The sequence below is a fragment of the Chloroflexota bacterium genome, from assembly GCA_016219275.1.
Taxonomy (GTDB): Bacteria; Chloroflexota; Anaerolineae; order UBA4142; family UBA4142; genus JACRBM01.
Map to the genome: position 1 here is coordinate 1 of JACRBM010000033.1, position 57671 is coordinate 57671.

At 57.1% G+C, this 57671-nt stretch carries 42 protein-coding genes (1 of these 42 running past the window's edge); 20 read left to right on the forward strand and 22 right to left on the reverse strand.

Annotated features, from left to right (window positions below):
- Positions 1–153 precede the first annotated feature (153 nt).
- The 6 genes from HY868_06925 to HY868_06950 all read right to left on the reverse strand — a co-directional run bounded on the left by HY868_06925 (position 154) and on the right by HY868_06950 (position 8902).
- Positions 154–1590 (reverse strand): flavin monoamine oxidase family protein, encoded by a 1437-nt coding sequence (locus HY868_06925; protein ID MBI5301851.1) that lies wholly within the window; start codon positions 1588–1590, stop codon positions 154–156.
- 9 nt (positions 1591–1599) lie between these two features.
- Positions 1600–4134, reverse strand: coding sequence for a primosomal protein N' (gene priA / locus HY868_06930; protein MBI5301852.1), 2535 nt, complete (start codon positions 4132–4134; stop codon positions 1600–1602).
- Between the two features lie 88 nt (positions 4135–4222).
- Positions 4223–5098, reverse strand: coding sequence for an AmmeMemoRadiSam system protein B (gene amrB, locus HY868_06935; protein ID MBI5301853.1), 876 nt, complete (start codon positions 5096–5098; stop codon positions 4223–4225).
- A gap of 41 nt (positions 5099–5139) precedes the next feature.
- Positions 5140–5394 (reverse strand): translation initiation factor IF-1, encoded by a 255-nt coding sequence (gene infA / locus HY868_06940; GenBank protein MBI5301854.1) that lies wholly within the window; start codon positions 5392–5394, stop codon positions 5140–5142.
- A 116-nt stretch (positions 5395–5510) separates the two neighbouring features.
- Complete coding sequence (locus tag HY868_06945; GenBank protein MBI5301855.1) at positions 5511–7778, reverse strand: DNA translocase FtsK 4TM domain-containing protein; 2268 nt, start codon at positions 7776–7778, stop codon at positions 5511–5513.
- Positions 7779–7900: 122 nt separating this feature from the next.
- Positions 7901–8902: a S1 RNA-binding domain-containing protein gene (locus tag HY868_06950; GenBank protein ID MBI5301856.1), complete on the reverse strand. Its 1002-nt coding sequence runs from the start codon at positions 8900–8902 to the stop codon at positions 7901–7903.
- A gap of 521 nt (positions 8903–9423) precedes the next feature.
- Here HY868_06950 and HY868_06955 point away from each other — a divergent pair.
- Positions 9424–10545, forward strand: coding sequence for a hypothetical protein (locus HY868_06955; protein MBI5301857.1), 1122 nt, complete (start codon positions 9424–9426; stop codon positions 10543–10545).
- 48 nt (positions 10546–10593) lie between these two features.
- Here HY868_06955 and HY868_06960 read toward each other — a convergent pair whose 3' ends face one another.
- The 3 genes from HY868_06960 to HY868_06970 form a co-directional block, all read right to left on the reverse strand.
- Positions 10594–13164 (reverse strand): ABC transporter permease, encoded by a 2571-nt coding sequence (locus HY868_06960; protein ID MBI5301858.1) that lies wholly within the window; start codon positions 13162–13164, stop codon positions 10594–10596.
- Positions 13165–13269: 105 nt separating this feature from the next.
- A complete protein-coding gene (locus HY868_06965; protein MBI5301859.1) occupies positions 13270–14010 on the reverse strand; it encodes an ABC transporter ATP-binding protein in 741 nt (246 codons plus the stop codon).
- Positions 14011–14094: 84 nt separating this feature from the next.
- A complete protein-coding gene (locus tag HY868_06970) occupies positions 14095–14676 on the reverse strand; it encodes a helix-turn-helix transcriptional regulator (GenBank protein ID MBI5301860.1) in 582 nt (193 codons plus the stop codon).
- Positions 14677–14820: 144 nt separating this feature from the next.
- Between HY868_06970 and HY868_06975 the strand changes: the two genes are divergently transcribed.
- From HY868_06975 to fdhF, 13 genes are all read left to right on the forward strand, one after another.
- The gene (locus HY868_06975; protein MBI5301861.1) at positions 14821–15951 is read left to right on the forward strand and encodes a radical SAM protein; all 1131 of its coding nucleotides are present in this window, start codon (positions 14821–14823) and stop codon (positions 15949–15951) included.
- A 324-nt stretch (positions 15952–16275) separates the two neighbouring features.
- Positions 16276–17211, forward strand: a complete 936-nt coding sequence (locus tag HY868_06980) for a hypothetical protein (GenBank protein ID MBI5301862.1) — start codon at positions 16276–16278, stop codon at positions 17209–17211.
- A 267-nt stretch (positions 17212–17478) separates the two neighbouring features.
- The gene (locus tag HY868_06985) at positions 17479–18024 is read left to right on the forward strand and encodes an NAD(P)H-dependent oxidoreductase subunit E (GenBank protein MBI5301863.1); all 546 of its coding nucleotides are present in this window, start codon (positions 17479–17481) and stop codon (positions 18022–18024) included.
- A gap of 84 nt (positions 18025–18108) precedes the next feature.
- On the forward strand, positions 18109–19680 hold the full coding sequence (gene nuoF / locus HY868_06990; protein ID MBI5301864.1) for an NADH-quinone oxidoreductase subunit NuoF: 1572 nt from the start codon (positions 18109–18111) through the stop codon (positions 19678–19680).
- 13 nt (positions 19681–19693) lie between these two features.
- Entirely contained in the window at positions 19694–19984 is a 291-nt protein-coding gene (locus HY868_06995) for a hypothetical protein (GenBank protein ID MBI5301865.1), read from the forward strand.
- 25 nt (positions 19985–20009) lie between these two features.
- Positions 20010–20384 carry a succinate dehydrogenase, cytochrome b556 subunit gene (gene sdhC / locus HY868_07000; GenBank protein ID MBI5301866.1) on the forward strand — a complete coding sequence of 125 codons (375 nt, stop codon included), beginning with the start codon at positions 20010–20012 and terminating at the stop codon, positions 20382–20384.
- A gap of 4 nt (positions 20385–20388) precedes the next feature.
- The gene (sdhD, locus tag HY868_07005) at positions 20389–20748 is read left to right on the forward strand and encodes a succinate dehydrogenase, hydrophobic membrane anchor protein (GenBank protein ID MBI5301867.1); all 360 of its coding nucleotides are present in this window, start codon (positions 20389–20391) and stop codon (positions 20746–20748) included.
- 10 nt (positions 20749–20758) lie between these two features.
- The gene (locus tag HY868_07010; protein ID MBI5301868.1) at positions 20759–22462 is read left to right on the forward strand and encodes an FAD-binding protein; all 1704 of its coding nucleotides are present in this window, start codon (positions 20759–20761) and stop codon (positions 22460–22462) included.
- A gap of 67 nt (positions 22463–22529) precedes the next feature.
- Positions 22530–23252 carry a succinate dehydrogenase iron-sulfur subunit gene (locus HY868_07015; protein MBI5301869.1) on the forward strand — a complete coding sequence of 241 codons (723 nt, stop codon included), beginning with the start codon at positions 22530–22532 and terminating at the stop codon, positions 23250–23252.
- Between the two features lie 141 nt (positions 23253–23393).
- Entirely contained in the window at positions 23394–24320 is a 927-nt protein-coding gene (locus tag HY868_07020) for a hypothetical protein (protein ID MBI5301870.1), read from the forward strand.
- Positions 24321–24549: 229 nt separating this feature from the next.
- Entirely contained in the window at positions 24550–25242 is a 693-nt protein-coding gene (locus tag HY868_07025; protein MBI5301871.1) for a lysoplasmalogenase, read from the forward strand.
- A gap of 55 nt (positions 25243–25297) precedes the next feature.
- Positions 25298–25711, forward strand: a complete 414-nt coding sequence (locus HY868_07030) for a GxxExxY protein (GenBank protein ID MBI5301872.1) — start codon at positions 25298–25300, stop codon at positions 25709–25711.
- Positions 25712–25821: 110 nt separating this feature from the next.
- On the forward strand, positions 25822–28500 hold the full coding sequence (gene fdhF, locus HY868_07035; GenBank protein MBI5301873.1) for a formate dehydrogenase subunit alpha: 2679 nt from the start codon (positions 25822–25824) through the stop codon (positions 28498–28500).
- Positions 28501–28786: 286 nt separating this feature from the next.
- Here fdhF and HY868_07040 read toward each other — a convergent pair whose 3' ends face one another.
- Positions 28787–30052, reverse strand: coding sequence for a serine/threonine protein kinase (locus HY868_07040; protein ID MBI5301874.1), 1266 nt, complete (start codon positions 30050–30052; stop codon positions 28787–28789).
- Positions 30053–30246: 194 nt separating this feature from the next.
- On the opposite strand from HY868_07040, the gene HY868_07045 reads away from it, so the two are divergent.
- A complete protein-coding gene (locus HY868_07045) occupies positions 30247–31929 on the forward strand; it encodes an FHA domain-containing protein (GenBank protein MBI5301875.1) in 1683 nt (560 codons plus the stop codon).
- Positions 31930–32023: 94 nt separating this feature from the next.
- Here the strand turns inward: HY868_07045 and HY868_07050 are convergent, their stop codons facing one another.
- The 4 genes from HY868_07050 to HY868_07065 all read right to left on the reverse strand — a co-directional run bounded on the left by HY868_07050 (position 32024) and on the right by HY868_07065 (position 40098).
- Positions 32024–34192, reverse strand: coding sequence for a sodium-translocating pyrophosphatase (locus tag HY868_07050; protein ID MBI5301876.1), 2169 nt, complete (start codon positions 34190–34192; stop codon positions 32024–32026).
- Positions 34193–34633: 441 nt separating this feature from the next.
- Complete coding sequence (locus tag HY868_07055) at positions 34634–36934, reverse strand: sodium-translocating pyrophosphatase (GenBank protein ID MBI5301877.1); 2301 nt, start codon at positions 36932–36934, stop codon at positions 34634–34636.
- 235 nt (positions 36935–37169) lie between these two features.
- Complete coding sequence (locus HY868_07060; protein ID MBI5301878.1) at positions 37170–38828, reverse strand: hypothetical protein; 1659 nt, start codon at positions 38826–38828, stop codon at positions 37170–37172.
- 55 nt (positions 38829–38883) lie between these two features.
- Positions 38884–40098: an acyl-CoA/acyl-ACP dehydrogenase gene (locus tag HY868_07065; protein MBI5301879.1), complete on the reverse strand. Its 1215-nt coding sequence runs from the start codon at positions 40096–40098 to the stop codon at positions 38884–38886.
- A gap of 201 nt (positions 40099–40299) precedes the next feature.
- Here HY868_07065 and HY868_07070 point away from each other — a divergent pair, with 201 nt between their 5' ends.
- Complete coding sequence (locus tag HY868_07070) at positions 40300–43080, forward strand: AAA family ATPase (GenBank protein MBI5301880.1); 2781 nt, start codon at positions 40300–40302, stop codon at positions 43078–43080.
- Between the two features lie 30 nt (positions 43081–43110).
- On the opposite strand, the gene HY868_07075 is transcribed toward HY868_07070, so the two are convergent.
- From HY868_07075 to HY868_07095, 5 genes are all read right to left on the reverse strand, one after another.
- Positions 43111–44532, reverse strand: a complete 1422-nt coding sequence (locus HY868_07075; protein ID MBI5301881.1) for an NAD(P)/FAD-dependent oxidoreductase — start codon at positions 44530–44532, stop codon at positions 43111–43113.
- The gene (locus HY868_07080; protein ID MBI5301882.1) at positions 44533–45837 is read right to left on the reverse strand and encodes a Rieske 2Fe-2S domain-containing protein; all 1305 of its coding nucleotides are present in this window, start codon (positions 45835–45837) and stop codon (positions 44533–44535) included.
- Positions 45838–45955: 118 nt separating this feature from the next.
- Positions 45956–46426, reverse strand: coding sequence for a hypothetical protein (locus HY868_07085; protein MBI5301883.1), 471 nt, complete (start codon positions 46424–46426; stop codon positions 45956–45958).
- On the reverse strand, positions 46423–47166 hold the full coding sequence (locus tag HY868_07090) for a hypothetical protein (GenBank protein MBI5301884.1): 744 nt from the start codon (positions 47164–47166) through the stop codon (positions 46423–46425). Before HY868_07090 ends, HY868_07085 begins: the two co-directional genes overlap by 4 nt.
- A 44-nt stretch (positions 47167–47210) precedes the next feature.
- On the reverse strand, positions 47211–48983 hold the full coding sequence (locus HY868_07095; protein MBI5301885.1) for a thioredoxin domain-containing protein: 1773 nt from the start codon (positions 48981–48983) through the stop codon (positions 47211–47213).
- A 189-nt stretch (positions 48984–49172) separates the two neighbouring features.
- Between HY868_07095 and HY868_07100 the strand changes: the two genes are divergently transcribed.
- From HY868_07100 to HY868_07115, 4 genes are read left to right on the forward strand one after another with little or no spacing between them, the layout of a single operon-like run.
- Entirely contained in the window at positions 49173–49967 is a 795-nt protein-coding gene (locus HY868_07100; GenBank protein ID MBI5301886.1) for a carbon-nitrogen family hydrolase, read from the forward strand.
- A gap of 57 nt (positions 49968–50024) precedes the next feature.
- Positions 50025–50801, forward strand: a complete 777-nt coding sequence (locus HY868_07105) for a type III pantothenate kinase (protein ID MBI5301887.1) — start codon at positions 50025–50027, stop codon at positions 50799–50801.
- Positions 50798–51688 carry a hypothetical protein gene (locus HY868_07110; GenBank protein ID MBI5301888.1) on the forward strand — a complete coding sequence of 297 codons (891 nt, stop codon included), beginning with the start codon at positions 50798–50800 and terminating at the stop codon, positions 51686–51688. Before HY868_07105 ends, HY868_07110 begins: the two co-directional genes overlap by 4 nt.
- Before the next feature lie 22 nt (positions 51689–51710).
- Positions 51711–52919 carry a class I SAM-dependent methyltransferase gene (locus HY868_07115; GenBank protein MBI5301889.1) on the forward strand — a complete coding sequence of 403 codons (1209 nt, stop codon included), beginning with the start codon at positions 51711–51713 and terminating at the stop codon, positions 52917–52919.
- 63 nt (positions 52920–52982) lie between these two features.
- On the opposite strand, the gene HY868_07120 is transcribed toward HY868_07115, so the two are convergent.
- The 3 genes in view from HY868_07120 to HY868_07130 are tightly spaced (at most 56 nt apart) and all read right to left on the reverse strand, a layout consistent with a single transcriptional unit that may run on beyond the window.
- On the reverse strand, positions 52983–54989 hold the full coding sequence (locus HY868_07120; GenBank protein MBI5301890.1) for a hypothetical protein: 2007 nt from the start codon (positions 54987–54989) through the stop codon (positions 52983–52985).
- Positions 54990–55045: 56 nt separating this feature from the next.
- Positions 55046–56296, reverse strand: coding sequence for a GAF domain-containing sensor histidine kinase (locus HY868_07125; GenBank protein MBI5301891.1), 1251 nt, complete (start codon positions 56294–56296; stop codon positions 55046–55048).
- A gap of 23 nt (positions 56297–56319) precedes the next feature.
- Positions 56320–57671, reverse strand: partial view of a patatin-like phospholipase family protein gene (locus HY868_07130; protein MBI5301892.1) — the 3' portion only. 322 nt of this gene lie beyond the right edge of the window; 1352 of the gene's 1674 nt are visible here — the last part of the coding sequence; its start codon lies beyond the right edge, outside the window; the stop codon is at positions 56320–56322.

The window sequence follows — 57671 nt, forward strand, 5'->3', positions numbered from 1 at the left end:
CTCGCTTTGTCATCCTGAGCGAAGCGAAGGATCGCTCAAGCAACTGGCGAGATTCTTCGTCGCTTGTTTGAATTCACTTGGTTGCGTGTTTTCAAGAGCCGCTCCTCAGAATGACAAAAAGTGAGTTTTGCGGTATTGCGTTTATTCGCTCCCTCATTCGTTGCCAAAACTCGCGCGATGAATTTCTCTAGCGGCGCGCAACCCCGATTCAATCGCGCCTTGGATCCACGCGTGCGCGAGCGACGCGTGCTCGCCCGCAAAATGGATGCGTCCTTCCGGCGCGATGATCGCGTTGTAGAGCAAGGTCTGTTGACCTGGGTCGAATAACGCGAATGCGCCTGCCGCGAATTCCGCGTTGTGCCACACGTGCGATACGCCCACTTCGAATTCGGTCGTGATCTGCGGATGAATCTGCGCGACATCTTCGAGCGCCTGCTCGATGCGGTCGCGCGGCGAGAGCGACGCCCAACGTTCCGCGTCTTCGCCCCAGGTATAACTCGCGAGCATGACGCCACGCCCGGTCTCGCGATGGTGATCGGGATAGTACATCACGCGCACCGGCAAATCGCTGATCGTACCGCCGCCGAAGATGCCGTCATCTTCTTCCCAGAATCGTCGTCGGCATTGAAATAGGATTTTCGCGGACGCGTCGTAATGCGCTTGGCGAATCGCGCGTTGCTTGGCGCGCGAGAACGGCTTGAGCACTTCGATGTGGCGCAAAACTGGGAACGGCGCGGTGATGATCGCGTAATCACCGGTCGCCGCCATGCGCCCTGCCGCCGTCTCGTAGTGAATCGTCACCGAGGTCGGCGCTTGATCCAGCGCGATCATCTTCGCGCCGAAACGAATGCGGCTACGCAGCGCCGGCATGAATGCGCGCGGCAAATGGTCCATCCCGCCATCCAATTCGATCATGTTCGTGTAATAATTGCCGACCTCTTCGCGCAATAGTTCGAGGAACGATGTGTTCATAATCGCTTCTTGATCCGCGAGCAAACCGTACATCTCGATCGCGCCTTCCGACCATTTGCGCGATTCCAAAAATTCGCGGATCGAAAATTCGTCGTACTCGGCGACGATTTCGTCCCACGCGTGCGCGCCGCCGCTTTCCAACTTTTTCACGATGGGTTGAATCGCTTCCTCCCACAACTGCGCGTACGATTTACCGCGTTCGTGCGCGGCGACCGCGAAACCCAGCCCGTCCGGGTTCGCCTTCGCTTCGGACACGCGCGTCCGTCGTCCATTGATGAAATAGTACGCGTTCGCGTTGCCCATCGTGAACGGCGAATACTCGAGTTGGAATTTTTCGATGTATGCCATCGTCAAGTCGTGCACCCTGGGAATACGCATCGCGCCGGCTTCGGCGTACAGCCCATCGCTGAACGGTTCGCGCAACGTGTAGATGCGCCCGCCGACGCGCGGTTGCGCTTCGAGGACGAGCGGCTCGTGCCCGGCGCGTTGCAATTCGTACGCCGCGGTCAAGCCCGCCATGCCTGCGCCGACGATGACGACCTTTTGCGGTCGCGTCGCCATCGGCATTAGTCCATTCTGTATGATGGCGAGATAATCTCGCGTATCGGTTGGTTGCATATCACTCCTTTACAACACACTCACCGGGTCCACATCCACGCGCCAGCCGAACGGCAGCGCAATGTCTGCCACGAGCGCGTGCGGTTCTCGACCGCGCACCAGGATTTGATAACGGAATTGTCCGCGCTCTTTCGCGAAAAACGCCGGCGCGGGTCCGATGAGATCGAGCGCGGGCAAGCCGCGTTGCGCGATACGCGTCGCGAGCGCGCGGTGCACGCGCGCCGATTCGGCTTGCGCTTGTTTCGCGTTCGGATGCGTCAAGACCAAGCGAATCAAACGATTGAACGGCGGATAACCTTGCTCGCGGCGGAACGCAATCTCGCGTTCGTAAAACGCGCGATAGTCGTGATGCGATGCAGCTTGAATCGCGTAATGGTCCGGGTTGTACGTCTGCACGATCACTTTGCCGCCCAGAATGCTGCGCCCCGCGCGTCCGGCAACCTGGGTCAACAATTGAAACGTGCGCTCGGTCGAACGAAAATCCGGCAAATTGAGCGCGGTGTCCGCGCTGATCACGCCGACGAGCGTCACGAACGGCAAGTCCAATCCTTTCGCGATCATTTGCGTGCCGACCAAAATGTCCGCGCGACGCTGAACAAAATTTTCGAGAATCTCTTCGTGCGATTCCTTGCCGCGCGTCACGTCGAAATCCCACCGTAGTGTTTTCGCCTGCGGGAACAAATTCTGGATTTCTTGTTCGACTTTTTCCGTGCCCACACCGAAATAGCGAATGCGCGCGCTTTTACAAACCGGACACTGGGTCGGCACGCGGTCGCGCCGATTGCAGTGATGGCAAATGAGTGAATCGCCGACGCCGTGGTACGTCATCGGATTATTGCAACGTTTGCACTTGAACACGTTCCCGCAATCGCGGCAAAGCACGAACGTCGCCGAGCCGCGCCGATTGAGAAAGAGAATCACTTGCTCTTTCGCCGCGAGCACGCGCGTCATTTCGCGTTGCAGCGCGCGTGAGAACATCGAACGATTGCCCGCTTTTAGTTCAGCGCGCAAGTCCACGATGTCAATCGGCGGCAAATCGAGATAACGCGCGTCGGCGTGTTCGTCATCCAATTTATGGAGCGCGAGCTTTCTTTTCGGTAATTGGTAATTGGTGATTTCGTTCGCGATAACTTGGGCGTGTCCCATCACGCGTTGCGGCATCTCGAGCAATTTGATTTCGCCGCGGGTCGCGCGATAGTACGTTTCGAGATCGGGCGTCGCGCTACCGAGAATCACGCACGCACCGACGCGCCGCGCGAGTTCGATTGCGGTTTCGCGCGCGTGATAATGCGGAACCGTTTCTTGTTTGAACGCGGGATCGTGTTCTTCATCGAGTACGATCAAGCCGAGGCGCGGCAATGGCGCAAAGAGCGCCGAGCGCGCGCCAATCACAATGTCCACCAAGCCGTCGCGGCAACGTCGCCACGTGTCGTAGCGTTCGCCCTCGGAAAGTTTCGAGTGCACGACCGCGATTCGATTGGGAAAACGCGCGCCAAACCGGCGAATCGTCTGCGGCGTCAGCGAAATTTCCGGCACGAGGGCAAGACCTTGCTTGCCCTGCGCGAGAATTTCATCAAGCGCGCGTAAGTAAATTTCCGTCTTGCCTGAGCCGGTAACGCCATGAAGCAAAAAGGTAGTAGGCGTCTGCTCATTCCGAATTCCGAATTCAATCGCCTCCCACGCGGCTTGTTGTTCCGTCGTGAGCATCGGCGGCTCGACAACATCGAACACGCGTCCGGCGAGCGAATCGCGCATGACCTCTTCTTCTTCGAGCGCGACGACGCCCAACGTTTCCAAGCGGCGCAGATGCGCGAGCGTGCAATCTGTATTCGCGTACACGGCGCTGACCCAGATCGCGCCATCTTCGTTTTTGAGAAAATCAACAATCGCGCGATAACGTCCCGACAATTCTTTGGGACCCTGCAATGCCAGCGCATCGGCGTTGACCAAACGTACTGATTTGACGCGGCGCGGTTTTGCGCGCGGCGGTGGGATGACGGTGCGCTTGCTGATGATTTCGTGACGCACGAGACTATCAACCGTGCCGCGTAAATCGCGCGGGACATTGCCCAGTTCGATTTCCGGTTTATTTTCAAATAACGCCATGAACGCGGCTTGCTTTTCGGTAAGGTCTTCACCTAGTGATTTGCCGGTGAGCGCGAGGAGAATTTTCGGCGTTTGCTCGACGCCGAGCGGAAGCATCAGTTGAATCGCATCGTTGAGCGAGCAGAGATATTCGCGCGCGATCCATCGCGCGAGGTCGAGATGGATTTCGGAGAGGAAAGGGCGCGGGTCAACGATCTCGTCAACGTCCTTGGTTTCAGCCACGGGCGACGAATCGCTGAACGCGATGACGACACCTTGCAGGCGACGCACATTAAACGGTACCCAGACCAGTTGTCCCAGTGCGAGCTTGTCCGCGAGGCGCTCGGGAATCGCGTACGTAAATGTGCGCTCGCGGAGTGATTCGGCGAGCGGCACATTTTCTTCGCGTGATTGGGTGACGCCCAGCGGCGTGTTGACGACGATTTGCGCGTATTTCATAAAAATCAAAAAGTCGGGAGGGTGAGTCCCGACTGGATGATACTCGAATCGTTCTTTTTACGCAATGCCCATTTCCATATTTGCCTTTTTATTTTTTACTTTTGTACGCTGCCGCCGCCAAGTACCCGACGACATAGTCGGCGTGCTCGCGTTCGCCGGTCACGTCGCCAGAGTTGGTGCGGTGCAACACACGCACGCGGTCTGCGCCGAGCGCTTTCGCCGCGAGCAACGTCGTGATGATCGGCGCGTCGCCGCAAGCGCGGCACTCGCCGGTCTGCCACGCATAGTCCGCCAACCCAGGAATATCGAACGCGGCGATCAATTCTTCGGTGCGCGCGTCGAATTTTTTGACCGCGTGATAATCGGGCAAGTGCGACAGATCCGAACTCGCGACGAAGAGAACGCGCCGCTCGCGCGCCAGCTCGGCGAGCGCATTGGCAAGTAGCGTGCACGTCTCCAGCGCGCGCGCGCCGACGATGTAGAACGGCATGGACAACATCAACGGCACAAGTTTGAAATTGAGGAGCATCCGTTGCAAAAAGGGAATCTGAATTTCGAGCGAGTGTTCGCGGTCGCGTTCGACCGGCGTCAAGGCAATTTGGCGAGATAATTTCGTAATGAAATCTTGATCGAGTTCGATTTCGCCCAAGGGGGTCCAGTAAAATTTTTTCGTGGTTACGGCAACCGCGCCAAAATCGTCGTAATGGCTCGGACCGAGCAACACGACGGCGTCATACTGGTGTTGTTCAAGTTGACGATACGCGTGCGCGGCAGTCTGCCCAGAGTACGGATAACCGGCATGAGGAGAAATGAGCGCAATCAGTTCGTCGTCAGTTGAAATCCTTTCGGCGCGCGCAAGATAATCGTCAACCGTTGCCTGCAACTCGTCCGGCTTGCCGGGATACCATTTCCCGGCGATGGGCGACTTGCGAATGGTGCGTGGATCAATCGTACCCGTTGTCATCGCCACACTTCACCCGCGAGGTCACATCCAAAACGTTACGACTATTTCTTGAAACGATACGTGATGCGTCCGCGCGTCAAATCGTACGGCGAGAGTTCCACCGTCACGCGGTCGCCCAGCAGAATACGAATATAGTACATTCGCATTTTGCCGGAAATGTGCGCCAACACCGAGTGCCCGCTTTCCAATTGCACGCGAAACATCGCGTTGGGCAGCGCCTCGGTGATGACGCCTTCCGCCTCGATTACGTCTTTCTTGGCTTTCTTTTCTTCTCTGTTCTGGACTGGTCGTGCCATACATCCTCCTGACCTCACCCCTAACCCCCTGCCCCCTTCCCCCTCTCCTGAACGAAGTTTGTTCAGGAGAGGGGGAAGGGGGTGTCCGAAGGACGGGGGATGGGGATGAGGCAATTCTATTTTTTCTTCTTCGGCGGTTCCTCCGCCTCGAACTCTTTGATGTCTCCGTCGTGAATCAACACCGCGCGCGGTTTGCCGCCGCCTTCATCCGGTCCCACGATGCCGCGATCTTCGAGTTGATCCATCAACCGCGCGGCACGCGGATAGCCGATACCCAGCTTGCGTTGCAAAAACGAAATCGAAGTCCGGTCGAACTGTTGCGCGATGTCAATCGCCTGCTCGATGAGCGCCTCATCGCCGCCGTCCTTGCCATCGCCCATCGCCTTCCAGGGCGCATCCTGCGGCACGTCACGCATATCGGTGATCGCTTTCTCGCGCCAGAAATGCACGACGCGCGCGATTTCATCGTCCGACACGAAACAACCCTGCAAGCGCGATAGTTTCGACGAATCGCTCGCCATGTAAAGCATATCGCCCTTGCCCAGCAATTTCTCCGCGCCGGTCGTATCGAGCACGACGCGCGAATCCACACTACTCGTGACCGCGAACGAAATACGCGATGGAAAATTCGCTTTGATCAACCCGGTCACGACATCCACCGACGGACGTTGCGTCGCGATGACCAAGTGAATGCCGGTCGCGCGCGCCATCTGTGCGAGACGCGTCAATAATTTTTCGGTTTCGTCCGGCGCGGCGAGCATCAAGTCCGCCAACTCGTCAATCAACGCGATGAGGTATGGCATCCGGTTCTCGCCGTTCTCTTTTTCCATTTTGTCGTTGAACGCTTCGATATTACGGACGCGTTCTTTCGCGAACAACGTGAACCGCGCATCCATCTCGCGCACGACCCAGCGCAACGCCGGCACCACCTCTTGCATGTTCGTAATGACCGGACCGAGCAAGTGCGGAATGCCGTTGTACGCGGTCAACTCGACGCGTTTCGGATCCACCATCACAAAGCGCAAATCGTCCGGTGAATTGTTCATCAACAAGCACGCGATAATCGTGTTGACGCACACCGACTTGCCGGAACCGGTCGCACCCGCGATGAGTAAGTGTGGCATGGATTGCAAATCGGCGACAGTCGAACCACCGGACACATCGCGTCCGAGCGCGATGCGCAGCGACGATTTCTTTTTCTTGAACGCCTCGCTCTCGACGATGCCGCGCAGCGACACGAGCGACACGGAATGGTTCGGCACTTCGATGCCGACAATCGCGCGACCCGGCACCGGCGTTTCAATGCGAATCGGCGCGGCGGCAAGCGCGAGTTCCAAATCGTGTTGCAAACTCGCGATGCGATTGACCGACACTTTACGTTGGCGCACGACGCCATCCGTGCCGCGTCGTTCGACGAACCCAGGTTCCAAACCGAATTGCGTGATCGTGGGACCCGCGTTGATTTCGACGACCTTGGCGGGAATGCCAAAGTTGTCGAGCGTCTCTTCGATGAGCCGCGCTTTGCGATTCGCGTCCGTCTCGCCGTACTTGCTCTCGTTCGACGCGTCGAGCAGATCAATCGGCGGGAGCAGATTGCCGCGGCGGCGCGCCCGACTGCGCGGCGAGAGAACCAGTTGCGGCGCGACGGGCTTGAGCGGCAAACGCGGCTGAATCGGTTTGCCGAACACGGGACGCGGCGCGTCGGCGGGCGTAGGCGGATGAATGCGCGGCGCGGGTTCGACCCTGGATTTTTCCGGTTTTATTTTCTCTTCGACCGGTGCCACACTGGGTCGCACGACCGGTCTCGCGCGCGGGGTGATGTTCGCGCGCGCGGCGAGCGCATCGCTCCACGCGTGCAAACGCGTCGCGCTCATCCCAATCACCGCCGGCAGAGTCAACAGCGCGATCGCGATCAACACCATCGCGCCGCCGGTCGCGCCGAGCGCGTTCGCGATAGGACTACTGAGCGCGTATCCGACAAAGCCACCACCCAGACCTTTTTCCGCGAGAACGCCCGCGTTCACCGCGGGCGTAAGCAAATGCGTCAACGCGATCATCGCCGCGCAAAACAGTTCGAACGCGAATACGCGACCCCAGGCAACGCCGACGATCAAGTTCGTGCCGCGCCGCAACAACAAGACGCTCGCGCCGAACGCGATCACCGGCAATGCGTACGCGCCCCAGCCGAACATCTTCCACAACAAGTCCGCCCACAGGTCGCCGACGAAACCGAACGCCAACCGGAATAAACTTGCGCCGGTGAATACGCCGACCGCGAGAAACACAATGCCCGCGAGTTCGCGTTGCAGGCGTGGTGTGAATCGTTCGCGCGCGCGCGTCCAAAATGTTTTCTTTTCGTCCGACTTGGTTCGTTTCGGTGGCATGTTTTGTATGACTAACCAGGTAGACAGGTAAACACGTAAACAAGTAACCCGATCAATAGTCTTGTTTACTTGTTTACTTGTCTACTTGCATACTTGTCTACCTACACACTTGTCTACCCAATTCATTCCACGCCGGAATCGGCGAGACTTTTCCAGTACCCCGCGTCCGGCGGCGGTGGCATCATTTCGTCCGCGAACTTGCTCTGGGTTGCGCCATCATTTTTCCGCAAACTCAACTTGATCCGTTTTTGGAACGCGTCAATTTCGAGCACGCGCACGTTGACTTCTTGCCCCTCTTGCACCACATCGCGCGGATGCAAGAAGCGTCCCTCCGCAAGTTCGGACGCGTGCACCAGTCCTTCGACGCCATTGCCCAAACGAACGAACGCGCCGAACGGCACCACGCTCGTGACTTTGCCGTTGACCCAGTCGCCCGGCTTGACGTTCGCGGCGAGGTCTTGCCACGGATTCGGTTTGAGTCGTTTCAGTGAACAGGCGATTCGTTTTAGTTCACGATTCACGTCGAGCACATACACTTCGATCTCTTGTCCGGGCGCGAGCAAATCGCGCGGATGCTTGACGTACTCCCACGACAATTCGGAAACGTGGACGAGTCCTTCGACACCGCCGAGATCAATGAACGCGCCGAAATCGGTGACGTTGCGGACGACCCCCTTGCGCGTTTGCTCCGGCTGAATCGCGGCGAGCAATTGCTCGGCGCGCGAGATCGGCGGATTGACGATGCGCTCGGATAGGATCAACCGATTGCGCGTGCGCTCGAACTCGATGACCTTGAGCCGCATCGAATTGTTGACATAGCGCGCCAACTCTTGCGCGCGGGCTTCCTCGGACACGTTGCGCGGAAATGCCGCGAGTTGCGAGGCGGGCACAAAGCCGTGCAAGCCGCCCAAGTCTACGAGCAATCCACCGCGATTGTAGCCGACGACGCGCAGTTCAAGCGTATCGCCCTGCGTGTAACTTTTTTCGGCGAGCGCCCAACCCGATTCACTCGGTGGCAACGCGGGCGGCGACTCGGCTGGCACACTGGCGGGCTTGGCATCGCCCATCAACGCGCGCCAATATCCTTCATCGGGGTTGGATTCTAACGGATTGCTTGCAGACATGGCGACATTCCTCCCTACCACAATACAACAAAAAAATCGTTTGTTCCCGCCCGAGTGCGTTGCCATCGGCAAAGCCGGAACAAGCGATTTTTGAAATCACTCTACCGATACGACCCGTCGCGCGATATGAACCATCACGATGGGCATTATAAACAATTTATGATGAATCTGCAAGACGCCGAGCGATTGTCCCGGCAATTATCCGACCCGTCGTGTTTTCGCCCAAGCCGCACAAAAGTGTAATGCCTTGATGTGCGACGTTATAGATCAGCGGACTCGTTCGATTGTGCTTCGCCAACTCGTCCGCGCGATAGAGGAAGAGGTGAACGCGATTTAGCGCGTCGGGTAGTTCGACCGGCAATTCTTTTGGTAAACGGTCAAGAAAATTCGTTCATCAATAACCTTGACTTGAAAAGGACCGATGTTATAATCGGGTTCAACAACTGCCAATCACCTTTGGGCAGAATCGCATGCGGAGTTAAAAGCTCCTGCAAAGATTCACAACCTTCGCGAGGAAATTGATGACCTATCCCGACTATGTTCCCAAGATGCTTCAGCAAGCGCGTGAGGAAGGACAGTGGTATTGCGGTCAAGCCGATGCCGCCGCGCGGTGTTTCGATGTGCTGGCGCTCTTCCCCGATTGTCGCGAAGCGAGCGACCTGGTTTACGAATTGTTTTGCGACGAGTGGACGATCTACGACAATCGCGTGGCAGTCCAGCGCAACATTGACGAATGGGATGATCGTCCACATCAACAACGCCGCCGACTTGCGCTCTCATTTCGGTTTATGAGCCGCTGGGAGGGTTGGCATCGCGAGTACACTAAAGGATACAAGATCGAACGCACTGGTCCGCGCGACGTGGCAAAATTGCTGCATCAAGGACACATGCTGTTGCTCGAAGCATATTGCCTCGGCGATGAAGAGTGCACCGATTATGCATGGACGCCATTCGTGCAAGCAGTCAAAAAGACAAACGATCCATACCACGCGTTATTTTGGATCGGCAAACAGTACGCCGACGTGGGTTTCTTTGCCGACGCGTGCGAAGTGTTGCTGGAACTGTGTTCGCGTTTCGATCAAGCGGACGCGCGCCGATTGCTCGCCGAGGTGCGCTGGTGGCGCGATAACGCGCATCGCATTCCGTGGATTCCACCCGCCGGCGACGGCGCGCGCTACAAACGGATGATGCTATCTATTGATCCGACCGCGCCGACCCAGGAAGAAATTATTCGACTCACGCGCGAACGCATCGCCAAGAATGGGAAAATTTCCAAATGGCAACCGGTGATTGATGCGAACCTTGCCGCGCTGTTCGGCGAAGCAATGCCGGCAGAAACAGAACAACCGCTAACGAAAACACCGGTGGATTGGAGTTTTTTGGATCTGGACGACGGCAAGCCGGGCGAGTTATCCGACTGGGTGAAAAAGGAATTGAAACGATTTCCGAAACATGCGGACGAAATCGCCAAGATGCATCTTTGGACGCGACCGATCAAGCCGCCGTCCACACCGCCGCGCCACGATCCGAACGCGCCACCGTTCGATCCTGCCGACAGGATGCCGGATGAATCCGCGTTGGCTGACCTTGACGACGAAAAAGATGATTTCGACGAGTTTGGTTTTGAAGAGGATGACGAATAAAAAACCTTGCGAAGGTTTACGCTACGCGCCTTCGCAAGGTTTTTTTATTCATTCGTACCGCAACGCCTTTATGATTTCCATACCTGACGCTTGGCGCGCCGGCAATAGCGCGGCGAGCACGCCAAAGATCAGCCCCGCCGCGATTGCCGCGAGAACTCCGGCGCTGGGGAACGAGTACTCCATCTTGAAAATGCCGCTCGCGCCGATACCCTGAACGAACACGTAACTGAGATACAGCCCAGCCAGGATGCCGAACGCCGTGCCGATCCCCGCGAGCAAAAGCGCCTCGGCAACAATCGTTCGCCACACCTGCCCGCGCGTCGCGCCAATCGCGCGCAACATGCCGATTTCGCGCGTGCGCTCGATCACGCCAATCGCCAGCGTGTTGAGGATCGCAATCAATGATGGGAACGCCAACACGCCAAGTAGAACGTAAAATCCCACAAAGATCGCGTCGTACTGTTGGGCGAATTCTGCTGTGTACTCGCGCCCCGCGACCAAACGGAATTGCGGATAGTCGGCGACGATTTGATTGAGCCATTGCTCTGCCAGGGCTGGGGCTGCGCCAGGCGCAAGATTGACTTGGTACAAAATGTCCTCGCTCTTGTTGAAATCCAATTTCATATTCGCTTGCGAGATGTATGCAGTGTTGATCTTGTAGCTCAATACATCGCTGCCAATCGCAACGATGCGATAATCTTGTTGTCCCGACGGCGTCGCCAGAGGGATGACGTCGCCAACGTTAAGATTCGCGCTCGCGGCGAGGATGCCATTGACGATGACATTGCGCTCGTCCGCGCCGAGGGCGTTGTACGCGTCTTGCGCGTTGCCTTTTTGGAAATCCATTCCCGAAATTTTCGGGTACTCGACCGGGTCGATTCCTAGGACAGAAATCGCGGTCTCGCCCGCGCCGGTTTTTAGCGAGACGGATTGAAGCGACGATTGAGCGTACCGCAACGAATTGACCGCGCCGACGCCGGGAATCGAACGAATCTTGCCCTTGAGTCCTTCGCTCGCGCCGACATCGCCTTTCCAAATAGCAATGGATGGCGGGATGAGCAAATAGTCACTGCCCATCGTTTTGCTAAACAGGTCCATCACGGTGCCGGTGAGACTGAACATCATTCCACCCGCGCCGACGACAATCGCAAGACCGATCATTGTCGCGCTCGCGGTGATCGCCGCGCGACCTGGTTGGCGCGTGAGATTGCCTTGCGCGAGTTCGCCGGTGCCTTCACGCGCAAAAACCAACGCGAGCAAAACGCCAAACAAATTCGTAATCGGTCTGACCAAGGCGGGCGCGATGAGCACCAAGCCGACGAAAAACAGAAAACCACCCAGCGCGACGAGCGCGAAATTGCCCATCAGCAATCCCGCTAGCGCGACGACGATCATCACCGCGCCGACAATCGTGCCAACGCGGCTGATGCGTTGCATCACGTCGCTGAGTGATGGACGCAATGCTTCAATTGGCGTGACGCGGCTTGCGCTGAGCGCGGGCAACAATCCGGCGAACAGCGTGACGCCAACACCCAGGACAATCGAAACGACGACCAGCGACGGATCAATGACGGTAGTCAATTCCATGTTCATGAATTGTTTCATAATCGGGGCTGTCCCAGCGGTGATGACAATGCCGAGCAGGTAACCCAACCCAATGCCAATCGCCGTGCCGATCACGCCTTGCACCAATCCTTCGGTAAGCACAAGCCCGATGATCGCCGCGCGATCCGCGCCAATCGCGCGCAACATGCCAATGTCGTGACGCCGCTCGGCGACAATCGTTCGGAAGGTGTTAAAGATGATGAACCCGCCCATTGCCAGTGTGAGAAAGCCGAAGAGATTGAATATGATTTGCCCCATCTGCATCGCGCCGAGGAATTCCGAACCGCTCGATAGCCCGCCCAGCGTAAACGTGTTCCCCAGTTGCGCTTTGATTGTATTGACGACGGCTTCGCTTTCCGCCTTGTCCTTGGTCGTGAGATTCGCTTCGATGACATTGATGCGTCCAGGCGTATCGAGCAGTTTTTGTGCTTGGGTAAGCGTGACAAGCACCTGCTCATTGCCGACGAGTGCGCGTCCTGGCATTAGACCGACAATCGTCAACTTGACGACGCCCTGGGTGGTCGGTACTTTGATCGTGTCGTTCAATTTCCCGCCCAACGAATCGGCGAGCCGTTCCGAAATCACGGCGACGTTGCCATCGCCTTGTTTCAGAAAACGACCCTGGGTGATTCGATAGTCGTGAAGGTCTGGCGCAATCGTCGGATCGATGCCGACCAGTGACACCGCAGTGACCGTCGAGTTCTTGCCGTAAAAGTTCGGCGGAAGATTGATGACGCGCTCAATCGAACCGGCGATGACGACAATCCCATTAATAGTTTTTATTTTGTTCAGCGTGGTCGCGGAGAAGGATTCGCCAGTCTTGTGCGTAATCATTACATCAGCTTGACGGGACGCGGAGAGCAAACTTTTTTGAAACGCGTCCATAAATGACGGCAAGTAAATGCCCGTTCCGAAAATCACCATCACACCGATGACGATGGCGAGCGTGGTGAGAAAGGTCCGAAGTTTGCGTCCCCAGAGATATCGAGCCGCCAAAGTTATTTGCAGATTCATCTAACCCTCACATTTTAAGCTGATAGCAAAGGGCTGATAGCTGATGGCTGATAGGATACTGCCTTCGCCATCGGCTATTCGCCATTCGCCATTGGCGATTCGCCATCACGCCATCGCTTTGACCTGAGCCGCGACTCGTTCCACGTTGTCCGTGCGCGCAGCTTCCAATAGCGTCTCGTTCACCACCGTACCGTCTTTGAGAAAAATGATGCGGTCCGCGTACGCGGCGATGCGTGGATCGTGTGTGACCATCAACACAGCGCGTCCCCACTCTTTGGCGACCTGCTTCAACAGTACGGCGATTTCATCCGACGATTTTGTATCGAGGTTGCCGGTCGGTTCGTCCGCAAGAACAAGCGCGGGTTCGGTGATGAGCGCGCGCGCGATGGCGACGCGTTGTTGCTGTCCTGCGGACAATTGATCGGGATTGTTGCGTAGCCGACTACCGAGTCCAACCTTGGTTAGCCAATCAATTGCTTTTTGTTTCGACTGGGCGGAATTCACGCCATCGAGCGTGAGCGGCAGCGCGGCATTCTCGACCGCCGACAAAATCGGAATAAGGTTGAAGAATTGGAACACGTAACCAATTTTACGTCGGCGCAGTTGCGAGAGCGCGTTGTCGGACAACTTGCTGAGTGGCTGTCCATCAATCGTGACAATGCCATTCGTCGGACGATCCAATCCGCCGAGCAAATGCAACAAGGTGGATTTGCCGCACCCGCTCGGTCCCATCACCGCGACGAATTCGCCGGCATTGACCTGGATGCTTACGCGATTGAGCGCGGTCACCGTTGTATCGCCCGTGCCGTACACTTTGGTTAGATTCTCCGCTTGAATAATGGACATTCTGACTCCTATTTGCAATTTGCGATTTTTGATTTTCGATTTCTGATTTCTGATTTTCAAATCGAAAATCAAAAATCTGAAATCTTAAATTTTCTTGGGTCTGCCCCTGGGTTTGGTTTCCGGCTCCGGGAGCGGCTGCCGTTGAATTTCATCGAGCCGGGCTTCGGTCATATCGAGCCAGCGCAAATCGGCTTCCAAGTGCATGACCACTTTGTCGAGCAACAAGATTTTCGCCAGTTCCATTCGCGGATTTGCGCGATGACGTTGCTCGGTGACCGCGTGCAATTCGCGGAAAAGATACGCGCGTTGAGTCTGAATCAGTTTGTCCGGCTCGGCGACCTCGGAGACAAGACCGATCATCAATTTGATAAAGAACTCGTCGCGCTGATGTTCGGGGGCGCTACCGCAGGCAAACCACTCGCGCAGTGTTTTGCGTCCGGCGGGCGTGAGCGCATAAATGCGTTTTTCAGGTCCCGCATCTTGCCCAACCGAATCTTCAACCACCAAGCCGCTCTGCTCCAAGCGCATCAACGTTGTATAAATCTGCGCCGGCTTGACCTCCCAATTCTCCTCGCCGCCGACAACGGCTTGAAACGCCGCGCGCAATTCGTACCCGTGGCGCGGGCGTTGAGCGAGCAATCCCAAAACGGCGTGGCGGACCGACATTCAAATGCCTCGATTTGCAGTATCGCGGAAAACTATAAAACAAGTTACTAGATTTGTCAACCGCCATAGTCCACCGCATTTTGGGCTTGTTTTCGTTTGATAAATCATTGACACACGAACGGACGTTCTGTATAATAGCAAACGATGGACACGCAAGCGAAACTCGATCTGCTCGGTTCCGGCGCGCAAGCCGACCTCGCGTGCGGCAAATGTGGCGAGGGTCAGACGCGCGTGCGCGATGACATCGGGCGGTGGATTTATCCGGCGGTGCGTCCCGACGGCAAGACCGTCAAGATGCTGAAAATCTTGCAGTCGAACGCGTGCGAGAAAGATTGCTTTTACTGCGCGACGCGACGCGGGCGCGATGTCCAACGCGCGACGTTCAAGCCGGATGAACTTGCGGAAACCTTCGATCAGATTCATCGCGCACGGCTCGCCGAAGCGATTTTTATTTCGAGCGGAGTGGTCGGCGGCGGCACGCGCACGATGGAGCGTATGTTGGCGACCGCGGAACTGTTGCGCGGCAAGTACGAATTTCGCGGCTACTTGCATTTAAAGTTGATGCCTGGCGCGGAAGCCGCCACGATCGAACGCGCGCTCCAACTCGCCGACCGCGTATCGGTCAACCTCGAAGCGCCTTCGTCCGAGCATCTCAATAAATTGTCCTCGACCAAACGCTACACCGAAGAATTGCTCGCGCCGCTCCAGATCGCGCGCAAGTTGATCGCGAACAATCCCGCGCTCGCGGGCAAAACGATGACGACGCAATTCGTCGTCGGCGCGGCGGACGAACACGACCGCGACATTCTCACGCGTACGACGATGCTTTATCGCGATTTGCAAATGGCGCGCGTGTACTTTTCTGCGTTCCAGCCGATTGAAAACACGCCGCTCGAAAATCGCGCGCCGACTCCGCTCGTGCGCGAGAATCGGTTGTATCAAACCGATTTCCTCTTTCGTCAGTACGGATTTACCTTTGACGATTTGGTGTTCGACGCGAGCGGCAATCTGCCGGTCGAATCCGATCCCAAGACGATGTGGGCGATCAAGCACCCCGAGTTTTTCCCCATCGAGTTGAACCGCGCGAGTCGCGAGCAACTGTTGCGGATTCCGGGTATCGGACCGCGCTCGGTTTCGCGCATCCTCGCGACGCGGCGCGCTCTTCCTTTTCACGCGATTGAGCAACTCGCGCGCGTTGGCGCAGACGCCAGTCGCGCCGCGCCATTCGTTTTGCTGAACGGTCGCGCACCCGCGCGGCAACTCGCGTTGTGGTGAGAAATTGCCAACGTCAAAATCCAGGTTTCTCGAAGAAACCTGGATTTTTTCTTGGCTCAACCATTCTTTGTTAAAGGCATCGCACCGAGTTTCACATTTTTTGATCTGTGTGCTCTGTGGTAAAATACGGACGACTGGGATTGACCACATTTCGCACGATTGCGCGAGCGGAGGATACACGTGCGCGTTCACGAACGATTCCCAAGATGGCAAATAATCGTGACGACTATCGCACTGATTTTGATTTCGTCTTCTTCTGTATCGGCACACCCCTCAGCCACACCGGTAATTTGCCTGACCCGGTTTCGACTCTCCAACCAAGATGTGACGGACGCGTTTGGTTTAATCCCTGGACCCGATGGCAACACCTGGTTTTTCGAAAGCATCAAATATGCAACCGAGTACCGGATTGCCAAAGCAACCCGCGACGGAATCGTCACCGAATTTCCGATTACCGGCAAACCCATCCGAATGGTCTCCGCACCGGATGGAACTATCTGGTTCACCCGCTCGGGCGATCCCACGATTGCTAGAATAACGCCAGCGGGTTTGCTCACCGAATTTGCGCTGCCCAACGGAAACGAAAAACCATTCGGCATCACGCTCGGTCCTGATGGCAATCTTTGGATCACGGAATCCACCGGCAATCAAATTCTGCGGATCGGAATCGATGGAGTTGTTTCGGGACAATTCCCCATTCCAACTTCGTCGAGCAATTCAACAAACATCGTGGCGGGACATGCTGGAAATTTATGGTTCCTGGAAAACGGAGACGTTACCGCGCGCAAGATCGGTCGCGTCACTCCAAGTGGAACGATTACCGAATTCCCACTTGCAACGACCGCGTATTTGCGAGACATCGTGGCTGGATCTGACGGAAATATTTGGTTCACCGAAGACGTGGCTTGTGTCCCGTACTGCGCGACGAGTTACTATACCAAAGTTTACCCCGATGGAAGTTATGCTAGATTTGGACCAGTAAGCCCGATTCGCGCCATCGCCACCGGTGCTGACGGTAATCTTTGGGCAATCTCGCAGTATCGTTTTTGGTACACACTTGCCCAAATCAAAACCGATGGCACACTCACCGAATTCTGCCCGTTAGTCTGCCAATTACTTTACAATTTAGGACATAGCATCACAACCGGAGCAGATGGCAAAATCTGGTTGACGGATGAGCACAACGGATTCGCGTTGGCAACTTTCGCGCCGCAACACGCGGGAACGTGTCTCCTCAATCTACCGCAAGTCTGCAAATAGACTGACTCCTCTTTGACCGCGCTTGGACTCGATTTGGACTTGTGCCCCGTATACTTTTCAATCGGTAGCCAGCGATGACGCCATTTTCCACGCGCTCGGTTGGCGCAGGATGAGGAACAAGCAATGCGGCTTGAAATTAGCACCTGTGTTCGCCTTCGCCCCACTTTGCCTTTCCCCGCCTGTACCATCTATCGTTCAACGTCTATCCTGACTCGTTCGGCATGTCCCGCGATTTGATTTCAGTGAGACTCTTTTCAAGGAGCAGAAATGCGTTCACGTGATTTGCGTTCCGTACCGCTCGCGCCCGCGCTCACCCCGGCGGAAGACGATCCGGTCATCATCCCCGAACAACGCGCCAAAATGGATGCGATCATCGCCGAGCATTCCAAGAAACCCGGCTCGATGATGGTCATCCTCAACGAGATTCAAGCGGAGATCGGTCACATCTCGCGACCGATGCAAAATTACCTCGCGGAAAAATTACGCGTACCGCTCAAAGACGTATACGGCGTCGTCACCTTTTACTCGTTCTTCACGATGAAACCGCGCGGCAAACATCGCATCGCGTTCTGTCTGGGCACGGCTTGTTACGTCGGCGGCGCGGAAATGCTGATCGAGAAAGCGGAACAAATCCTGGGTGTGAAACTCGGCGAAACGACGCCCGATAAAAAGTTCACGCTCGAACCGTGCCGCTGTCTCGGCGCGTGTTCGCAAGCGCCGGCGGTGATGGTGGACAGCAATCTGCACGGTCGCAACGCGCCGGACAAGATCATTACCGTGCTCCGCAAGTACGAGAAAATCGAGAATCGGTAGGGGCAACCCTTGTGGTTGCCCAGGCGACCACGAGCGGGCGACCACAAGGGTCACCCCTACACAAGGAACGACAAGGAATATCCTATGCCTGTCACCACTTTGGACGATTTGAAAACGATCAAGGAACAAGCCCTGCCCAAGCGCGCGGAACGATTGGCGCACGCCTCAGCCGCACAAGATTCTGAAATTCGTCCGCCAACGCCGAAAGAAAAACGCGTGATTCTTGCGCGGTGTGGCGTCATTGATCCGGAAGACGTCTACGATTACATCGCCGAGGATGGATACACCGCGCTGTTGAAAGCATTAACAACGATGACGCCGCGTCAAGTGATTGACGAAGTGTTGAAATCCGGTTTGCGCGGACGCGGCGGCGCGGGTTTTCCTGCCGCGAAAAAGTGGGAGTTCGCGGCGGCGCAACAATCGGACGTCAAGTACATGATCTGCAACGCGGACGAAGGCGACCCCGGTGCGTTTATGAACCGCAGTGTGTTGGAGAACGATCCGCACGCGGTCCTCGAAGGCATGATCATCGCGGGCTATGCGTTCGGCGCGCACCAGGGTTATATCTACTGCCGCGCCGAATATCCGATCGCGGTCAAACGCATTCAACTCGCGATCAAACAGGCGCGCGAACTGGGTTTGCTCGGCAAAAATATCCTGGGTTCCACTTTTAGCTTTGACATCGAAGTGCGGATCGGCGCGGGCGCGTTCGTCTGCGGCGAAGAGACCGCGCTGATGGCGTCCATCGAAGGCAAGCGCGGCGAGCCGCGTCCACGTCCGCCCTTCCCCGCCGTTGCCGGACTCTGGGGCAAGCCGACCATCATCAACAACGTCGAAACGCTCGCGAATGTTGGCAACATTATTCGCAACGGCGCGGAATGGTTTACGCAATTCGGCAACGAAAAGAACAAGGGCACGAAAACGTTTACGCTCGCTGGCGATGTCGTCCGCACCGGGTTGATCGAAGTGCCGCTCGGCATTACGCTCGGCGAAGTGGTGTACGAAGTGGCGGGCGGCATCAAGGATGGCAAGAAATTCAAGGCGATTCAAACCGGCGGACCGATGGGCGGGTGCATTCCGGAACATCTGCTCGAAACGCCGATGGATTACGAAAACCTGGGCGCGATCGGTTCGATCATGGGGTCGGGCGGACTCGTCGTGATGGACGAAGGCACGTGCATGGTGGACATTGCGCGATTCTTTATGGATTTTACCCAGGATGAATCGTGCGGCAAGTGCGTGCCGTGCCGCATCGGCACGCGGCGCATCCTCGAAATCCTCACGCGCATCTGCGAAGGTGAAGGCGAAGAGGGCGACATCGAACGACTCGAAAGTTTGTCCAAGTACATCGTCGCCGGAAGTCTGTGCGGGCTAGGTCAGGGCGCGCCGAACCCGGTGCTTACGACGATCAAACATTTCCGCCACGAGTACGAAGCGCACATCAAGGACAAGAAATGTCCGGCGAAGGTGTGCCGCAAACTCATCACGTACCGCATCACCGACGACTGTCCCGGTTGTATGGTCTGCGCGCGCAACTGCCCGTCGAAAGCGATCAGCGGTGAAAAACAAAAAGTGCATTGGATCAATCCCGAGTTGTGCGAAAGTTGCGGCATTTGTATGAGCGTGTGCAAGTTCAACACGATTGTCGTGGACTAGTCTGGAGGATACGGTGACTCCTCTGCAATTTGCGACTTTTGTTCTGGATTTCGTTCTGGTGCTCGCGACGATTATCGTGTACGTGGCGCGTCCGCAGATCGGCGGACAACTGGCGCGCGGATTGCGGATTCTGCTGATCGGTCTCGTGATTATCGGTTTGTCCAGTCTTGTCGAGACCGTCGTGTTCTCTCTGTACGTTTTGGATCTTCAGCTCGTCGAACTCGTTTTTCGCGTGTTGATCTCGTTCGGGTTTATCTGGATCATTTGGGGATTCATCCTGATGCGCCAAGCATTCAAAGACTGAACGTCGTAATGTAGGAGGAAAACACATGCGATTGACCAAACATCAAATCTATCCCGGGCGCGGGTTGGGAGTGTGGGCATTTTGGTTGCATCGCCTCACCGGGTTGGCGATTGCATTTTATTTGTTGATGCACATTATCGTTATTTCGACCGTCGTCGGCGGCGCGGCAAATTTTGACGCCGCGATGAAATTTCTCAAAGCGCCAATGTTCATCTTGGGCGAAATGGTTTTAATCGCCGCGATTCTGATTCATGGCTTGAACGGCATCCGCATTGTGCTGTTCGATCTCGGTTATGGCGTCAAGCATCAAAAAGAAATCTTTATCGGAATGATGGCAATCGCGATCATTCCATTCGTCCTCGCGTTTGGCATCGCGTGGCCCCACATTGTTGGAGGGTAAATCCATGACGACACAATCTGCAACCCCGCAAGGCGTGTGGGCGTGGATTTGGCAACGCATCACCGCCGTCCTGCTCGTCGTTCTTCTCGGCACGCACCTCGCCGTGCTGCATTACGTAGACGAAAATCTCAGCATTAATTTTTTCGGCGTCGCCGCGCGTTTCAAAAGCGTGTTGTACCTGATCATTGACAGCGGCTTGCTCGTGTTCGGTTTGTATCACGGACTCAACGGCGTACGCAATGTGCTATTCGATTTTGTCGTGGACGAAAACAAACGGCGCGCGCTCACCGCATTGATGTGGATCGTCCTGCTCGGCTTTGCGGGCTGGGGCGCGTACGCATTGATGTTCTTTGTGACGAAATAAGGAGATCGCCATGTTCAAACATCAAGTCATTGTCATCGGCGGCGGTCTCGCCGGTTTACGCGCGGCGGTTGAAACCGCGATGATGGGCGTGGACACCGCCGTGCTTTCACTGCTCTATCCGGTGCGATCGCACTCGGGCGCGGCGCAGGGCGGCGTCAACGCCGCGCTCGCCAACATGCCGGAATGCAAGGATGATTCACCGGCGAAACACGCGTACGACACGATCAAGGGTTCGGACTTTTTAGCCGACCAAGATTGCGCGGAAATTATGACGACCGACGCGCCCAAACGCATTTACGAACTCGAACATTGGGGCGTACCATTCAGTCGCACCGAGGATGGTCGCATCGCGCAACGCCCGTTCGGCGGCGCGGGTTATCCGCGCACGTGTTACGCGGCGGACAAGACCGGTCTCTACATTTTGCACACGCTCAACGAGCAAGCGGTCAAGCACAAGGTCAAGGTCTACAACGAATGGGCGGCGCTCTCGCTCGCGAACGATGGGATGATGAATCACGGCTTGGTCGCGCTGAATTTACAGACCGGCGAAATCGCGCCATTCGCGGCGGATGCGGTTGTGTTTGCGACTGGCGGCGCGGGACGCATTTACAAACGCACGTCGAACGCGATGCAGTCCACCGGCTATTGTCTCGGTGTCGCGTACAAAGCCGGCATTCCGCTGAAAGATATGGAGTTCATCCAATTTCACCCGACGACCATCGTCGGCACGAACATTTTGATGACCGAAGGCGCGCGCGGCGAAGGCGGCTATCTCGTCAACAATCAAGGCGAGCGCTTTATGCAAAAGTACGCGCCCAAGGCGATGGAACTCGCGCCGCGCGACATCGTGTCGCGTTCGATTCAAATCGAAATCAACGAGGGGCGCGGATTCCCGGATGGCGGCGGATGCGTGCATCTCGACTTGCGCCACCTGGGTCGCGAGAAAATTTTGGAACGCTTGCCCGGCATTCGCGACCTCGCGATCAGTTTCCTGGGAATTGACTGCATCGAAAATCCGGTGCCCGTGCAACCCGGCCAGCATTTTATCATGGGCGGCATTGACACCGACAAAGACGGCGCAACGATCTTGCCCGGCGCGTTCGCAGCCGGTGAGTGCGCGTCGGTCAGTGTGCACGGGGCGAATCGTCTCGGCGGCAACAGTCTGCTCGAATGCGTCGTGATGGGTCAGCGCGCCGGCGCGGCGGCAGGCAAGTTCGTGCAGGGCAAAGCGAGCGCGATCAAAGAAGCCGTGCTCAACGACGCCGCGCAGAAAACGTCGGCGGAAGTGGACGCGTTGTTAAAGTCAGACGGCAAGGAACGACTCGTGACTCTGCGCGACGCGATGGCGCAAACGATGACGGACAAGATCGGTATTTTCCGCGAAGAGAAAGCCATGCGTGAAGCGCTCGCAACGATTCAGGAATTGCGCGTACGCTTTCGTCACATCGGCGTGGATGCCAAGAATCGCAAGTTCAATCTCGATTTGTTGCGCACGATTGAACTGGGCGGCATGCTCGACGCGGCAGAATCCATCGCGGCGGGCGCGGTCGCACGACAAGAATCGCGTGGCGCGCACTCGCGGCTCGATTTCAAAACGCGCGATGATGTGAACTGGATGAAGCACACGCTCGCGCATTACACGCCCGACGGCGCGCGTCTCGATTACGAACCGGTTGTGCTGACCAAGTGGCAGCCGGAGGAACGCAAATACTAGAGAAAAGTAAATAGTAAATGGTAATTGGTAATCACCAATTACCATTTACCAATAACCGGAGCCAAAGATGACCAACTCGATCAAACTCACCATCTACCGGCGCGACCCCGACCTGGACACCGCGCCCAAATATCAGACGTACGAGATTCAGCCGGAACCCGGGCAAACGGTGTTGATGGCGTTGTACCACCTGCTCGACAATGTGGACAAGTCGCTCGCGTTTCGCGCATCGTGCCGCAGCGCGGTGTGCGGCAGTTGCGGGATGCACATCAACGGCAAAAACCGGCTCGCGTGCGAAACGCAGCTCTCGACGCTCGGCAACGAAGTACTCATCGAACCCCTGCCACACTTGCCGGTGCTGAAAGATTTGGTCGTGGACATGACGACGTTCTGGGACAAGTACGAACGCGTGCGCCCGTACCTCATCTCAATGAAGAATCCGCCCCCTTCGGGAAAGGAACGCGTCCAATCCATCGCCGACCGCAAAAAGATTGACGAGTACATTGATTGCATTTTGTGCGCGTGCTGTCACTCGTCGTGCTCGCTCGATTGGTGGGACAAGGAATACCTGGGTCCCGCCGCGCTCGGCAAGATGTATCGTTTCGTCGCGGACTCGCGCGACGAAGGCGAACTCGAACGCTTGAAAATCGTCGCGAGCGAAGAAGGTGTGTTCCGGTGCCACACGCTCTTCAACTGCACCGAGGAATGCCCGAAGAAAATTTCGCCGACGTTCGCGATTCAGGAGATGAAGAAGAAAATCATGTGGGCGAAGTTGACAGGAAAGTTGTGATAGTTGGATGGTGCGATAGTGCGATAGTGCGATAGTGCGATAGTGCAATGGTGCGATAGTTGCGTCGCCGCGCGAGGTGAAATGTGATGCGTATTGCGTATTGCGTGATGCGTTGCGCGGCGGCGCGATTAGGAAAATCAAATGTCCAAAATCAGAGAATATGTCGGTAACTTCACGAGACTTGTTGAAGAATTGAACCCCGATGGATATGTGGTCAAGGCAGAACATCTCAAACAATTAGACGTTGCCATCAAAACTTGTGAGATCTTTGAAAACAAGAAAATTGGTGAAGTAGCAGAGCCCGTTACCTATCATACGTTTTTGAGTCAAGGTAAGTTGTTTCAATTTCATGATCTTGATCAGTTACTCGCATACCCAAATACACCACCTGATAAAATTGAAGGGTTGAAAATCGCCCGATTGAGCAAAGACAACCGCAAAGTAGAAATAGAACTAGATACTTCCGGTAATATAATTATTGATGTGTGTGGACCATCAAATAAGGTTGGAGGTATCGTCCATGCCTTTAGTCAACACCTCCGATCTTTGGATCAAGAATACCCTTGGTTTGCCAAATCCATCATTTTAGATCGTCGACCTCGTGGGCTTATCACTCTAATTACCTTACTGGCTTCCTTCGTGCTAATGTGGACAATAGGGTATTATTTGTACGCTTCGAGGGTTGGTGTAAATATCAACCCAGACCTTTTACCAGGTATGACATATGCTCAGCGCATAGAAAAAGCAATTCAGTCGCAAGATCTTGGTGAAAAGATGAATGCTCTCCTTCTTAGCACGTTGCGTGACTTCACCAATGTCTCGGATATCTTACACACTGTGCAAACTATTATCATTGTATGTATCGTTCTCATTTTGGTTATGGCGATTTTTGATCGGCTTCTTAAACATCTGAAACAATATTTTCCTTTGGCTTTTTTTGCAATTGGTCACCAGCAAGAAGTGATTGCCCGGCTCGAAAAAACGCGCGAGATTTGGATTGTGGGTATACTTGTCGCGTTTGTTGTAAATATTCTAGCGGGAATTGTAGTTGCTGTCATGATTAGATAGCGTCCAATTTGGATTGATAATGTACCGAATGATACTGAGGAAATCGAATACCTGTAAGGCTAACGATTAACAGTCAAGCCGTTCAAGCCAAAGAAGAAATGACCGTCCTTGACACAGTGTAGGCGAATGGCATGACACAGCCGGAAGAACAATAGACGCACTAATGACTCGAAAAGTGGAATCAGAAATAGTTATTCATTCAAGGCGCAACTACTGGGAGTTTCAATAGTTGATGCTATTGTTGTGGCTTATCCCGTTCGTGCTCTTTCTCATCGGCATTCTCGGTCCCTGGCGTGACCCACCGGAAATGAAGACTAACGGACGCTTATCGCGCCCGATGCGGATGACGCTCAGTTTTTCGCTCGTCATCGCCGCGTTGGCAAGCTGGCTTGGCGCAACGCACACGCCGTACGCGCAGTGGGTCGCGTTCGGAATGCTCGCCTCGTTTCTCGGCGATGTGATCCTAGCACGACTGATCGCGTTGCCCAGTCCGTTGATCGGCGGGATGATCGCGTTCGGCATCGCGCACGCGCTGTATATCACAGCATTCGTGAGTACGCTAGCGCAATCGTTCGATAGCGCGGTAGTTGGAATGGTCGTTGGCTTGCTGTTTTACTGTTCATTCACAATTTTCGCGTGGCGGTTCTGGATTCGCAATCCACAAAAAGGTGCGGTAATCAATCTCGGCGCGTTAGTGTACGCAATGATTGTTGGCACGATGGCGGCGTTCGCATTCGCACTCGCCCTCGCACGGGGCGGCGGATTTTGGTTGATGGCAATCGGCGGACTGTTGTTCGTCGCATCCGATTTGCTGATTGGTGTGACAGATATTCGCGGTATTCAAATCAAGAATGCGAACGATTGGATTTGGCTCACGTACGTGGGCGCGCAGATGGGGATTGTTTATGGGGGTGGTTTGTAATTGGACGCGGACAAACGCAGACAAACGCAGATAAATTCGTTTCTGGAGTAACGAAATGACTGAAACCGCGACGTTCAAGCACAAGGCAATCACCGAAAAGATTCTGTCGGTTTTTTTCAAAAAAGTATATCACACACTCGGTTATGGAGTTTTGGAAAAAGTGTACGAATATGCCATGGCACTAGAATTGCGATGTGCAGGATTACGCGTAGAACAACAAGCCAAGATTGATGGGAGTTACGCCGGAGAAATCGTCGGAGAATATTTTGCTGATTTGCTCGTTGATAATGCAGTAATTGTTGAACTCAAAGCGACAAAGGCAATTTCCGAAGACCATGAAGCGCAACTCTTGAATTATTTGCGAGCAACGCCCTACGAAGTGGGACTGCTACTCAATTTTGGACCTAAAGCAGAATTTCGCCACAAGGCGTACGACAACGAACGCAAGACTGCAGCATGGCTCAAATAATCATACATGAATCGCTTTCACCAAAATGATTTTTTCATCTGCGTTCGTCTGCGGCAATCTGCGTCCCATTTGAAATACTATCGTACTGACTGATACTTGGAGGAAGTCGAATGCCCGTAAACCTAACGATTAACGGTCAAGCCGTTCAAGCCAAAGAAGGAATGAGCGTTCTCGACGCGGCGCGCGCGAATGGCATCAACATTCCCACACTGTGCCATCACGCTGACCTTTCGCCGGTCGGCGCGTGCCGCATGTGCGTCGTACAAGTCGAAAAGATGCGCGGACTCATCGCGTCCTGCACCTTGCCAGTCAGCGAAGGCATGGTCGTGCATACCGACACACCGCAAGTGATCGCCGAGCGCAAATTCATTCTCGAAATGTTGCTGACCGATCATCCGAACGATTGTATGATCTGCGAATCGGACGGCGCGTGCGAATTGCAAAACGCGGTGTACGAATATCAAGTGCCGTGGACCTCGCACAAAGGCAAACGCCATAGCTACGTTCCCGGCGCAGACCCGAATCCGTTCGTCTTTACCGATTTCAACAAATGTATTTTGTGTACGCGCTGCGTGCGTGCGTGCGCCGAAATTCAAGGGCGCAACGTGTGGGGCGTTTCGAATCGCGGCTTTAACGACAAGATCGTCGCGGGTGCGGATGTAACGATGCTTGAAGCTGGGTGCGAATCGTGCGGCGCGTGCGCGGCGTACTGCCCGACCGGCGCGCTCACCGACAAGACCTCGCGCGGTAAGGGTCGCGATTATCAAATGAAAAAGGTGACGACGACTTGCACGTACTGCGGCGTCGGCTGCCAATTCGATTTGAACGTTCGCAACGGCAAGGTCGTCAAGGTCACGTCAAATCGTCATGCCCCCGTCAACGGTATGGCACTCTGCGTCAAAGGTCGCTACGGGTACGAGTTCATCCATCACAAAGATCGCTTGACGAAACCGCTCATCAAAAAAGACGGCGCATTTGTCGAGGCGACCTGGGACGAGGCGTTAACGCTCGTCGCGGAAAAATTATCTCGGCACAAGGGCGACGAATTCGCGTTTCTTGCATCCGCCAAGGCGACGAACGAAGAAAATTATCTATTCCAGAAATTTACGCGCGCCGTGATGGGGACGAACAGCGTTGATCACTGCGCCCGTCTCTGACATGCCAGCACGGTAACCGGTCTGGCTACCTCATTTGGTTCTGGCGCGATGACGAACAATATCGCGGATTTGGATAATTGCAAGACGATGCTTGTAATTGGGTCGAACACGACCGAGCAACATCCGGTTATCGGCACGCGCATTCGCCGCGCCGTGCGCAACGGCGCGAAACTCATCGTCGCGGATCCGCGCGCGATTGATCTCGCGAACATCGCGACGCTGTACATCCGTCAGCGACCTGGGACAGACATCGCGCTGCTCAACGGGTTGGCGCACATTATTTTGCAAGAAGGTCTCGCAGATACAGAATTCATCGCGAATCGCACGGAAGGATTCGACGAATGGCGCAAGGTCATCGCCACGTACACGCCCGCGCGCGTGAGCGAAATCACCGGCATCGCGGTGGACGATCTGTTCACGGCGGCGAGCTTGTACGCCGGCAACAAACCCAGTGCGATCTTTTACGCGATGGGTATCACGCAACACACGACCGGGCACAACAACGTGCTCTCGATTGCCAACCTCGCGATGCTCACCGGCAATCTCGGCAAACCTGGGTCGGGCGTCAATCCGTTGCGCGGACAGAACAACGTGCAAGGGTCGTGCGATGTCGGCGCGTTGCCGAATTTCTATACGGGTTATCAGCGCGTCGCGGACGATGCCGCGCGCGACAAGTTCGAAAAAGCATGGGGAGTGAAATTACCATCCAAGCCGGGTTTAACGGTCGGCGAGATGCTCAATGCGGCACATCGTAGCGATGTGAAAGCAATGTGGATCGTCGGAGAAAACGTGGCGATGAGCGACCCGGATTCCCAACACGTCGTTGACTCACTCAAGCATCTCGATTTCCTCGTCGTGCAAGAACTGTTCATGACCGAGACCGCACAACTTGCGGATGTCGTCCTGCCCGCCGCATCGTTCGCGGAAAAGGACGGCACGTTCAGCAACACCGAGCGGCGCATCCAGCGCGTCCGCAAAGCGATTGAACCGGTCGGCGAATGTCGCACCGATTGGGAGATCGTGTGCGATGCGGCGAAACGCATGGGCGCGCAAACCGGTTTCGATTTCACATCTGCCGAAGACATTATGAACGAGATCGCGTCACTCACGCCGCAGTACGCGGGCGTGACGTACGCGCGGCTTGACGCAAAGGGCTTGCAATGGCCCATCCCGAACAAGGATCATCCCGGCACGCCGATTCTGCACACGGAAAAGTTCACGCGCGGCAAGGGCTTGTTCTCGCCGGTCGAGCATCAAGAACCGGCGGAAAATCCGGACGCAGCGTTCCCGTTCACATTGACGACCGGGCGCATCCTGCAACACTATCACACCGGCGCGATGACGCGGCGCGTCCCAGGTCTGGAACAACTCGCGCCGGAAGAACGCGTCGAGTTAAACCCAGACGATGCGGCGCAAATGGGCGTCAGCGATGGCGATTGGTTGCACATTTCCTCGCGACGCGGGCAGGTTGAAGCGCGCGCCTGGGTCACCGACCGCATCGGGCGAGGCGTCGTGTTCATGACGTTCCACTACGCCGAAGCGCTGACGAATGCGTTGACAAACACCGCGGTGGACCCGATTGCGAAGATACCGGAACTGAAAGTGTGCGCGGTGAAGGTGGAGAAGAAATAACGTAGAGAGCAGAGGAGCAGGGGAGAGGGATTCTTCCCTGCTTCAACTTACCCCTTGAAGTGATTTTATAGGTAGTTATCGGCAAGACCTTCGCCCTTTCCCCTCCAAGGTCTTTTCATTTCCCCTGCCTGTTCGTCAAGAATTTTTATCCGCGTTCGTCCGCGTTCATCCGCGTCCCAATAAAAACTGCCCAGAAGGAATCGTTGGAGACTGCGTTCCGTCAAAACAAAAAGGACGGCAACGATCACCGTCCTTACGAAATCCACAAATGAATTCGGTGTTCCACCTACAAGACTTTGAGAAGCAAGAGCACCAGAAACGCAAGCGCCAGCGCGATGATCAACGTGATGCCAAACGCAATCGCCAAAGCGAACGCGACACCCGTCAATCGTCGCCGCAAACGCTTCAAGATGATTTGGCTGCTCAACGTAGCGATGTACGCCGAGACCGTGCCGATGATGATGCGCGCCGCATCGCCGCCTTGATCACTCGACGTCTCAAAGGCGCTGAGCGCGTCGCGCAGTGCCGTTCGAATCGTCGGAACCAAAAGCATCACTTCAACTACGAGGACGATGATTGCCAACACGAGCAAATATCCGCTAGCCGACCAACGTTGGCGCGCGGGTACGACCGGGGGATGACTCTGCGTGAGTTGGTCTTCCAAAACCGGCGCGAGGGGGCGATTCGCTTCCGCAACGGGGAACGGTTTGAGCATTTTGCCATTCCCTTGCCCCGCGCTTTCTAACGCCTGACGCATTTCCGCCGCGTTGAAAAACCGGTCGCTCTTTTCTTTCGCCAAAGCCCTGAGCACCACTTGCTCGACCCCTGGCGTAATCCCTGGGTTCAGCGAACTGGGTGCGGGCGGCAGTGAAAAAATTTGATGATAGACGACGATATCGTACGTATCGCCGGTGAACGGCAATTTGCCAGTCAACAACTCGAACAAGACAATACCCAGCGAATAGATGTCCGTCCGCTGATCGAGGGACTCCCCCTTGACTTGTTCGGGTGAAACGTAGTATGGTGTGCCTAGCACTAACCCTTTCGACAAGTTCATTTCACTCTCGGTTGTCGTTACGGCTAGCCCAAAATCCATCAGGTAAACATTGCCGTCGTTTCCCAGCATAATGTTGGACGGCTTGACATCGCGGTGAAGCACGCTCTTTTGATGCGCGTACGCGAGCGCATCCGTGATCGGACGCATGATCTGCAAGATCGCCGGCATCGCGATCGGTTTCTTGATGCGATTCAACGCTTCGCGCAGCGAGATGCCTTCGATGTAGCGCATGACGAGACACAGCACACCATCGAACAATTCAATGTCGTAGACGGGGATGATATTGGGGTGATCGAGCTTGGCAATGATCTTGGCTTCGCGCTTGAAGCGCGTCACAAAATCCGGATTCGCTTGAAGGTCCGCATTGAGAACTTTGAGCGCGACATGACGATCCAGCGCGGGCTGATATGCTTTGTATACCGTCGCCATACCGCCCCGTCCGAGCTGACTGACAACTCGGTACGGACCGATTCCGTGCTCCAGTTCTAGTGGCATACGAATTTCCGATTCTCCAAACAAACGTGAGAACAAGCAGACCAACGAAAAATCACGTTGATGCGAGATGGTTGGCGATCACGTGGCGCGAACGTCTTTGTGATACCCAGATGCTAGAATACCATCAATTCGATTATATCACCCTTGATGTGAAAAGTAAACCAAATTTTTATGGATGGGCGCGGTAGGTTGTTATGCCAGAATATCAACTGGTCGTGACCGTACCACCGGGTCAAACGCGGGTCTATCCCGTCGCCAAAGAACACTTGACGATTGGTCGCGCATCGGCGAATGACATTCTCGTCAGCGATCACGGCGTTTCGCGCGCCCACGCGCGATTGCATCGCGTTGACGACGGATTCGAAATCGAAGACTTGGACAGCATGAACGGCACCTGGTTGATGGGCAAGCCGGTCAAACGCGCGCCGTGGCGCGTCGGGCAGACGGTCATCATTTCGAATTCAACGTTGCGCCTGCGCGTTGCCACCGCACAACCCCCCGACGAACCCAGGTTCCAAACCGTCGGCGAACTAAGCGCCGCGCTCGCCTCCAGCGCGCTCGAAGTCGAATTGCCGGATCTAACCCTGGCGCGCTTGGTCATCCACACGCCCACGTACACCAAAGAGCTCACGTTGACCGGCGAAGCCACCACGATTGGTCGCGAGTCCGACGCGCACGTCATCCTGGAAGATGAGCGCGTGGCGAATCAACATGCGCTCATCGTGCGCGAAGGAGACCGCTTCATCATCAAGGACTTGGCGACCCATACGGGAACCTGGCTTGCAGGACAACGCATCGAGCAACACGAATTACGCCCGGGCGATTCTCTGCGCATCGGCAATGCGACGCTCGTTTACAAAGCGGCGCTGGGCGAAGATACGCTCGAGATGCTTCAACGGCGCCGGGTGCGCAACCCCATCGTCTTTGTGCCCGGCTTTATGGGATCGGAATTGTGGCACGGTAGCGAACGCATTTGGCCCAACGTCACCCGCCTGTTCACCAACCCAGAGTTGTATCGGTGGCCCTCGAAAGAACCCATCGAAGCGCGCCAAGTCGTTTCCGAAATCGTCATCCTGCCCAAGTTTATCAAATTGGAACGGTACGCCGCGCTCGGCGATTTTCTCTGCGAAGACCTGGGTTACGAACGCGGCAAAGACCTTTTAGAATTCCCCTGGGATTGGCGCATGGACCTGCGCGTATCGGCGCAACATTTGAGCGAACGGATCACCGAGTGGCGCGAGCGCGTGAAAGAAGCGCGCGAACCGATCACGCTCATTTCGCACAGCATGGGTTGTCTCATCGCGCGGTATTTCGTCGAGAGACTCAATGGGCGATCCGTCGTCAGTCGCATGATTATGATGGGCGGCACACACAACGGCATGCCGAAAACACTGCAACCTTTTTCCGCGTTCGGCAAACAACCCTTTTACCTCGGCATCGCCGAACCCTTCGAGCGCGCGATTGCGAGTCTGCCTTCGATCTATACGATGCTACCCACTTATCCCGTGGTTTTTGATTCACAAGGCAAAACGATAGATTTGTACCGCGATGAGACGTGGTGCCAGGAACAGTACCGCGCGAATTTACGTGACGCGCTCGCCTTTCGCAATGAATTGGGAACCACCAGCAGTGTGTCGAGTATTTGCATTTTTGGTTACGGCATTCAAACACCGACGCGCGCGATTTTGGAAGAACGCGACGCCAGCGGAAATTGGGAACGCATTCGCTTTGTCGCCGAGAGCAAAGGCGACAACACCGTGCCCGAGGAGAGCGCGCGCTTGGCGCATACCGAGATTCACCCGGTGCATCAACATCACGGCAACCTGTACGCGGACAACGACGTCAAAGCGCGCCTGACGCTCGAATTGACGCGATAGCAATTTGTATTTGTTTCGCAAATCAAAAATGCGCCCGGCAAGCTTGCCGGGCGCATTCACTATCGCACTAGTACACCAACGCACTATTCCACGATTAGATGAACAGCGGCGCGAGCACCAACGTGATCGTCGCGAGCAACTTGATCAACACGTGCAGCGAGGGACCCGCCGTGTCCTTGAACGGATCGCCCACCGTGTCGCCGACGACCGCGGCTTTGTGCGCGGCGCTACCCTTCTTTTGGACGTTGCCCTTTTCGTCTTTGAATTCGCCGGACTCGATGAACTTTTTCGCATTGTCCCACGCGCCGCCGCCATTGTTCATCACCGTCGCCAGGATGATCCCCGCGATGGTGCCAACCATCAAGAACGCCGCTTCCGCTTCGGCTCTCAATACGATGCCGACGAGAATCGGTACGCAAACGGCGAGCAAACCCGGCGCGATCATCGCGCGCTGCGCGCCCCGCGCCGTAATGTCAACCGCACGCGCGTAATCCGGTTTGTTCTTGCGTTCCATAATCCCAGGAATCTCGCGGAATTGGCGGCGCACTTCATCCACGATTTTTTCGGCGACCTCACTCACCGCGCGCATCGCGAGCGCCGAGAAAAGAAAGATCAACCCCGCGCCAAGCATCGCGCCGACAAACACTTCGACTTTGCCGAGGTCAACGACATGCGATGCTTTAATCACCGCTTCGCTTGCGCCTTGCGCCCGGCGCACTTCGGCGATCTTGTCGAGGTAGGCGCTGAACAACAAGAACGCCGCGAGCGCCGCCGAACCGATCGCGTATCCTTTCGTCAACGCTTTCGTCGTGTTGCCTGCCGCGTCGAGCGCGTCCGTGCCCTTGCGAATTGCTTCCGGCGCGCCGGACATTTCGACGATGCCGCCCGCATTGTCCACGATTGGACCGAACGTGTCCATCGCAAGGATGAACGCGGCGGGCATCAACATCCCCATCGTCGCGACAGCGGTACCGAACACACCCGCGACGTACGGTTCGACTTTGAGCATGGCGGCGGCTTGCGTGCCGAGCCAGTACGACGCGATCAACGCGACGCCGACGGTCACCACGGGTGCGGCGGTGTTTTCCATGCCGACCGCGAGACCGGTGATGATGTTCGGACCCGAACCGCGCAACGAGGATCTGGCGATACTCTGCACGGGTCGCCAACGCGACTCGGTATAGTACATCGTGATGAGGAAGAACGCGACACTCGTCAGCAAACCCACTATACCCGTCAAGAAGAAAATGTCCACCCGGAGCGTTTGCGACACGACATAGTACATCGCCACACCAGCCAGCACGACCGTCAACGCAAAGCCACGGAGCATCGGATTCATCGGTTCTTCGTCCGCTCTAAGTTGAATGCCGGGGAGCGAGGTCGTCGCCCACACGCCGACAATCGAAGCGATCAGACCGAACGCGCGGACAACGAGCGGGAAGAAAATCCAATCCACATTTTTTGTCACCGTAAAAATCGCCACACCCAGGATCATCGCGCCGATATTTTCCGCGACCGTGGACTCGAACAAGTCCGCGCCGCGACCGGCGCAATCGCCCACATTATCTCCGACAAGATCCGCGATGACGCCCGCATTGCGCGGATCATCTTCGGGAATACCGGCTTCGACTTTGCCAACCAGATCGGAACCGACATCGGCGGCTTTGGTGTAGATGCCGCCGCCGAGTTGCGCGAACAATGCGACGAAACTTGCGCCAAAACCCATGCCGACGATGAGGAACGGCGCATTGCGCGCGGCTTCGGGTCCAGAGAACCCACCATACGCGAGGAACATCAGGTACACGCCGATGAGCGACAAACCGACGACGAGGAAACCGCTCACCGCGCCGCCGCGCAACGCGACCGTGAGCGCCGGCGACACACCCTTGCGCGCCGCGCCCGCCACGCGCACATTCGATTGCACCGCGACGTACATCCCGATGATGCCGCTCAACGCGCTCGCCGCCGCGCCCACCAGAAACGCGACCGCCGTTCGAATGCCTAACTCCGTACCCTTGACGTTCGTCTCGGTATATTGCTCAAACGACACCAACACGCCGATGATGACCGCCGCAACGAGCGCCAGTACGCCTATCGTCAAGTATTGCCGACGAATGAACGCCACCGCGCCTTCGTAAATCGTCGCGGCGACTTCTTGCATTTCCTTCGTCCCCTTATCGCGACGCAACACATCCCACGCCAGATACATAACAAACGCCAACGCGAGTACGCCCGACACTGGAACGACCCAAACAAGCTCCATTCTTATTCTCCTCCTCGAAATATTTTTGGCGCACTAAAATGCAAAACCGGTCGAACAACGCTGTTCGGCCGTTAACAAATTTGCTTCACCACCATAGAGCGACGTCACCCTGCATGGAGATTGGTTCCCCTCAACCCAATGATTAAATTCTACCACATCTCATTGTGAAATGCAAAACGAAATGAGGTTTTTCTTGTGTCTGATTGGGTCATTCTTCTACCCGTTTGGGTCATTCTCAAAACAAAAGGATCGTGACTCATCCTTGCGAAGGTCGGAAGGCATATTCTCTAGGAATCGAATGCGTTGTCGTTGCGTGACTCATCCGAAAAGTGACTGGTAACCTTTGCAAGGATGGGCTGAGAAGACACAAAGAATCCAGGTTTCTCCCTTCCGGGGAAACCTGGATTCTGGTAGGTACTACTTTCGGGATTGGATTTGGTTTTACTCGCCGAGAGAACGGCGCTGGATTGGCTCGTCATCCGTAACGGGCACAACAGTTCGTTGATTCATCAAGCCATTGCGCCGCCAGAGCCACACTCCCACACCTGCCACCGCCAACAGAATGGCGGCGATCCACGTCCACGGCATCGCGATTGGAGACGACCACGTGAATGTTTGCGTTTGATGCGAGACTTGGACAACCAGCGGTACGATCAGAACCGCGACCAAATTGATGACCTTGATCAACGGATTGAGCGCCGGACCCGAGGTGTCCTTGAGCGGATCACCGACCGTATCGCCGACGACGCTTGCCTTGTGCCGCTCCGAACCTTTGCCGGTGTTGTTGACGAGATCACGCGGCTCATCCTCGATTACTTTTTTCGCGTTGTCCCACGCGCCGCCGGCATTCGCCATAAACACTGCCATCAATTGTCCTGACAAGATGACGCCGCCGAGAAATCCGCCGAGCGCCTCCTCGTACAACATAAACCCTACCACGACCGGCGCAATCACCGCGAGCACACCTACACCCAGCAGTTCGCGTTGCGCCGCGTTCGTGCAAATCGAAACGGCTTTGCCATAGTCCGGCTGAACCTTGCCCTCCATCAAGCCAGGAATCCGGAATTGTCGTCGCACTTCATCCACGATCAAGTTCGCCGAACGCCCCACCGCGCGAATCGTCATGCCGCTAAAGAGAAACGGAATCGCGCCGCCAAGCAACATGCCGATGAACACGTTCGGCGCGGCGACGTTGATCGCGAAATGATCCGGCGTAACGAGTTTCATCGAACGAAGCGTTTCGAGCACTGTATCGCCGAACGCGCCGAACAACGAGACCGCCGCGATGACCGCCGACGCAATCGCGATGCCCTTGGTCACTGCCTTGGTCGTGTTGCCCACCGCGTCGAGATCCGCCATGATCTTGCGCGCGTGCGGTTCGAGGTGCGCCATTTCGCCAATGCCATTCGCATTGTCCGCAATCGGACCGAACGCGTCCATGCTGATGTTGTTGCCCGTCAGCGTCAGTTGCCCGATGCCGCACAACGCGACGCCGTACAAAACCATCGTCACGCTTTCGCCGCGAAAGATCATCACACTCGCCAACAACGCCATCGCCACCGCGCCGATTGCCCACACCGACGACTCCATTCCGACGAACAAGCCGGAGAGAATCGTCGTCGCCGGACCGCCAGAGGTCGCGCGAACGATTTCTTTGACCGGCGGCTTGTCCGTGCTCGTAAAGTGTTCGGTGAGAATATTGGTCAGTACCGCGAGCGCAATGCCAACCGTCGTCGCCGCGGCGACGCGCCAATCGTTCATGTAAATCATCGCGAGCATCCAGAAGCCAACCGTGCTGATCAGCGCCGCCAAACGAAAACCGCGATCAATCGCCTTGAACGCGTTTTCTTGTTCGTTGTTCACGCGCACCGAGTACGTACTGATGATCGAAGAGACAACCCCAATCGCGCGAACGAGGAGAGGGAACAAAATCCAGCGGAAATCGAACATGGGAGCGGCAGTTGCAATCGAAATGCCGAGAATCATCGCGGCGACAATCGTCACTTCGTAACTTTCGAAAACGTCTGCCGCCATTCCCGCGCAATCGCCCACGTTATCGCCGACGAGATCGGCAATGACGGCGGCGTTGCGCGGATCATCTTCGGGCAAATCTTTCTCGACCTTGCCGACCAGGTCAGCGCCCACATCCGCAGCTTTGGTATAGATGCCGCCGCCGACGCGCATGAAGAGCGCGATGAGCGTACCACCAAAACCAAAACCCAACAACACTTCGGGTGCGGCTTGACCGTACATCATAAAGATGATCGTGCCGCCCAATAGACCGAGACCATCGGTCAACATCCCGGTGATTGTGCCGGTGCGATAGCCAACGCGGAGGGCTTCACCAAAACTGCGGCGCGCCGCGGCAGCCACGCGGACGTTACCCAGCACCGCCATACGCATCCCGATTTGCCCGACCGCGAGCGAGAACAACGAACCCATCAAAAACGCGCCCGCGCGTCCGAGTGCAATAGACCAACCGTCAAACCCGGCATCCGTCACGTACTTGGGCAGCTCCTTCACCAGAGCCGCGCTGGCGAACAATGCCAGCGTTAAGATAGCGATAAATACAACAATCGTCCGCAGTTGGCGATTCAAATACGTCACTGCGCCAAGGCGGATCCGCGCGGAAATGTCCCGCATCGCGTCTGTGCCTTGGTCCGCGCGCAGGATTTGCCGCGTGAGGAACACGGCGTACAACAATCCGGCGATGGCGACCCCTAACACCGACCACACGCCCATGGCTTCAAACGTGGTGATACTTGACCAGTTCACCTTCTGCCTCCTGAAGAAATTTATTTGGCGCAAAAAAGCGGTCGGCTCGCCTGTGGAGCCGACCGCTATGTCGCTTCAATGCGTGATAGGACAATGAGAGACAATTGGTGGTTCAAGATGTACGATATTATCGCACTCTATCCGTGATTATAGCACCGCGACGTTCGTTTGTCAAATTGTCGTTACGCGTTCTCGTTTTGGGCTATTGGTTTACACCAATATCTGGGAAATAGTTGACCGATGGCGTTGTTGTGGACAAACGAATAAAGCCCCACCACGTGCCCCATCGCCCCGAACCGTCGCCAGTGCCAACCGGCGTCGCGGCGTACTCTTGCACCGTCCAAAAATTCACATCGCCAAGTGGATCCACTACCGTATGACTAAAATCGCCCCAACGATTTTCGCCGACGCCAAACGTCTTGAAATAATACCCGTCACCGGCTTTGAGCACGACTGGATCGCGCGTCGTGTTTGCCGGATCGCTCGCGTATCGAAACGCATACACGGCAGATGCAAACGCGCCGGACGAAAATCGCGATGCGCCGATGAGCACGTCCCCACTCTTGTTGACGGCGAGCGACGGGTACGCGTAATGATAACCGCCATTCGTCTGCGACGCGGTTGGGTCTTGTACGCGACCTTGTTGATACACGACTAGATTGGTGGGATCAGCATCCAACTGCCACCACTGCGCGACATATCGTCGGTCGGATCCATTCACTAATTCGATATTTTGGACACACCACAAACTCGTCGCGCCATCCACCGTGCGGACTATCGCGTTCTGCATGCGCGCGTCAATAATATCAATGAGTCGCGTACCGCCCGCTTGTGGAAGTACCTCACCTCCAGGAGGATTCCATGCGCCTAAAACTGAACTGACAAAAGTCGTCGTGTTGAGATTCAACACCGGCGCGTTCGTCGGTCCGTTGACCCAGTGTTTGCGAATCAAACCGCTCGCGCTGCTGTAATGTTGAATCAAGTTTTCGGTGGCAAATGTCGGATCCAATGTCACCGCCGGGGTCATGCCTAACGGGATACTCGCTAATGACCAGACCCAGCCGTTGAACAAACCGGCATACACACTGGCTTTGTCGAACACGTAAACCTGACCGCGCTGACTTCCCGCACCGATAGGAAACATATTGACCGTGATCACGAGCCAATCTTTGTTGTAGCCGAGTTGCGGAAAGTCCGCCCACAACACGCCCGATCCATCCGCGGTGAAACACGCTCTGTACCAACTGCCCAGCGGGTCGCTCGTTGCCGACGCGGCAAGGCAAACTTGCGATGCGGTCGTCCCAGCATTGCGTACCGCCGCGGCGATCCAGCGATAACTCAACGCGTCGAACTGGATACGCGGATCGAACATATTGGTGATGCCCCAGAACGTATCGAGCCACAGCGTACTGAGAATGTTGCCGTCTTTGTCGTGAATCCGCACGCGATCATTCAACATCGTCACGACTTGATCAACGCCGACCGCGCCCATCGTATCCGGTGGGATCGTTAGGTTGCTGTCATCCAATCCCAGGAAATTCTTGTCCATTGCCGGCGAAACATCGCGCGGTTGCATGGCGGGCAACTGAACGCCCAACCGCGGCGCGGCGCTCGCGCTCGTCAACTCCGGTACGCGCATGCGCGGCGCAACGAATGGCGCACGCGGCACGCGCGGACTCGCGGCTTCTCGTCGCGCGACCTCGTCGAAATTGAACGCACGCACATCCGTCACTGAAATCCGCGTGCCCGCCAAAACCACCGGTCCCTGTGCTGAGGCCGGCAGATGCGTCGCTTGCAACACCGCCAAGAAACCCAGTACCGCAACCCAACGCGCAATTTGCCAAACCCAATTACCTTTCACCTTCGTACTCCATTCAGACAATTTCGATTTGCCATTCGCTATCCGCCATTCGCCGTCACCTGTACGGTATCGCGACCTCGCCGATAAACTCGCGCGCAATGATAATCTTCATCACGTTCGCGCCGCCCTCCGCGCCGACGACGTACGACATCAAGCCGCGCAGCAACATTTCGAGCGGCGTCTCAATCGTATAGCCCATCGCGCCGTGATGCATCATCGCGTGCTTGACGATCTCCACACCGAGCGCCGGCGCGGTCAGTTTGCAAATCGCAACGTTCGTGTTGATCTCTTTGCGCGACACGGCGCGCGCGTCCTTGCCGAACTCGTCCACGAGCCACGCCGTCTTGTGTAACTGATTCTTGAGCATCTCGAGTCGCGCATAGTCCTCCGCGATCTCAAACGATATGCCCTCAAACTTGGCGAGCGGTTGACCGAACAACTCGCGTTGCTGGGTGTACTCGGATGTGATTTCGAGCGCGCGTTCCGCGCCGCCAGTACACGCCGCGCATACGAGCACGCGCGCCGCGTTGAATCCTTCCATGCTCACGTAAAAACCGCGATTCTCTTCGCCCAGCACGTACTTGGCTGGCACGCGCGCGTTCTCATACGCGATGACGCCGGTCGAAAGTCCCATCCGTCCCATCATCGTCAATTTCGAGGTCGTGATGCCTGGCGTGTCAAGCGGAATATACGCGAACGTCATCCCCTTATTGCCCAGGTCTGGCGCGGTGCGAAACAGCGTGACGTGTCCCCCACCCCGTTGTGCCGCTTCGACGACGCCGCTCACAAAATACTTTTCGCCGTTGAGCACGTACGCGTCGCCGTCGCGTATGCCACGCGTGCGAATGTTCCCGAGGTCCGACCCGCCGCGCGATTCCGTCGTCGCGATGCCGAGAAACCACTCGCCGTTTGCAACGCGCGGCAACACCTCGCGCTTGAGTTCCGCGCTCCCGTGCCGCGCGATGAGATAACCCCAGCCGAGCGCGAGCAACAAGTACACCGGCAGCGACATCGAAAGTTCCGCGCGCGCGATCTCGTGCACCGCCAGCATCCCGTACATGATTTCTTCGCCGCGCACCGCCGAGCCGCCGTACTCCTCCGGAATCGTCACGCCGAACAGACCCAGGTCTGCCATCGCGCGAATAATTTCCGACGGAATACCTTGCGCCTTTTGGTCAATCTCGCGCGAGCGCGGCGCGATCTGTTTCTCGGCAAACTCACGCACGGTGCGTTTGAACAAATCTTGTTGCGCGTTCAATCGAAAATCCACAGTGATTCTCCTGCGAAATTCAGACTGCCGACGACATGGTATAACCACACAGAACACACAGGAAAGTCGTTCATTTTTCTCGTTGAGATCTCGGTGTCGTGGTCAGTTTCTAACCTGATTATACTACCGCTATCACGCGTGTCAAAAGCCATTGCGCTTTTGCGCGGGATACGGTAGAATCACGGCGGAGGGAAAACTGGGGTGGCTCGCCTGGACTTGCATCTTTTTGGCGCGCCGCGTCTCGAACGCGACCACACACCGGTCCATTTCGAAACGCGCAAGGCGCTCGCCTTGCTCGCTTATCTCGCACTGACGCGCACGCCGCACCGCCGCGATACACTCGCGACCTGGTTTTGGCAAGAGAGCGATCAGACGCACGCCCGCGGCGCGTTGCGGCGCACCCTCGCCGCGCTGAACGCGGTGGACGCCGACTGGCTCGACACAGACCGCGAAGTGATCGCGCTCAACCCGCGCGCATCGCTGTACGTAGACGTGTGCGCGTTTCGCGATCTGCTCGCGTCGTGCGCGCCGGCGAACGACGGTACGCGCCTCGATTCGCTCACGCGCGCGGTCGAAATTTATCGCGACGATTTCCTCGCCGGGTTTTCGCTGCGCGATTCGCCGGCATTCGACGAGTGGCAATTCTTCCAGACCGAGCAACTTCGCCGCGAATTGGCGAACGCGCTCAAACAACTCGCACAGTTGCAACGCGCGCGCGGCGAGTACGCGACGGCGCTCGCGCACGCGCAACGGTGGCTCGCGCTCGATCCACTCCACGAACCGGCGCATCGCGAATTGATGCGCGTGTTCGCTAAAGCCGGCGAACGCGAATCCGCGTTGCGACAGTATAACGAATGTGTGCGCGTCCTCGACGCCGAACTCGGCGTGCCGCCGCTCGAAGAAACGACGCGGCTGTACGAAGCGATCAAGTCAAGTCATGCGGCACAAATAAAAGAATCTGCTCCCTTGCTCCCTAGCCCCCCTACCCCCTTACCTATCGTGGGTCGGACAAACGAACTCGACACACTCCACGCGATTCACGCCTCCATCCAAACCGCCGGACATCTCGTGCTCATCGAAGGCGAACCCGGCATCGGTAAGACGCGGCTCGTCGAAACATTTCTTGCCGATGCGAACGCGCCGGTCGTGATCGCGCGTTGTTACGAGGGCGAAACCGGGTTGACGTTCGCGCCGATCCTGTCTGCCTTGCGCGCGGCGTTGAGCAATCGCGACGCGATGCAACGCGTGACGCGCTTGCCCGCGCACTGGGTCAGCGAAGCCGCGCGGCTCTTGCCGGAAATCGGTACGCCGCCAACCACGCCAATCGAATCGCCTGGCGCGCAAAGCCGTTTCTTTGAAGGCATCGCACGCCTGCTCGATACGCTGCTGCACTCGACGCGCCCCGGCGTATTGCTGATGGATGACGCACACTGGGCAGACAACGCGTCGCTCGACCTGTTCGCGTTTTTGGCGCGACGTTTGCGCGAACATCGGTGGCTGATCTTGCTCACCGTGCGCGAGTTACCGACCCAGCATCCGCTCAAACATCTCGTCGCCGAACTCGCGCGCGCGGGACGCACAACTGAATTGCCGCTCACACGACTCGACGCGTCGGCGGTGTGTGAACTGACTCGCGCGTTCGGCTTGCCGGAAAATGTCAGTGCGGATTTGTTCACCGAATCCGAAGGACTGCCGTTCTTTGTCGTCGAGTACCTTCACGCGTTCGCCGCGTCGCCGGACAAATTCGATTGGCGTCTGCCGGACAGCGTTCGCCGGCTCGTACGTTCGCGGCTCGACGCGGCGAGTGAGACCGCGCAACAATTGCTTGGCGCGGCGGCGGTCATCGGGCGCTCGTTCGATTTCGACACGTTGCGCGACGCGAGCGGGCGCAGTGAAGACGAAACGCTTGCCGCGCTCGAAGAATTGCTCGCGCGCGGCTTGGTCAAGGAAATGGAAACGCCGGGCGCACAGTACGATTTCAGCCACGATAAATTGCGCGCGTTCGCGTACGATCAACTGACGCACGCGCGGCGACGCTTGTTGCATCGCCGCGTCGCGGACGCGCAAATCGCGCGGCATCGTCAGGACGCAGGCGCGTGGGCGGCGCACATCGCGAATCATTTGCAACTCGCCGGGCAAAATGAATCGGCGGGCGCGTATTTCAGAATCGCGGGCGATCACGCGCGCACCCTGTTCGCCAATCGCGAAGCGCTCGCGCACTACACGACTGCGCTCGCGCTGACCGGCGACGCGACACTCCATGAACCGATCGGCGACCTGCGAACGTTGCTCGGCGAATTCAGTGCGGCGCTCGCGAGCTACGCGGCGGCAAGCGCCGCGCCGCACGCGCGCGTCGAAAGCAAAATCGGCAACGTGTACGCGCGGCGCGGCGAGTGGGAATCTGCCGTGTGTCATTTTCAAAACGCGCTGACCGCGTTGAATGGCAACAGCACGCCCGACGAACACGCGCGCATCTACGCGGATTGGAGTTGGACGGCTTTTCGCGCTGGGGACAAGGCAGAGGCAATGGATCTGGCGGAACGCGCGCTCGCGCTCGCGCAAAAGGCAAACGATGAGTACGCGCTCGCGCTCGCGCACAATTTGCTCGGCATCCTGGCGAAGAACGCCGGCGAGTTGGATCACGCGCGCGAACATTTCGAAACGAGTCTCGCGCTTGCCGAAACGTTGAGCGATCCGAGCGCGCGCATCGCCGCGTTAAACAATCTGGCGCGCGCCCATGCCGCGAGCGGCAACCTTGCGCGCGCCATCGCGTTCGCCGAGCGCGCGCTTGCGCAATGCGTCGCGCAGGGCGACCGTCATCGCCAAGCCGCGTTGCGAAATAACCTGGCAGATTTATTGCACGCTGCCGGAAAATCTGCCGAAGCGATGTTGCAACTCAAACAAGCGACCGTACTGTTTGCCGAAATCGGCGCAGAATCCGGCGAGACACAAACGGAGATTTGGAAATTGGTCGAGTGGTGATCATTCCCTCTCCCTCCCAGGGAGAGGGAGTCATGACATTCTTCGTAACGCCGCGCGCGCGGCGTGATAACCGCACATTCCATGCACACCGCCGCCCGGCGGTGTGGACGACGAGCAAATGAAAACATCTTTTGCCGGCGTCGTGTACGGATTCCAACGCCACGTCGGGCGCGTGTAGAGTTGCCACAAATCTTGCGCGCCGCCGGAAATATCGCCGCCGATGTAATTCGCGTTGTGTTGCTCCATCAGCGCCGGCGTGTACACGTGTTGCGCGAGAATACAATCGCGAAAACCCGGCGCAAAGCGTTCGATCTGCGCGATCATGCGCGCCGTCATGTCGAAGGTCGAACCGTTCGGCACGTGACAGTACGACCAAACGGTATGTTTGCCGCGCGGCGCGCGCGTCGCATCGAATAGCGATGCCTGGACGACGAGCATGTACGGTTTTTCCGGCGGTATCCCCTCCGCCGTCTCGCGTTCCGATTGCGCGATCTCGGCGAGCGTGCCGCCGACGTGAACGGTCCCCGCGCGGCAACACCCCGCTGCCTTCCACGGAATCGGCGCGTCGAGCGCGAAATCTATTTTGAACACACCCGGTCCGTAGCGAAATTTTTCGAGCGCGCGGCGATAGCCGGACGTGAAACGATGCCCGGCGATTTCGAGCAATTGGCGCGGCGTCACATCGAAGAGGTACGCGCGCGCGCTAGGTAGTTCCTCGATTTTTTCGATGCGCTGATTCGTGATGATCTTGCCACCGAGCGAACACAAATACGCGCCAAGCGCATCCGCCAACTTTTGCGAGCCGCCTTTCACGAGGGGCCAGCCACTCGCATGCGCCGCAATGCCGAGCGCGAGTCCGTACGCGGCAGTCGAGATATTTTCGAGCGGCGACATGGTGTGTGCGGCAATCCCGGCGAACAAGCCGCGCGCGCGTTCTTCCTCGAAGAAAAGTTCGGCGAGCGCACGCGCCGGTAAAAGCGCGGGGAGCGCAAAGCGTGCGAATGTGAATGGATAGCGCGGGGGAAGCGGAAGTGGTCCGAGCAAATCGTGATTGAGTTTTTCCGCGTCGTTGACGAGCGGCTCGATGAGATTGCGATACGCGTTCGCATCGCGACCCAGGGTCGCGCAGGTCGCGTCCATCGAACGCGAGAGCACCGCCGCCGTACCATCGTCGAGCGGATGCGCGAGCGCGGCGGCCGGGTAAATCAGCTCGACCCCCAGGTTTTGGAGCGGCACACTTTTGAAAAACGGCGACACGGCGGTGAGCGCCTGCACCGTCGAGCAAATATCGTGCGTGAAACCGGGCAGCGTCAATTCAGCGGAGCGAATGCCGCCGCCAATCGTCGCGTTCGCCTCGAACACGCAGACCGACTTGCCCGCGCGCGCGAGCGTGATCGCCGCCGCCAGTCCGTTCGGTCCCGCACCAACGACAACCGCGTCATACGCGGACAACTACAGTCGCTCCACGCGCGCGCGCTCGCCATCCAGCGCGACGCGATACCGGGTCAGTGGTTTCTTCGCTGGACCGCGCACGACGTTGCCGGTCCCCACATCGAATTGGGAACCATGCAACGGACACGTAATCGTACACTCGACCAGATCGCCTTCGCTCAACGGACCACCGGCGTGCGTGCATTCGTCCTGGGTCACGAATAAAGTCCCCTCCACATTGAACACCGCGACGCTTTCCCCGTCCACTTGCACCGCCTTGGATTTCCCCGGCGGAATATCGCTAACGAGAAACTCATTCGCCGGCAAATCAGTCTTGGATTGCACCGGCGCCGTCGTCACCGGAACTTGAATATAAACCTCGCCATCGCGCAGCATAACCGGATATTGTTCGAGCCGCGCACTGGGATCAACGAGCAATTGCCCGCTCATCAAGTTGTACTCGAATCCATGCCAGGGACACGTGAGCGTATCGCCTTCGAGACAGCCGGTCGCGACGGGTCCGCCGCGATGCAAGCACCAATTTCGCACGGCGTACCAATTGCCCTTGTGATGAAAAACCCCAATGGAGAGTCCATCTATTTGGATCAATGTCCGGTCGCCGTCCGGAATATCGGGCGCGCGCGCGACCAGGACTTGGCGCGTCGCAACCGGCGCGGCGGGCGCGTGTTCGTGTTCGTACGCGTGCTGTGCCAACGCGCTCACCGCGCTTGTGTCAACCGACACCAACGCGTCGAACGTCTCGGCTTCGCGCTCGGTGCCGTACGCACGCGCGAGCATTTCGAGGATCACCATCAACAACTTGTCCCACGCGTCCACTGCGCGATGTTCCAACCCGGCGTCACCCTCGCGCAGTTCTTTGGTCAATGCCGCGGCAATCGCGTGTTGAACGAAACCAACTTGACCGATAACATAGCGTTCGGCGATGTAAATGTGCGGATCGGCGCCATGCGAAGTGTGTGCGCGTCCAACGTAATCCACATAGCGCGCATAATCGTCATCGTAGACGCCTTGCGCGGTCCGAATCCAAAAATTAGTGAGGTGCCGCATGCGTAGTTCAACATAGTCTTGGTCCACCACGCCATCTTTTTTGAGAAAAAATTTGCGCGTCGGTGGGTAGCGCAACAGGTGCGCGTAAAACTTGGAAACAATTTCAGGTAAATGTTTTTCGATCACCGGCGCGGATTGCCGAATGGCTTGAACGTCGGCGTCTTTAAGACCAACAAAGTCCGCCATGTATTTGAAATAGCGTCCCGCATCTTCTGCGCCGCGCTTTGCCATCACGCTCACATGCACGTTTGCATCCACGAGACTTTTTCTCCTTTTAGCCGTCAGCGGCTCGGTGTTGCTTTTCCGCGTCGCCAACATGGTACGCGGTCTTAGAAAATCCAGTAAACCAGCATCGTGATGCCAGCGACGATAAGACTCAAAATGATCGAACCGACCACACCTTCGAAAACGCGACCAGATGAAATCGGTAGTCGCGATAACCCGCCGTGCCTTCTGTGCCAGGCAATACGACCAACCTGGGATGCAACGTGACGAAGATGATCCAATCGAGAATGATCAAATCCATCGCGTTGAACACCGTCATCATCACCATCACCGCGAGCGCGACTTCGAGAAACGATAGCTCACCACCTTTGAGTTGCCCCAACTCCATCAACGCGCCGACAAAAATCGCGATGAATGCGATCACGACCGGCAACGTGACCACGTGTTTTTGTCGCTGCGCGTTTTCCCTCATCGCGCCAAAACGCACTTGAATGTCCGGCGGATAATCCTTGAGCCAGATTTCCGGATTCACCAACGCAATCACTATGAACGACACAATCATCAGCGCGCCAAACAGTGTGCCGTACATGATACTATGCTGAAATAATAGGAGCAGATTCACGATTTGCCTCGACCACTTACCCAGCGTACCGGCGCGCCGACGTTGTAGAGCAAGGTACGGAACATCGCGTTCTGCCACGTATTCTTGACGTACTGCCACTGCATTTTCGGATCCACACAGGTCTTGGTCATGTTGACTTGACCATTTACGCCCCAACGCGTGGCGAGTTGCGTGAGTACATGCATCCATGTGGACTCTTGCTCATGCGCGCCGCCGAAGAAACGCATTCCCATTTCATAAATCGGATCGGTTGCGCGATACAATCCTTGAACCTGCGCTACCGTCACATCCTCTTCGACGGACGCGCTAAACGTGTTCCAGCCGGAAATCGGAAATCCTTCCGGCGTCATCACCGTAAATTGCTCGTCGTCGGCATAAAGTATCATCACGCCGCTCTTCATCGGCGTCAGTTGTTTCATTGCCGGCGCTTGAAACATATTCAAATCAAAATAAACCATCTCGCCGGGCTTGACGCCATCGAGCGGCGGATAGACGCGATTTCCCGGCGGTTGAAATTTTGCAAAGTTGATTTTCCAATCGGCGATCACTTGCGCGGGTGTGACTTGGACACCGCTCAAACGGACGCGATAGGTCGCCTGCCACATCTGACCAAAACCCTGCAGAGCGCCGGAAACATGACGACCATCCACATTCACCGTCGTCACACCGGGCGGCACATTTTCCGGATGCAAGTGATGCACGGGTTTTGCCCATGCCAAATTGCGTGGGTCGTCGGACATTTGCTCCTCCCCAAATGTAGAGTAAGTTTCCAACTTGCCTTGCCCTATTGCAAAATCTGTCGCATCCCTTCGAGCACACCGCTTGCCTCGCTCGCCGGCGCGAGGCATTTTTGCCCGACGCAGACGTACGCGCGCGGCGTCACGTTCGCGGGATAACCCAGTTGCGCGATCCGCGCCACATCGCGCGCCGGATCGAGCACCTGCACGATTTTCGCAGGCGCGTATTCATCGAGCGCAGCGCGATGCAATGCGCGCGTGTGCGCATCATTCACATCGCCAACGATATGCACCGTGATCGGCTCGGTAAGCAAATGACTCACCGCGCGCGCGTATTCCGCCGCCATGAATCCGTACTTGCTGTACTCGCCGGCAAAGTACGCCAACGATTTTTCCGCCGCGTCGCGATAACGCTCCTCGCCGGTGAAACGATGCAAGCGCGTGAGTGCGTCCGCCATCGCCGCGTTTTCCGCGAGTGGATGATCGGGCACACGCAACAAGCCGAGCGTCTCATGCGCGCGCGGCTCGCTGATAAACGCGCTCGCGTCGAGCAACTGGGCGAGTGCGAGATCGGCGAGCGATTGTGCGCGCGTCAGATGCGCGACATCGCCGGTGAATTGGTACGCGTCGAGATACGCGCGCGTCGTGTGCGCGAGATCCGCTAGTTGATTAGCGAGTTGTGGCGCGCCATCCGGCGTCGCATAGTGCAACAGCCCGACATCGGCGCGAAACATCGCATTCCAAATTCGGTCGAGTGTTTTGAGCGCGAACGCGATCAACGATTCATCGCCGAGCGCGTGCGACGCTTCGAGGTAACCGTTCACCATCAATGCGTTCCAATCGGTGTAGAAATTACGATCCACATACGGCGCGACCAGTTTCGCGCGCTCGGCAAGCGGCAACGCATAGTACGCTTCGTCCGCATCCTGGGATCCATAGAATCCACCGCGCGTTTGATCGCTCAGAGTCGCATTGAGATACGCGGTCATACTATTCATCGTCTTGACAAAAATCTCGCGCGGCGCAACCTGGTGCGCGTGCGCGAGAACCGCGAACAATTTCGCGTTATCTTCGAGCATCTTTTCAAAATGCGGCACGCTCCAATCACGCGTCGTCGAGTACCGGAAAAATCCGCCGGCTTCTTGATCGTACGTACCACCGCTCGCCATATGCGTCAGCGTAACCGTCACAACCGGCAATAGTCGTTCGTCGCGCGTCGCGTGATAGCGTTCGAGCGCGAGTTCAATCGCGTCGGTGTGCGGAAATTTCGGCTCCGTCCCGAACCCGCCGTGCACCGCGTCGAATTGATCGAGCACATCGCGCGCGACCGTATCCACAATTGTTTGCGACAACGCGCCGCGCGATGAACGCGCACCGAGAGCTTGCTCGCGCTTGACGTTCATCTCGCCGATTTTCGCCAGGATGTCGAGTTTGTTGTGTTTGTACGCGTCGCTCACCTGCGCGAGGTACGCGCGCATTTGCGACGGCGGAATGTACGTTCCGCCGGTGAGTAATTCGCCTTCGGGTGTGAGAAACGCCGTTGTGGGCCAACCACCCAGGTTGTAGCGGCGGTTCACATCGGGGCGTTGATCGTTGTCCACGCGAATCGGGACAAAACGTTCGTTGATGAGCCGAATCACTTCGCCATCCGAGTACGACGTTTCGTCCATCACGTGACACCAGTGACACCACACGGCGGAAATACCCAGCAGAATCGGTTTATCGTTTTGTTTCGCTTCCGCGAACGTTTGCGAATTCCAATCGTGCCAATTGATTTCGCTCGCGCGGTTGGGGCGCGGCGAGAAATGAAAGTGAGACATGCGTGACCTCGGGAGGACTGTGTGAGGCGCGTTGTGCGATGAGTATTGCGTATTGCGTGATGCAAAGATTATACCTGGTTGAGAATCGAAAGACAATGGCAGTCTGGGAATTCTAATGGATTTTTATTGATTGACACTCGCGGGTTTGTATGGTAGATTTTCGACCGCTGACCATACAGGTGTACGAAAATGGCACACACACTTTCGATTGCCCTCGCCCAGATAGACCTCGCACTGGGCGATCCCGCGCGCAACTTGGAAGCTGTACACACGCGCGTTGCCGAAGCGAAAGCACGCGGCGCGGACATTGTCGTCTTGCCCGAGTTGTGGAGCAGCGCGTACGATTTGGAACGCGCGCGTGCGCTCGCGTCCGCACGCGACGCGGGAATGTTCGCCGAGACTGCGCGGCTCGCCCGCGAGACCGGCATCGCCATCGTCGGCTCATTGCTCGAAAGCGATGGCACGCGCGTGTTCAACACTGCGACGATGTTCGACGCGCGCGGCAATCTCGTCGGCGCGTATCGCAAACTGCATCTCGTCCCGATGCTCGACGAACATGTGTATCTGACTGGCGGCGACGATGCGCGCGTGTTTGAAATGCCATTCGGCAAATTCGCGCTCGGCATCTGTTACGATTTGCGTTTTCCGGAATTGTGGCGACACTATGCGGTGAGCGGCGCGCGCATCGCGTTCGTTCCGGCGGAATGGCACCTCAAACGCGCGGCGCATTGGCGCGCGCTCGTCCCCGCACGCGCGATTGAGAACCAGATGTATTTCGTCGCGTGCAATCGCGTGGGCGCATCGAAAGGCGAACCGTTCGGCGGCGGCTCGATGATCGTGAATCCCTGGGGCGAGATTCTCGCGCAGGGCGACGACCGCGAAGCATTGCTGATCGCGCAAATTGATCTCGACATGGTGGACGATGTGCGTGCGCGCGTGCCGGTGTTTCGGGATCGGCGTGCGGATGTATATGGTAAATGGTAATTAGAGATTGGAGATTGTGTTGATGCACAATCGAAAATCGGCAATCGAAAACCGAAAATGGAAACAATCCTTCTCTTTGACATCGGCAACACCCACACGACGCTTGGCGAGTATCGCGGCGATGAACTCGTCGCGACGTGGCGGATTGCGACGCGCGTCGAAGGCACACCCGACGAGTACGCGGTGACGCTGCACGCGTTGTTGCGCCAACGCGGCGGCAATGGCACCGTCTTCGACGGCTGCGCGATTGCTTCGTCCGTGCCCGCGCTCGTTTCGACCTTCGTGGAATTGTGCGAACAACATTTGCATTTGAAACCAGTTGTCGTCAGCGCGATGATAAAGACCGGGATCACGATTCGCACCGATTCGCCGCGCGAGGTCGGCGCGGATCGCATCGCGAACGCGGTCGCGGCAAAATCGTTGTACGGCGCGCCGGCGATTGTGATTGACTTTTCGCCGCTCGCGACGATCTTCGACGCGCTGGATGACGCCGGCGATTACATCGGCACGGCGATTGCGCCCGGCGTGGCGACCGCGGCGGAAGCGTTGTTCGCGCACGCGGCGCAGTTGCCGCGCGTCGAACTCGTCGCGCCCGCGTCGCACAGTCCGATTGGCAAAAACAGCGCGAGCGCGGTGCAAGCCGGATTGGTGTACGGTTACGTCGCGATGGTCGAGGGGATGATCGCGCGCATCAAAAAGGAATTGCCGCGCGCGCGCGTTATTGGCACCGGCGAAATGGTGAACCTCATCGCGCGCGAAACGAACGCGATGGATGTGGTGGACGAATCCTTGACGCTCAAGGGATTGAAGAAGATTTACGAGATGAATACATGACAATTTCCCTCGCCTCCGCCTTTCACCCGCGCGGCGAAATCCCGCGCCTCGAAAAACTCTTGCCACTATTATGTGACGCGTACTCAAGCATCGCGGTTTCCGTACCGCCACAGGCACACGCGGACGATGTTCGCGCGTTGGAGCAACTCGGCATTGCGGTCGTCGTCACGCGCGATTGGTCGCACGGGCGACACGCCGCGTTGAAACGCGCGATGGAATCGGACGCGACACACATCCACTATAACGACCTCGACCGTTTGTTGCGCTGGGTCGAAACGCGCCCGGAGGAATGGCGCGACACCACCGCTCGCGTTCAGCAATGCGATTGCCTCGTCGTTGGGCGCACCGAATGTGCGTACGCCACGCATCCGCGCGCGCTCGTCGAGACCGAAGCGATTAGCAATCTCGTTGTTTCATCTTTGCTTGCCAACTGTCATTGCGCGCCGCCAAGCGGCGAAGCAATCCCCAATTCACACGCGGAGATTGCTTCGCAAAGACCGCTCGCAATGACAACGCCAACATCCGCGTTCATCCGCCCGCCAGGCGATGCGCGTCCAATTGATCTCAGCGCCGGCTCGAAAGGGTTCAGTCGTCGTGCGGCGGAATTTCTCATCGCACACAGTCCGCCCGGTCGCGCGCTTGGAATGGATGCCGAGTGGATCGTGCTATTGCAGCGCGCCGGATTCGCGATTGAATACATCAAGGTCGAGGGACTGGACTGGGAATCCGCGGATCAATTCGCGGTCAACGCGGCGGACGCCGAGATGCAACGTCGCGCGGCGGAGCGATACGACGCCGATCCGAAACACTGGGCGCGACGCGTCGCGGTCGCAATGGAAATTGTGCATGCAGGTCTGGACGCGGCACAGCGAACATTGAAAGAATAACCGCTTGGCAGTTCGATTTTTTATGAACCCACGAATTATTCTCAAACAAGGCAAAGAAAAAAATCTCCTCGCGCGCCATCCCTGGATTTTCTCCGGCGCGATTGCGCGCGCGGACAACGCGCACGATGGTGACACGGTGGACGTGTGCGACGCGTCCGGTAAATGGCTCGCGCGCGGGTACTACAACGCGCGGTCACAGATCGCGGTGCGCGTGTGGACGTGGAACGACGAGCCGATTGATCGCGCGTTTTTCCACGCGCGCCTCACGCGCGCGATTGCCGCGCGCGAATCCTTGGTTGATCGCGCGACGACGGACGCGTACCGATTGGTGAATGCAGAGAGCGACTTGCTTCCCGGCATGATCGTTGATCGCTACGCCGATTTTGTCGTCGTACAATTCTTGACGCTCGGCGCAGACCGGCGACGCGAGGACATCGTGGCGGTACTGGACGAGCTTCTTCATCCGCGTGGTATTTACGAACGCAGTGACGTGGACGTGCGCGAGAAAGAGGGACTGGCATCGGTGGTCGGCGTTCTGCACGGCGATGAACCGCCCGACCGCGTGGAAATTCGCGAGAATAGTTTTCGTTTGTTGGTGGATGTGAAACGCGGACACAAGACAGGGCTTTATTTGGATCAGCGCGAGAATCGGAAACGTGTCGCCGAATTGTTCACAGCAGGGGAGCAAGGGAGCAAGGATACAGGGGAGATACTCAACGTGTTTTCCTACACCGGCGGATTTTCGGTGTACGCGTGCGCGGCGAATGCTAACGCGCGCGCCGTCAACCTCGATGCGTCGCGCGAGGCACTTGATCTCGCGCGCGAGAACATGCGACTGAACGATTGCGCCGCGCGCGGCGAGTTCGTCGAAGGCGATGCGTTCGTGGTGTTACGAAAATATCGCGACATGGCAAAATCGTTCGACGCGATCATCCTCGATCCGCCCAAGTTCGTGCACGCGCAATCACAAATGCAATCCGGGTTGCGCGGCTACAAGGACATCAACCTGCTCGCGTTCAAGTTGCTCAAACCAGGCGGCACGCTCGTTACGTTTTCGTGCTCGGGGCAAGTGAGCGCGCAGATGTTTCAAACCGTCGTTTTTGAAGCCGCGACGGACGCGCATCGCGACGTACAGATCATCGGCAAGTTATCCCAGTCACCCGACCACCCAATCCTGCTCGCGTTTCCGGAATCCGAATACCTCAAGGGACTCGTTTGCCGCGTATTGTAAAATCTATCCTCGGTCCACAAAGAGAAAATATCTTTGTGTTCCTTCGTGTCCTTCGTGGGCAATTTATTTTGTTTGGTTCCTACTTTTTTTCCCTCTGAACACGACGACACCTGCCGCAATTCCCAGGACGATAATCACGCCGACAACCGCCGCGCCGTACTCGACGCGAAACGGCGACGAGGTGAGCGCGATTTCACGCGCGGCGCACGCTTCGACGCGCGTTTCGTTTTCACCCGCGCGATAGGTGACGCGTCCCTGCGCGAGCGCGGCGCGCCAACCGTTTTGCGCCGATTGAAGCAACGCGCGTTTCAACTGCGCCTCGTCGTCTTTCGGCGATGCCTTGTCGAGCGACGCGAGGGTTGGTGCGAGCGCATCCAGTTGAGCGGAGAATGCGGCGCACGCGGGCGATAAATCTACCTGCTCGCGATAATCCAACGATGCGAACCACCCGTCCTCGGAACTGCGCCACGCGATATTTTTCGGCGCAAGCGCCGCGCGCACCAACGCCCAGTCCGGCTGATCGGGTGTGGCGTGCATCAACGCGTTCAGCTTGTTCATCAAGTCCGCCTCGTTCGCGAACGCGATGTTGAGATTGAGCGTTCCCAGGTCTGCCGAGATTTCCGCGCCCGCACCCACTTGACGCCAGGTATCCACCGTGCGCGTGAGCGATTGTCGCGTCGCGTCGCCAGGTTGTGGTGTGAGAGAAAACGCGATGACACGCGACCCAGGTGTCATCGTGACCTGGGTACGCGAAACGGTGAACGCAGGCGGGCGGTACGTCGCGACAAACGCGTCGCCAAGCGCGGCGCGCGCCTTGTCGGCGGCAGGCGCGACCTCGTTTTGCTCCAACAACGCGCGCGCCCACGCGAGGTTCAGTGATTTGCGCTGCGCCGCCGCGCGTTCCGTCGTGAACAACGGTCCCGCGCCATTCGGCATGAGTCCGCGCGCCTTGTCGTAATAACTCGCGGCATCGGCGAATACCCCGCGCGTTTGCGCGTCGAGTCCGAGATAAAAATAATCTTCGGCGAGTTGCTTGCGCGCGTTCGCATCGTTCGTCGCAAGCACTTGCCACTGCTCGACCGCGAGTTGCACGTACGCCGCGACGCGCGGTCCCGTCGCCGCGCCGGCGCGCGCTTCGTAGATCGCGGCAAGGGCTTGGCGCGCCGCGCGCTGGTTCGGATCGAGCCGCGCGGCGGTTTCGAGTTCGGCAATCGCTTGAGCGTAAAAACTATCGCGGCGCGGCGTGTCCGGCAACGCGAGTTGGCGCAACACGTTGCCGAGCGCGGCGCGCGCGTTCGCGTCGTTCGGCGCTTGCTGTGCCGCGCGGCGTTTCACGTTCAACTCACTCCACACCGCCGGGCGAATGAACGTGAGCGTCGGGTTCGCCACCGGTTCGTTCGTCGTGAAATTCCAACGCAAACTGCGCCCGTCGAAATGCGGGTTCGGCGGATCGAACGCGATAATCTGTTCGAGCGTCGTGTTTTCCGGAAATTGCATTTCGAGCCGCGCGCTCCCGACACTGCCCTTCCACCCGGTCGCCGGAAATAAACCGTAGGTAAAACGCGGCACGAGACTGTCACCCAGGTCTTGTTGAAAATCGAACCGCACCGTTTTCTTTTCGTCGCCGGCGATCGCGAGCGTGAAGGTGTACCAATCCACGTTGCGTACTTCTTTGCCGATTCTGAGATCGGCTTTCGCCGGATTCAACGTGTTTATTTTCTTGCCCTCCAGCGTCACGATGAACACATCGAGTCGCGCGGGGTCGAAGGTGTACGCATCGCCCGCCCAAGCCGGAAAACCGACCGCGATGGAGAGATCATTGAGCCGGTCGGTGTTGTGAAGTTTGAACGTCGAATTGCCGGTGATGACTGTGCGACCGTTGATCTCGACAATCTCCGCGTCAAGCGTGAGCGCGGTTAACTCGATGGGTGTGTCGCGCGTGAGCGGCGCGAGTGCGATCGGCACGTTGATCGCAACGGCTTGCGCGCGCGTCGAGTGCGGCAGCACGAATACAATCGCGAGGAGCGCAACAATTATTGTCGCGAGCAAAATCGTTTTGGTGAATCGCATCGTTACTCAAAAAAAACGAGGGTTGCCGAAATTCGTGTGCAACCCCCGTTGGTAGATTAATTTCCGTTCGATTCGGATGGCGGTTTGAGCGGGATCGCCAGCGTCACTTTGGTGCCCTTGCCGATTTTCGAATCAATCGTCAGTTTGCCGCGCGCGAGTTCTGCGCGTTCTTTCATGTTCAACAAACCGAGCGAGCCGCGTTGCGCGTACGCTTCTTCCACACTCGCCACGTCAAAACCCTTGCCATCGTCGCGCACGCTCAACACCAATATCTCTGGCGTTTCACGCGCGGAAATCCAGATGCTTTTGGCGTGCGCGTGTTTCTTGGCGTTGCCCACCGCTTCTTGAACGATCGAAAATACCGCGCCCTCGATCTTGGGCGCAAAACGCATCGTGATATCGTCCGCTTCGAGAAACACCGGGGTGCCGTTCGCCTCGCGTAAACGTTCGACGTAGACTTGGAGCGCGGCGTGCAAACCCTGGGTTTCGAGCGCGACGGGACGCAAATCGAACAGCATGTTGCGAACCTGGTGCATCGCCGTCGTCGCGAGGCGTTCGAGATCGGTGACTTCGGTATCGGTGCGTTCGGGCTGGCGCGCGATGACGTTGCGGAGATGCTTGAGTCCCATCACGAGCGACGCGAGAATTTGCGATGGACCGTCGTGCAGATCGCGCGCAAGTTCGCGGCGCACTTCTTCTTCGACTGCGAGGATGCGGTCGCGCTCGGCAACGATTTGCTGATACAATCGCGCGTTCTCGATCACGATGGCGGATTGCGCGGCGAATGCCATCAACAATTCCTGGTCGTCGGCGTTAAAACGTTCGCCCGATTGTTTGTTCAATACTTCGATGACGCCGATGGGATTGCTTTTATAAATCAGCGGCGCGGCGAGCAGTGACACGGTTTGAAACGCGAGCGTCTCATCCATGCGCGTCAAAAAGCGCGGATCGGAGGCGGCGTGATGGACGGTCGCCGGCAAACGCCGCGTAAAGACCCAGCCCGCGATGCCTTCGTCGGTGCGGATGCGTTTGTTGAGCAGGGCTTTGCCGCCGCCGCCTTGCACGACCTGAAACACCAATTCGTTCGTGGTTTTGTCGAGCAACAGCAACGAACCAGCCGTCGCCTTCAACACGTCCATCGCGTTCGAGAGAATGAGCGCGAGCAAACGATCCAGGCGCAGTTCGGACGCAAGCGTATGCGCGACTTCTTGCAGCGTTTCGAGCGCGGCAATGCGCTGTTCTAAGAGAGCAATTTTCTTTTCAAGTTCTGGGCGAGTGCGTTCGCCTAACGAACCAGGCGCATCCATAAATATTCACGATCCTTACTAAATCAGTCCGCGGGATTTTTGCGCGGACGTGGAGCGAGCAGTTTCCGAATGTACGGCACTTGAATCCGCGCGGCGTCTTCGCCGGCTTGAATGATTTCATTCACTTTGTCGTACTCGCGCAAATGATAACGCGCAACATCCGGCGCGATCAGCACATCCAAGGGTTGCAACCGGGAGCGAATGATTTCGCTCTCCATAATTTCCCGTTCACCCAACATCACGTCCACCAGGTTCGGCGAACGATTGTCGCGTTTCATGCGTTGCAGGCGCAAACGATCTTGCGGCGTGGGGATCACGCTAGACGCGATGATGATGCTCATGCCGCGTTCGCCCAGTACGCGCGTCGGCACGGGATTCGTCGCGCCGCCGTCAATCAAGAACCGCCCTTCGTATTCGACCGGTTCGAGCAGACCGCCAATGCTCATGCTCGCGCGCACGGCTTGGGCGAGCGGTCCGCGTTCAAAAACAATCTCTTCGCCAGACACCAAATCCGCCGTCACCACCGCGAACGGGATTTGTAATTCGGCAAACGCCTTGTCTTCGAGTTGTGTGCGCAGATGACGCAACAACGCATCGCCTTTGATCAAACCCGAGCGCGGCGGCAGCCGCACATCCCAGTTCCGAAAACCAGTGAACGGATTGTACTCGCGATGCACCGTACCGGCGAATTTGATCAGATCGTCAATCGGTCTGCCCGCCGCGAACATCGCGCCGAAAAACGCGCCCGCGCTCGTGCCCGAAATCATATCCAAGGGGATATTTTCTTCGCGCAATACTTTGAGCACGCCGATGTGCGCGATGCCACGCGCATTGCCGCTCGACAACGCCAAACCGATCTGTCGCCGCGCGAGTCGCCGCGCGACGCGATGGATGTCCTCCGCCGTATCATTCGCGAAGAGGCGATGACGCGGCGCGATGATCTCGCCTTGAAAGGCAAACGACGCGCCAATGACGACGCGCAGATCGGATTGGTCCACCGCCTTCAACACCAAGGGGCTTTCGACGGGAGGAATCCAGAGCAAAGCCCAGTAAAAGCGTTTGAGCAGTTCGCTCAACTGCGCGGGCAATCGTTCGGCAGGCACCCCTTCGCCGGCATACGTGTAATACACGTGATTCGGCGCGAGCGTCGCGGGGTCGAGCGGTTGATTGCTTCCACCCAAATCCAAAAGCGCGACATCCTCGGCGCTGACTTGCGCGAGATGTTCGGCGAGCATCGGTGCGCAATCGCCGATCACCGCGATGACCGTCATCTCTTTCGGCTGGATCGGCGCGTTCAACGAACGGCGCAACCGCGCGTGCAATTCGCGAATGATCGTCATCGCCATCGGCGGGTACTGCGCGAGCAACGCGAGCA

Bases quoted from the DNA above. Each gene is read 5' to 3' on its own strand.
- HY868_06955 (MBI5301857.1), top strand. From the start codon at position 9,424: ATGACCTATCCCGACTATGTTCCCAAGATGCTTCAGCAAGCGCGTGAG.
- HY868_06985 (MBI5301863.1), top strand. From the start codon at position 17,479: ATGCGTTCACGTGATTTGCGTTCCGTACCGCTCGCGCCCGCGCTCACC.
- sdhC (MBI5301866.1), top strand. From the start codon at position 20,010: ATGCGATTGACCAAACATCAAATCTATCCCGGGCGCGGGTTGGGAGTG.
- HY868_06975 (MBI5301861.1), top strand. From the start codon at position 14,821: ATGGACACGCAAGCGAAACTCGATCTGCTCGGTTCCGGCGCGCAAGCC.
- HY868_07120 (MBI5301890.1), bottom strand. From the start codon at position 54,989: ATGCGATTCACCAAAACGATTTTGCTCGCGACAATAATTGTTGCGCTC.
- HY868_07010 (MBI5301868.1), top strand. From the start codon at position 20,759: ATGTTCAAACATCAAGTCATTGTCATCGGCGGCGGTCTCGCCGGTTTA.
- sdhD (MBI5301867.1), top strand. From the start codon at position 20,389: ATGACGACACAATCTGCAACCCCGCAAGGCGTGTGGGCGTGGATTTGG.
- HY868_07090 (MBI5301884.1), bottom strand. From the start codon at position 47,166: ATGTCCGACGACCCACGCAATTTGGCATGGGCAAAACCCGTGCATCAC.
- HY868_07030 (MBI5301872.1), top strand. From the start codon at position 25,298: ATGACTGAAACCGCGACGTTCAAGCACAAGGCAATCACCGAAAAGATT.
- infA (MBI5301854.1), bottom strand. From the start codon at position 5,394: ATGGCACGACCAGTCCAGAACAGAGAAGAAAAGAAAGCCAAGAAAGAC.
- nuoF (MBI5301864.1), top strand. From the start codon at position 18,109: ATGCCTGTCACCACTTTGGACGATTTGAAAACGATCAAGGAACAAGCC.
- HY868_07015 (MBI5301869.1), top strand. From the start codon at position 22,530: ATGACCAACTCGATCAAACTCACCATCTACCGGCGCGACCCCGACCTG.
- HY868_06960 (MBI5301858.1), bottom strand. From the start codon at position 13,164: ATGAATCTGCAAATAACTTTGGCGGCTCGATATCTCTGGGGACGCAAA.
- HY868_06970 (MBI5301860.1), bottom strand. From the start codon at position 14,676: ATGTCGGTCCGCCACGCCGTTTTGGGATTGCTCGCTCAACGCCCGCGC.
- HY868_06925 (MBI5301851.1), bottom strand. From the start codon at position 1,590: ATGCAACCAACCGATACGCGAGATTATCTCGCCATCATACAGAATGGA.
- HY868_07100 (MBI5301886.1), top strand. From the start codon at position 49,173: ATGGCACACACACTTTCGATTGCCCTCGCCCAGATAGACCTCGCACTG.
- HY868_07110 (MBI5301888.1), top strand. From the start codon at position 50,798: ATGACAATTTCCCTCGCCTCCGCCTTTCACCCGCGCGGCGAAATCCCG.
- HY868_07115 (MBI5301889.1), top strand. From the start codon at position 51,711: ATGAACCCACGAATTATTCTCAAACAAGGCAAAGAAAAAAATCTCCTC.
- HY868_06950 (MBI5301856.1), bottom strand. From the start codon at position 8,902: ATGTCTGCAAGCAATCCGTTAGAATCCAACCCCGATGAAGGATATTGG.
- HY868_07125 (MBI5301891.1), bottom strand. From the start codon at position 56,296: ATGGATGCGCCTGGTTCGTTAGGCGAACGCACTCGCCCAGAACTTGAA.
- HY868_07040 (MBI5301874.1), bottom strand. From the start codon at position 30,052: ATGCCACTAGAACTGGAGCACGGAATCGGTCCGTACCGAGTTGTCAGT.
- HY868_07045 (MBI5301875.1), top strand. From the start codon at position 30,247: ATGCCAGAATATCAACTGGTCGTGACCGTACCACCGGGTCAAACGCGG.
- HY868_07105 (MBI5301887.1), top strand. From the start codon at position 50,025: ATGGAAACAATCCTTCTCTTTGACATCGGCAACACCCACACGACGCTT.
- HY868_06945 (MBI5301855.1), bottom strand. From the start codon at position 7,778: ATGCCACCGAAACGAACCAAGTCGGACGAAAAGAAAACATTTTGGACG.
- HY868_07095 (MBI5301885.1), bottom strand. From the start codon at position 48,983: ATGTCTCACTTTCATTTCTCGCCGCGCCCCAACCGCGCGAGCGAAATC.
- HY868_07050 (MBI5301876.1), bottom strand. From the start codon at position 34,192: ATGGAGCTTGTTTGGGTCGTTCCAGTGTCGGGCGTACTCGCGTTGGCG.
- HY868_06965 (MBI5301859.1), bottom strand. From the start codon at position 14,010: ATGTCCATTATTCAAGCGGAGAATCTAACCAAAGTGTACGGCACGGGC.
- HY868_07055 (MBI5301877.1), bottom strand. From the start codon at position 36,934: ATGGGCGTGTGGTCGGTGTTAGGGGTCGCCATCGCCGGATTGTTGTAC.
- HY868_07020 (MBI5301870.1), top strand. From the start codon at position 23,394: ATGTCCAAAATCAGAGAATATGTCGGTAACTTCACGAGACTTGTTGAA.
- amrB (MBI5301853.1), bottom strand. From the start codon at position 5,098: ATGACAACGGGTACGATTGATCCACGCACCATTCGCAAGTCGCCCATC.
- priA (MBI5301852.1), bottom strand. From the start codon at position 4,134: ATGAAATACGCGCAAATCGTCGTCAACACGCCGCTGGGCGTCACCCAA.